The organism is Liquorilactobacillus satsumensis DSM 16230 = JCM 12392 (assembly GCF_001435195.1).
Taxonomy (GTDB): domain Bacteria; phylum Bacillota; class Bacilli; order Lactobacillales; family Lactobacillaceae; genus Liquorilactobacillus; species Liquorilactobacillus satsumensis.
Genome location: NZ_AZFQ01000023.1, coordinates 39072 through 92871, shown reverse-complemented (window position 1 = coordinate 92871; position 53800 = coordinate 39072). Strand labels below are relative to the sequence as shown.

The following is a 53800-nucleotide window of genomic DNA, read 5'->3' as shown; positions in this document are numbered from 1 at the left end:
GTTTATCCGGAATAAAAGAGGGGCTGTGACAAAAGTTAACTTTTGTCACAGCCCCTAGCCTTATTTGAATTACCTGATTATAGACAATCCAAGCATTAAACCAGCTTATTTGACTTCTTTTTTATTCTTCATAATCCCATCGATTAAACCGTATGAGACAGCTTCAGAAGCCGTCATGAATTTATCACGTTCAGTATCATGATTGATGGTTTCGATATCTTGACCAGAACCATCGGATAAAATTTTGTTAATCAGTTTGCGGGTTTTTAAAATATGTTCAGCCGCAATACTGATTTCGGTTGCTTGGCCTTGCGCTCCACCTAATGGTTGATGGATCAATATTTCTGAGTTTGGTAAGGCAAAACGTTTGCCCTTTTCGCCAGCAGTCGCTAGTACACTGGCCATTGAAGCTGCCATTCCCATTACGATTGTTTGAACATCAGCTTTGACAAAATTCATTGTATCGTAAATTGCCAATCCAGCCGAAACACTGCCACCAGGAGAGTTGATGTAGATATAGATATCTTTTTCAGAATCTTGTGCATCTAAGAAAAGCAGCTGCGCAATGATTGCATTTGCCATGTCATCATTGACTTCACCGGAAAGCATAATAATCCGATCTTTTAACAAGCGTGAGTAGATATCGTAGGCACGTTCTCCGCGAGATGATTGTTCAATTACTGTAGGAACTAAATTCATGAACTGAAACCTCCTCAAATTAATTAATTGACGTTTTTAGTTTAGCATTCTAACGTCTGTATTGCTAGTTTAACCCGTTGGTCAAAAAAGGTCAAACAAAAGAACCAGTTCATAAAAATAAAAAGGGTTTGGGAGAAAGACAAGCTTACAAGCTGTAACTTTGTAAAAATTATGGGGCTACTGTAAAAGAAAAGTGAGGTAAATTAAGAAGCGTGAGCAAAAAATTGCCAACTGAACTGCATCAATGGTATAATTATTACATATTGAGCGTTATTTAATTTACAAATCAGTATTGAGTTTTTTGATCTTTCATAATTTGGGCGCAGTTTTGGAGCTGTAATGATTCTGTAGAGGTAGGGGCAGAATCTTGGAAGCTAGAATTTGACTTTGGTTCTTGTAATAAAATTTTGAATTAATTTAATGTAACTAACTTAATTAGAAGGCGTCGTACTGGTGATGTATGACGCCTTTGTCCACTATAAGGAAGTGATTTTTTTGGCAAAAGTCTTAGAGAATTTAAAATTAATCATTGGAGACGAATCTGAGTTTTGTGTCTATATTGGAACTACTAACGAAGAGAGTGAAGATGCTGTCGCAACAACTGTTCAAGGCAGCGGGCATCTGGTAATTGTAAGTGAGAATAATCCAGAGAATAACACAATTCAGCATGCAGACGGCGCGGCTTTTCCGCAAAGGCCTGATATGAAGATCTCCAAGATTTCAGTGAAGGATTCTTACAGAATGGATAATGTTAAGTACGATGATATTAAGAATGATATTGTCAAAGAAAAGACGCTTTAGTGTTTACGTTGTTTCCTTCCAGTTAAGCAGACGATTCAGCTCTGCTTGGTTGGAAGGCTTTTTTATTGAAAAAAATTGTTCAAACTGAGGTTGGCAGAGCTTGAATGAAAAAGATCAATTAAGAGTTCTTTTGGCTGTAATCCGCAAAAGAGTCAGCTATGGTTATGCCTATTATTTTGGTAAAAACAGAGCGTGAATGTTATCATTAAAAAGAAAGCGTTACAAAGTCTGTTGCTAGGCCTAGAAAGGTCAAAAATAGGGCAATAAAAAAGCCTCAATCAGTATGAGGCTTTCACAAAAAATTAGTTTAATGCGCCACGTGGGGTTGATACCTCACACAATGCTATCGCTGATATGGTAGTATTTGTAGACGGACTACAATAAATTTGAAGTATATTTGAAGTAATTTCAAAAACCGAGGTACTTCGATAATTTATTGATAGTCTGTTTTTTTGTATATTTAGTCACGTGAGTATAAATGTTTAAAGTAGTCTGAACGTCGGCATGGCCTAACTGTTCTTGAACCTGTTTAATAGTGGCTCCGGATTCGAAGAATAGGCTAGCAGCCGTATGCCTTAACCCATGAACTCCGATATGTTTAAGGTTATATTTTTTGATAATGTGATCCAACCATTTATTTGGTTTGCTGGTTGTTAGTAGGCCGTTATGATTACTTGAAAAAACGAGTTGGTTTAGGTTATCAGCGTTAAATCCAAGGATTAACAATTCTTTACGTTGTCGTTTCTGCCAGCGTTGTATTATAGCAGTAGTTTTTGAATCAAGATCAAGTGTTCTAATTGATTTAGGCGTCTTAGGCGTTCCAACAATCATCTTATTATCAACAGCACGAGTTACCGTCTTATTAATAGCAAGTGTTTTATGTATGAAATCAAAATCAGCCCATGTTAAAGCTAAGGCTTCGCCTTTTCGCATTCCAGTAAATGCTAATAATCTAAATAGGGCAACTGCCTTGTAATTAGATTCCTCGTACTCTTTATCCAAACATTCAAGAAACAGTTTTAATTCATTTTTATCCCAAAAATTCTCAAATTTTTCGCTGCCTACTTTTTTAACCGGTTTAGGCAAAGTAACTAGCTCCATAGGATTATCATAAATAATCTTTAGCCGTTTAGCCTCTTTAAAGACTAAACCAGCATAATTTTTAATCTTACGGAAGTCTACAAGTTCACTAGCCCACTGATTTACGATATTTTGGCACATAGGAGTGCTTATATCCTTAATTCGATACTTTCCTAGTGCTGGCAGTATATGATGCTTAAACAAGCCAAGAACACGGTTTAGGGTAGACTCCTTAACCGTGTTTTTATATGCCTTGATGAAGTACTCATAAATATCTTGATACTTCAAATTTCGATTTTCACTATAACCATGGTTATCTACATTCAACAGATTACGTCTCAAAGCAGCCTCAGCTTCATGTTTTGTAGCGAATCCACGTTTAGTTGTACGTATAGATTTACCAGTAGCAGGATTTACACCAATGGCTGCTTGATACATCCACATCTTTTTGCCTGCTTTAGTTTTGTATTGTAAAAAAGAAGCAATCATTTTCACCCCCCTATATTAGTATCTGAGTATGTTTACCCTTTTCACACGCCTTTTTAACTGTTAGACCAATGTCTGAATAAACTTAAAATTGATAACGAGTGTTACCGTTTTTATCAATATACTTCTTGGTAGTAGCCGGTATTTTCCTCCATAGCGTACCGTGCAGGGGCAGTGTTATGTAGAAGATTAAACTGATTTTAACAGTTCTAGACTAAGTTCTCCATTAGAATTTTTATTAACATTAAAAACAAAAGAAGACATAACTTCTTGCCGTACATTGTCAGCATTAAACATTACTGATAGTATTTCAATGTTTTTTCTTTTGGCATATTTGTTTAAGAACACAGTAATTACCTGCTTACAAATATTGAGAGCTTGTTCTTTTGTCAAAAAATCTAACCATTTTTTGGTTTTCTTAAAATCGAAGTTTAATTCTTTTTCAATTTTTGTTTTCACTGGTCTTATTGGCATACCGACAGAGCAAAAACTAAATGCAGCGTATTTTTCAGGTAAATAGACGATAAAAGGTATTTCGTTTAAGTCGGCATTATACATAACGCCATTTTTTTCAGAATTTTCTATAATAGGTTTTCTAGTAGCTAAAGCATATATCCACTCGCCATTTTTGGGCTGCAGGGGTACCTGAACAATGTAATCATCAGGAATAAAAGTGATTAACTCTGCTAGCTCAATAGTGAAATAGTTGCAAAGAGTATCCAAAGTTTCAAGTCTAACCATACTAATAGAATTGTTTGACATGCTGGTAAGTGAAGCTCGATTAATACCAGTATCATGACTTACTTGATTTATACTAAGATTTTCTTTTTCTAAAATTTTCTTTAAATGAAATTTAATCAATTAGTTTCCTCCTAAGTTATAAATAATCATTACATAAATTGATAGGTTTACATTGCAATTGTTCGTGATAATGATAAAATATGATTGTTGATAGGCAAATATTACAATTCCTGCCAACTAATTATAGCAGAAAGGAGTTGGAAATCAATGACAGTAAAAACATATCCTAGATTTTTAACGATGAAACAAGCTTGTGAGTATCTGAATATCAAAAGTGTAAATACATTAAAGAACAGATTTATTGCAACTGGTTTAAAAGTAACAGTAATTGGTTCAGTAAAACGAATTGACATTCGAGATATCGATATATTTGTTGAAGAACATAAAATTTAATCTGTACTGTGCGGGAGCAGTCAAAGGAAAAATCAAGATAGTAATAGCGTTTCCAATTGTAGTAATAGTATTTAGGGAGATGAAAAACAATGCAAAATGAGTTACCTCGCTTTATGAATTACAGTCAGGCATTAAAGTTCTTCAATATTGGAAGTTACAATACGCTTTACAAGTTTATTGAAGTTGGTTTGCCAGTAGTTAAGGTTGGCACACTAAAGCGTATTGACCAACAAGCAGCGGAAGAATGGTTTGCACAACACATTGTTAAAAATGATTAAGGAGGTAGAGGAAAGATGGGTTGGTTAATAGCGACAACAATTCTTGTAGCAATTGGTTTTTTAGCAGGGTGGGGATTGTGTCTCAATTTGAATTTTAGGGAGTAAGAAAATGGGTGTAAATACAAAAAAGCCTTGCTTAGTAAACTTTGGCGAGTTTAAGCAAGACGCTATATATAAAGTATTTACGCCTCTAATTATAACAAATTTGGAGGAAAATAACATGATTAAGATTGATAAAAAGGAAGTTACAGAAAAATATTTGTATAAAAAAGCATGTGATCTTACCGACATTCAGCAAGAGTTACGGACAATTACTGACTATTTTGATTATATTAATTACGCGGCTAAACAAGGCGATAAATTTATTTTGAATCATTTTATAGATAGTAATTCTTTTGGAAATACAGTTGATGTGCTACAAGGGATTGCAAAAGCAATTGGCTGCATTTCAAATAATATCTGCCCTGATGAAGCTGGTGATAGCAATGAATAATCAACTTGTTTTTGTCAAAGATCTTTCGTTAAATGCAGTACCGTTTACGACAGATGAAATTATTGCGGAGTATTCTGGTAACTCACTTCATGCGACAAAACAGATGATTCGTAATCATCAAAAAGAGATAGAAAAATTTGGGGTATTGGCATTTGAAATGCGTAAACCAATTAAAGGTTCAAAAGGCGGTAGACCAGTTAAAAAATATAGCCTTAACCGAGAACAAGCTACTTTTCTAATAACACTACTTGATAATACAGAGCAAGTTGTTCAATTCAAATTTAATTTGGTGAAACAGTTCTTTGCAAAAGACAAAGAACTTCAAGAACGTCAGATTAAGCGTGAAGCTGGGAAATTAACTACTTCGATAATGAATGATGCAATAAAGGCTCGTGAGGATTTAGATAGCCACGCATTTACCTATTTCAACCAACTAGTTTATAAAACTACCCTTGGTAAAAATGTAACTCAAATTAAGCGTGAAAGGGGCGTACCAAAAAGTACACCTGCAACTGAATATCTTTCAGCTGCTGAATTGAACAAGGTTAATCTTATGAAACAAAAGATTGCTGTTTTGCTTGAACTAGGAATGGAATATCAAGCAATTAAAGCTTTGATTACTGGTGCAGGTATAAAAGCTTTGATGGTTAATAAAACACAACATAGGGCACGAGAGGAGGCCTAGTTATATGGCACAGAGAAGAATGTTTTCTATTGACGAACTTCAAGCTGATGATTTTCTAGAACTTACACCTCAGGCACAAATTTTATATGTTCAACTAAGTTTAAATGCAGATGATGACGGTTTTACTTCTAGGGTAAAGATGACTCAAAGACTATGTGGTGCCACAAATGATGATTTGGATAGTTTACGTAAAAATGGTTTTGTTCATATATTTGAAAATGGAGTATCTGTCATTATGAATTGGAATGCAAATAATCAAATTAAAAAGGATAGATATCACGAAACGACTCATAGAGACGAAAAAGATGAGTTAATTTTGAATGACAGTGGTTGGTACAAATTAAAGGAAAAACCTGATTATGATTTGAATGGATACAGTTTGGATACAAATAGGATACAAGCTGTATCCAATAAAGATACGAAGTGTAACCAAAACGGAGACAACTTGGGTACTCAGATAGTTAAGGAAGTTAAGGGTAGTGAGTTCAGGAAGTTCAGTAAGGTCAGTCAAGCAATAGGAGAGGATAGTCCGAAAGGGGAACCTACTAAAAGTAGAAAATCTGTGCCTACTTCTAAGTTCATAACAGATGAATTAATAACCGAGGTTCTGAAACACAATAACAATGACGTTAATAAAGCTACTCTTGAGTTTCTAGATTCAGATGTTCCTATTGATTCGTTTGGAGACAGAATACATGAGTTAAGTAAGAAAATATCTGAGCAACAGGGTAGGGGATCTAATAGTAAAATAACAACTTTACCTCCACAAGATAAGAATGTTGCTAGAGGATAGAGGATAGAGGTAAACCTTTCCCCCGCAAGCGGGACCCCCTCGGCTAAAGCCGAGTTATATATTTAGAGTCTTAGTTTTCACTCCCCTGAACAACCTAAGGGACTTAGAAAGCTTAATAGCAAGAAGCTTTTCGATTATCTATAAAGCCAAGGAGAGGACACATTAAATAAAGAAGGTGATAGATTACAGCTATTCAGAAGAATAAGCGTAACAATGTAACGTTACAGTAACGCTTCTACAACGTTACGTGGATGTCGGCAGAAAGGAGGAAGAAATAATGAACGAACACTCGTTTCGCAAGAATGATGTTGATGCAATGCTTGAAACTCACAAAGACGTACGTCCTATCGTTTCAGATATATTGTCTGTTCTTTCAGATAGGCAGGAATATTGCTACCAGCAAAAAGAAACAGCACTCCATCTCGCTAATGAAGTACTGTTTGAAAGGCTTGTCACTAAGACCGGCGATTAAGCTCAGCTAAAAACTTTTTATAAGTTTGCAAATAGAAAGAAACAGAATTTTTTTCAGATACTTCGTTTTCTCTCCAACCATCAGCAACGTAAGCAACTGCTAGATCGTGTGCGATTCTCTCATTAGAAAGCATATTCAAAGGGGTTCACCACCTTTCTAGAACAGCTAAATTATACTACTAAAAATTTAAAAGAAGTTATCGAGAATGAATCAATTAATAACTATCAAAGTACAAGACAATCAGCAACTTGTTTCAGCAAGGGAATTGCATAAAGGTTTGAAAATCAAAAAGAGATTTAGTGCTTGGGTTGAACAGAACTTTAAAGATTTTGAAAATGGCACTGATTTTACGAGTGTACCTGAAGGTACGGTCGTTGAAAGTGGCAACGGGACCAAAAGAAGATACGACGACTATGCACTTACTCTTGGGAATGGCAAAAGAGCTTTCGATGATGAGCCACACAGAACTGTAGTTAAGCAAAAATTCAAAGATTTTGAAGAAAATGTTGATTTTGTGTTTACATCTGGAAGTGTAAAAATCTGTGCCTTGGTAAATCCGAGGTTGTGCAAAACGACCTCAGAATTCCTTTCCTTATCCTTCTGAGAGATAACGGATTTTAAATCAATATTAAATATCTTTCCGCCGCATCTGGCGCTAAAGTTTCGACAAGAGTGTCGAAGGCGAGCTTTGTGTTTACACCTAGAAGTGTAAACATGCCGAACGGCGGAACTAAGCAGATTGAGAGTGACGTTAGTGTGACGTCACATGACGCAACAACTTTCGATGATTTTATCAATAGTGTACAAATGTACGACAAACGTACACCAGAGTTTAGAGATAAGAGTTTAGAGATAAGAAAGAAGAAGACGAAGAAGGCCCCAAAAAAATAATGGATCTCTATGAAAAAGGAGCTCCATATAAGTGGAACTCCAAGTAAGCTATTGGGGAAAAATATTGGATACTGAAATAAGCTTGATTTTACCATTAGCGTATCCGACTGTTAAGTATCCCATAGCTTGTAATGTAGCAAGATCAGCTCTTAAAGATGAATCATCAAGGCCTGTCAGTTTTTTCAATTCATCAATGCGAGAAGTATGAGTTGGTCTTTTAGGACCAATTAACCGAGCTATCGATTCGATCAAAACAGTATTCATACAATCACCTCCCAAAGGTTATTGTATCAAATGTTTTTAGTATAGAAAGGAATGATCATACTGCCCCAAAAAACAACAAGAGTTGCGGATATAAGCAAGATGGTTTTTAGAAACTTTGATGCTAATGGAAAAGAGTTTGACCCAGCTAAAGTCACACTTAGCCCTGAATTGTCCTTTGAAATTTATCAAATTGTCAAGGCACATGAGGAGGAGAAAATTTCAAAACGAAATCGATAATAATGATTTTCTAAATTGTTCAGAACGGCTTAGAAAGTTTGCTCAAGATAACGGATGGATTGGAAGCAATGGGGACAGAAGATTTATCTTTTCCTTGAATGTGGATATTCATTGCTTATTAAAATTCATGGACGACAAAATTTAAATACCCGTAAGAGGTGCATTATGGATGAACTAGACGTCTTACTAATTAAGGAGTACATGAATATCCCAGCTAAAATAAAACGCCTTAGGTGTCACAAAAAGCGAATTGAGTATAGATTCAATCATCAACCCTTTATTAGTAGCTGCATGGGATACAACGAAGATGGTACGCGAGCCAAATTATTGCCAATTGATAAAGAAGTCATTAACTATATCTCTCATCTTGAATATATTGACTGGGCAATAAATGTTCTGAAATTCAAGTATAAGAATTTTGTACCCATTTTGAAGAAAATTCGTTGTGAAGATGTTTTATTACTAAAGCATGGTAAAAAATGTAGCAGGATTGCTTCAAAGAAAATTTTAGAAGAAATAGCAGAGATTGAAGAGGCTACTTCGTGGAAATATAATTTAGAACCTGAACCTGCATCTCATGCTAGCGAAAATGTTAATGAAAATTTGAAAAACATTTTGGATCTAATTTCGTAGGAGGTGGGCTTTAAGTGATTGACATTGAAAGTACAAGGCAAAAGTACCGTCAGGGTTATTGGAATAACTGGAATATAAGAAATACTTTAAAACGAAGATGGTACTTTTTTGATCATCATTTTTTAGAACTTGAAGGTTATGAGCGAAAGGACGCAATAGAGTTTTACATTCGTTTATCTTATTTAACAGATGAGGAGAGAAATGTTCTTAAAGATGCATTTTATACTAAGGAAGGGTCAAATAAAACTACGGACCAAATTAGAAGTATTTTAAAGAAGATGTCTATTCACAAAAATAAGATGCCGAATAGCGATACTGAGTTGCAAGTTTTCAATGAATTATTTGAAGGCTCCGAAGATCGTTTAGCAAAACTTGATGATATTCAATTAGGCGTGCTTAAAAGGCTTTGCTATGGAGAAAGCTTTTTTGAAGAAGCTTTGGCTACTACGGAGAAAATGACAATAAATGAATATAGAGCTGTGCTAAAGAGTATTTTTGTAACTTTAATAGAGTAATGGAGCTAATTCTGTATCAAAATAAGGAGGATGAGTTGTATGGCTTCTATAATCAACGAGGAAGAATTGAAAATTTTTTTAAGAGAGACTGTTCGAGATTTAGCTGATGAAATGCTTAGCAATGAACTCTCAGGGCATACATGGGGAATTGATGAATTCCGCAAAGCCTGCTGCGGTGGGAAAGATAAGCCTTGGGTTTCAACCTTTATTTTTGCACCATTCAAAAAAGAAATAGATGTAAAAAATGGTGGCTGGCTAATACCTGCTCATGGCAAAGGAACAAAATTCGTCATTTTTGCTAAGCCAGCTTGTGAATGGATGGAAGAAAACAGACAGCGTATCGATTGGGAAGCAAGGATTCTAAAATAACTTAGTATATTGATTGATTGAAATATATGATAAAAAATGAAATGAGGGGAAATAATGATTAGAACAAAAACAATTCATGCTGGCTTACCACAAAGCCTAGATAGGAAAGTACAAGAAGTGCTAGTAAATATGCCAAGCGAGTTAGTGCAAGACATTAAATTTGCTATTGCTAGTAATGGGGAAACTACTGAGTATTGTGCAATGATAATTTACAAAGTGAACGAGGGAGATTAGATGATGATTGAAAATAAGAACATATTACTGGTCATGGTAAAGCTTCATGATTCAGGGAAAACAATGGATACTATGGAGCAAGATATTGGGGCAACTTTTAATCGGATAAATGATGTTAGAACGCAAATAAACGAATTGATCGATATCCGTGAAGAAAATATCTTAACTACTGAGCAAAAGATTAGGCTTTCTAACTTACTTGCTCAAGATAAAAAGTTAAATGATGAGTTAGAAAAACTAAAATTAAATTTTAGAAATGAACATACTGTGTATGATCTAATTTCTCAAGAGTTGCAAGCTACTTTACGCTCAGAGAATTTCAAGGATAGTTGGGAGCCTGATGCTGAAAATCTGACAGTTGCTCAAAGGGCAACATTGGGTAATATGCTTAAGAAAGCAGGACTTGTGTAAAATATTTTGTTACGACACTAATCTAAAAAATCTAAGCGGATGCTTATGGGGGCAATATAAAGGGGTTGTAGTCATTGAGTAATAGAGAGAAAACATATACTTTATATCGGGGCGATCAATTTATAGATGTCGGTACATTGCGCGAGATATCGGAACGACAGCATATGTCACGTAACACACTTAAGTTCATGGCTACACCAGTTTACCGCAGGAAAGAGGTTAATTATGAAAAAAGGCTTTGTTGTTATAAAGTAGAGAATTAGTGTTTCAAAGGATATATTGAACGCAATATGGGGATTATAATAAGTGTGTAAGAAAGAGTTATACAGATTAATTATTCATTTGGTGAATTGAACGTATAATATATTATTCGATTTAAAGTATGGTCAGCAAAAGCTGTTATTAAGCTGGGACTGGAAACCTCGCTCGGCATAACCTAAAAATTGTTTGTACAGTTAGCACATCTGAAAAAAGTGCACAGTGTTTTAAACATCGGATGGCTCCGTTATCAGTAATGTGAATCTATCAGGATTCTAAAGGACGGTAGCCAAAAGGTAACCGTCCTTTTTGTGTATATAAATTTAAACTTTAGATTATCTATCTGACGTATTAACGAATTAAAAAAGAGGGAGTGAGAAAATGAAAAAAGATGAGGAATACGGTTTATTACGAGCTGCCTTTGAAAGAGATACATATCGGCGCACGGATCACGAGATTAAGGAGTCTAAGCGTCTGAGCAAAAGAGTAAAGTATCAGATCAAAAGTATTGGACTAACGATGAACGAAAAGAAGAAAATAGTTGGGGCTATAAAATCACTGGATCTTGAAAAAGATGCAATATATGTGGCAGCTAAGGCTGTTATTAATGCACCGAGTCTAGTGATTCAAAAGCCAGAAGAAGATTGAGATGATTCCTAATGATGAAAACAGTTGAAGAAAAATTAATTAATAGCCGTACATTTATCACTAATGTACATCAATTGGCTAATAGCTATTATATTTCTGATGCTGAAGCTCAGTCTTTGTTATTAGATGAGATATTGCAGCACAGATTAGGAAGCTACAATGATCAAGAAATTATACAGTCTTTGGCTGATAATAGCTCTGTTTTTAATTGGAAGATTACTTTTGCTGCCAAAGATGTTGGAAAGAAAATCAGCCAGCAACGAAGACGTGAGTCAGAGACAGTCGATATGCTGAAACTAGGGATTAATGATAGCTTTGTTATTAATTTAAGCAATGTAGCTAATTCTAAGGGATCTGATACTGCAAGAGTAATTCAACTATTACCAAAATTACTTCGCAAGAAATCAACTAGAGATTTTATATCACTAACTTTACTTTATGGTGAGATAGAGACGAGGGAAAGACTTGGTATAACTGAAAAACAATTTAAAAAGAAGATAGAGAACATTGAGGCCTTTTGCAAAAGACATAGGCAACGTTTTGTTAATTTAGTTATCAACAAAGAAGACGAGAAATTTTTAAGTACAGCAAAGAGGTTATCTGAATTAATTGGGTTTATTGAAAACGAAAATTATTCAGATGATTTGATGCAGTCGATAATTAATAAGCACAAAAGCTTTTTAAATGACATTCTAGGAGCTTATGCAGACTACCCAGTTAATCCAAAACAATTACTAAAGAATTATGCTAGTCAGCCCAACAAAGAGAAATATAAGCTAATTAACTGTATCTATGAGAATGAATACTACGTAAGGAGACGATTGAAACGTGAAGCTACACAGATGCGGACAGCTACTTTGTAATCGTTTAGTACCTATGAGTGAGCGGTACTGTGTCAAACATGCTTCACTTCATAAGTGGAAACCTAGACCGATAAGTAATAAGCAAAAGAAATTAGCTGATAAAAAATATAACGATAGCCAAAGAAACTCAGAGCGCAATGCATTTTATCATTCGAAACAATGGTCCAGAAGCAGGGAATATATTTACGCAAGAGATATGGCTACTTGTCAAGTATGTGGTAATGCAGTTACTAACAGAAAAGTTATTGATCATATTATCCCACTGAAATATTGTACATTGCAGCAACGCTTATCGCCTGATAATTTATGGACGTTATGTTATAGATGCCACAGCTTGAAAACAAAGTTAGAAGAGATCATAGCCAATGGAAATAATGGGAGCAATAAGATAGCACACATTAGTAAAGAAAACTGGAAGAAATATATCAAGAAAAGGATTGAATAGTATGACAACAAGAAAATCAAATACAACAGAAACAGAAGCAGAACGACTTGGTAAAATTGAAAAAGATTTAGCAGTAATTAAGTCGGACTTAACAGAGATCAAAGCAGGAATGAACGGTAAGAGTATGTATTCCAAAATCAAGCAGTATGAGTTGAAAAGATACAAGGGGTTGTAAGAATGGACAAGCAATTAAAGAATGATGGACGTAAAGAAGAGTTGATGCAAGAGCTAGGTGCTTACTATCCATATGTATCGACAAAAGTAATGGAATGTGCGCTGGACATTGTTAATGAGGTTGGTAAGACGCAAGTGGATCAAGTTGAGCTTCAACTAGAAAACCTCAAGAATAAACAGGCGTTGAGGTTATTAAAATAGCAAGCAAGCCTAAAAACAGGCTTGTTTTTTATTTGAATCAAGTATACTTGTGCGATAAAGAGGTGAAGGATTAAAATACCCCGCCCTAGCAGCGTTTTAAGAGGGAGCGTACACCAATAATTCACAAACACAAAAAAATTGTAATTTTAAAAAGTTTTCAGTAGGGGGTATAGGCATTTGACAAAGCAATAAAATTAATCAAAGAAAGGAAGAAAGTATGTGGGAAGAAAAAATAAATTAACAACAGATAAATCAGATAGAAAAGATCAACGTGATAGAACGGAAAAGTTGATTGATTCAACTAAAAATATGCAGTCACTGCAAGTTAGTCCACCAAGAATTTTAAAAGGAAAAAGCCGCTATATTTACAAACAGCTTCAGCCTATATTAGCGGAAACAAAATATATTAAACAGGCAGATTTACAGACTGTTATTTTACTCTGCATCAATATTGAAATGTATCAAAAAGCGTATGAACATTTGCAAGAACATGAACAGGTTCAAGCTGTTTATAGGACAGTTGTTAGTCCTACTACTGGAGAAATGAAAACTGATTTTAGTGGTTACAAGAAAAATCCCTCAGTTGGGATTATCAATGATTGTACGGCAAAAATAAGATCACTATCTACTGATCTTGGATTAAATCCAGAAAGTCGTGCGAGCTTGTTAAAGATTGATGATGGAGATAAAGATGCACCTACCTTTGATCAGATGCGAAAGGCGTTTGGTGCTTAATGAAATTTAATAAGAGAGAATATCAAAACGTCATTTTAAAATATAATGATGATGCTATGGATTACTGTTTAGATGTTTTAGAAGGTAGATTACTAGCAGGCAAGTTAATTAAATTAGCTTGTTTGCGACATCTACAGGACTTGAAGAAGATAGGCAACAATAATTTTCCTTATGAATATTCAGCTGATAAAGCTCAGGGTATGGTTAATTTTGCTCAGATGATTCCGGATGTTTCGGCAGATAAAGTTCTACCTTTGGCCAAGTTTCAAAAATTTATTTACGCCATGATTGATGGTTGGATAGATACAGAAACAAACGGCGCAAGATTTAAAACTGTTTATCTCAGTATGGCACGTACCAATAGTAAAACTCAGATTGCTTCTAGTTTAGCTTTAAGAGACTTTCTTTTAGGAATGCCAGTTTCAAGTAGACAAATCGTTGAAGCGTCTAACACTAATGAGCAGATTAAAACCCTATACAACTATACTAGGAAAGCTTGGCATGCTCTAGTAAAAACAAAATGGTTTAAGCAATTAAAAGATATAGTAGTTGATAATTCTCAAGAGATGAGAATTGATTCTAGTAATACCTTTTTAAAAAAGTTTTCTAGTGAAGGAACTACGGGCGACTCGGTCCATGCTAGTACAACTATTTTTGATGAATATCATTTGCAAAGGTCAACAGATTATATTGATAGTTTCTCTAGTGGAAACGTGCAAAACCCTACTGCCAAGGTAATTATAATTAGTACCGCTGGCACAGATCCGCGAGTTCCAATGAGGGAAGATTATACTGCTTATAGTGAATCAATCGAAAAAGGTAACTTAGATAATGAAGTTTTGTTCTTATGCTGGGAACAGGACAAAGATGACGAGGCTTTTAAACCTGAAACATGGATTAAGAGCAATCCGTTAATGGAAGTACCAGCTATGGAAATTAAACTGCGAGCAGGTATGTTGACTGAAAGAAACAAACAAGTAGCTGCTGGTAATCTTCCCAAATTCCTAGTAAAGAATATGAATCGATGGCAAAATGCCAAGAAGAATAGTTATGTTGAGTTATCTAGTATTGAAGAGGCAGTCATAAAAGAATTCAATATGCATAAAAAGTCTTGCTACGTGGGATTCGATGCATCTCTTGCTAATGATGATACAAGTTTAGTTTTTGTGTTCCCTTATGAAGATGATAAAAGCAATAACAAATATTTTGTTTATCAGCATAGTTGGATTCCAACCAAGATGGCCGGTGGAATCGAGGCAAAGAGTAAACAAGATGCTATTAACTATCAACATGCGGAGCAAGAGGGATTTTGCACTATCTCATCGAACCGATTTGGAACAGTAGATCAAGATCAAGTATATAACTGGATGATGAAGTTTATAGAAGGATACAAATTAAATGTCAAAGCGTTCTGTTACGATCAGTGGAACACAGGTACTTTTGTTAGAATGATTAATAATCAATTTGAGGATGTTGTTCCATTGCTGGCCATTAGGCAAGGTGCAAAAAGTCTGAGTGAGCCAACTAAATTTGTACAAGATAACTTTTATCAGGGAAATATCAAGATCTTAAATGATAGGGTTATGAAGGCTGGGTTATCGAATGCTGTACTGACATCAAAAGACAACGGGATTTTAATTGATAAGAACATGAGGAGCGCAAAGATTGATATGGTCGATGCTCTTATTGATGCTTTTTATGAGGGTATGTGGCATTTTACGGAATTTACTAATGAAAAAGAAGAAGGAAAAGATAATAAAAACCCATTTGAAGGTATGAAACAAGAAGATATTGATCAATATTACCTTAAAAATAATGCTTTTTAAGCTGAATCTAGTGTTAGCAATCGATAAAGATAATAGAAGAGTAAGAAAGAAGGTTAGTGATGACTAAAAATAACCATTTTTGGACGGTAGTTGCTGCTAATATCAGTTTTATCTTAGTAGATTTAGGGATGATTTGCTTTACTTGTGCAGCTTTTGCCCTCAATTTTGTAGCTGGATTAATAGTGGCTGGTGTCATGCTGATTATTTTAGCCTATATTCTCCAACCGCAGCAAGGTGGTGAGTAAGTAAATGGCAATTAATCCATTTGAAAAGATTAGAAAAACACGTTCACAGTATATTCCCTCTGGTAATTTTATGCCATTTAAAATTTCTAATGGTATAGCAATACCGAATGAGATAGTTAACGCAGATTATGCTTTAACGAACTCTGATATTTTCAGTATTGTGCACCGAGTAAGTGCTGATGTTGCTGCATGTGACTTAAGAACAGTGAACATACAGCTTAAGAATTTGTATAAAAGACCTAGTAAACTGATTAATGGATATGGTTTTTGGGAAACCGTGGTAGCCAATCTATTATTAAATGGAAACGCTTTTGTAGTAATTAAACGAGACGATAAAGGCAATCCAGTTAGTTTAGAGAATATTCCGTTATCTCAAATACAAATTGAGCTTCTTGACTGTTCAATAGATCTACTATACGAAGTTAATTATCAAGATGAACGTGGCATAGTCAAAGTTAATAGTTCAAATATGCTTCATTTTAGGATTATGCCTTTTAATTCGCAGGGAGCTTTGCAGTATTCAGGCATTTCACCGTTGACTAGTTTAGCAACAGAGCTAAACACTCAGGAATTGTCTAATAAGTTAACTCTCTCAACTTTGAAGCACGCTATTCTTCCTAACGTTGTTTTGAAATCTCCAGCTGGTTTGTTAAGTCCAGAAGCTAAAGAAAAAATTAGGAACGAGTATGAAACTAAATTGGGTGGAGATAATGCCGGTAGAGTGGCGGTTATGGATCAGTCATTAGATATTCAAACGATTCAAATTAATGCGGACGTTGCGAAGTTTCTCTCTAATGTTTCTATATCGCAAACGCAAATTGCAAAGGCTTTTAGTATTGATGCTAGTTATCTTGATAGTTCAAAAGGATCTCAACAATCTAATATTGAACAGATTAGATCACTTTATGCTGATTCTCTTCAAAGTTATATGAAACCAATCGAGAGTGAACTGGAAGCTAAGTTTGATTGTGATTGTAATTTGGATGTTACTTCGGCTATCGATATTGATAACCAACAATTTGTTGACAACATTTCTAAACTTACTACAGGGACGACTCCAGTTGTTCCGCCAGAAAAGGCGTTGATAGCATTACAAAATAAAGGAGTGATTTAGAAGAAACATGTTAATTAAAAACAAAGATGTGCGCACAATTGATGCTAGGTTTAAAGTGAGAGATGCCAGTAATCCAGATGATAAAACTATTTCAGGATATGCAGTTGTCTTTAATCAACCCAGCGAAGATTTAGGTGGATTCATAGAGTACGTAGATCCACATGCTTTTGAGGGTGTGGATTTAAGTAATGTATTACTGTTATTTAACCATGATTTTAATAATACCTTAGCTAGAGTAACAGCTAATAATCTTTCTTTAACTGTTGATGATACAGGGCTTAGATTTGAAGCTACTTTACCAAATACTCAACTGGGAAATGATACTTACACTAATATTCTTAATGGTAATTATCAAGGCTGTAGTTTCGGCTTTACTATTTCGGGTGATGACTGGAGTGAAGATGATCAAGGGACACCAATTCATACGATTTATAGAATAGATGAACTGTTTGAGATTAGTATTTGTCCTTTACCGGCTTATACAGAAACCAGTGTAAATGTTGAAAGGAGCTTGGAAAAATTGAAAAACAAAAAAAGAGATGTGGGAGCAACTGGAAACAGTGCAGATTCAGATACTTTGAATGCATTGCTTTCGCAGGTTCAAAATCTAACAGAGCAGATTACTACTCTGCAAGAAAATGAAAACAGTAATGAAAACAATAATGGAAATGATGACCAAATGACAGATAATGAGCAACCTCAATTTAATGTTGGTGATGTAGTAATTTTATCAGCTGATCATATGCCTGGAATGCAAGGTGCTATTGCAAAGGTAGATTCAGTCAATGATGGTGCATATGAAGTTGATTATTGGCCGACAGATGGCAGCGCGGAAGTCAAAAATCATAAGTGGGTAACTGCTGACGAAATGCAAGCAACTGATAAACCTTATCCTGCTTCAAATCCTTTAGCAGATGATGCTTCGGACTCAAGTTCAGAAGATGCCGCTGATACAGAGGATGCTAGAGATGATGGAGATGGGCAGTTACAGGATAGCTTAGACAAGCATTTAAAAGGGGAGAGCAGAAATAAGATGAAGAATGTCACACCTAAAGTAAATTTAAAAAATAAAGAAGTACGTGGATTTTTGAATTTTATGAAATCTAAAGGACAAATCAGAGATGGTGTAACAACAGCTGAATTAGGTGCTGTTATTCCAAAACAGATTCTTGACTTGGTAGATCAGCCTAATGATCCAACAAATTTAGCGCAATATGTAAATCAATCACGAGTTACTAGCCCTAAAGGCGATTTACCAGTTTTACAAAAGAATGTTGCACGATTGGTATCTAAAGCTGAATTGGCTAATAATCCAGATTTGGCGGACTTTGGTATTAAAGAAGTTGATTATAATCTTGAAACGTTGGCTGGTGTATTGCCGGTATCTTATGAAACTATTAGTGATGCAGCCGTGGATATTCCTTCTATCGTTGCTCAGTATGTTTCAGATGCACGTGCGCTAACGGAGCAGGAGAAGATCGGATCGGTTTTGCAAAAAGCAACTGCGGTATCAGCAGCAACAGCTGACGATTTGAAAGATGCCTTTAACAAAGGACTTTCAAATTATACAAAGATGATTGTTGTTTCTGAATCAGCTTATGCGGAAATTGATAAGTTGAAAGATGGTAATGGGCGTTATCTATTCCAAGATTCAATTTCCGCAGCAAGTGGTAAAACTTTATTTGGTGCTCCTGTAATCCCAGTTCCTGACACTGTTCTAGGTAAGGTTGGAGAAAACCATTTGTTCATTGGTGACCTTAATGCGTTTGTCCTTGAAGCATTTAAGGATGACATCGAAGTTAAGTGGACTGACAATGATCTTTGGGGAGATAAAGCCTCTGTATATCTACGAGCTGATTTTCAGGTTGCAGATGATGCTGCTGGTAAGTTTGTTACATTTACACCAGCTACAGGTACGACCACAACAACTTCTGGTAAATAAAATCCAATAGTGAAATGTAATCGCTTTAGAAAATCATAATACTTTAATAGGGGCGGTTATTAGAAAGGAGTGAACAGATTGGCAGTAGATACTAACACGATGGTAGCAGAGCTAAACTTAGATGATGATGAAGACAACACTGCTCTAGTAGCTAGTTTAATATTGGATTCTAAGTCATTAATACTGGATAGTTTAGGATTGAAAGATGATTCTACTTTGTCAGGTAATGTACTTTATGACAGATGCTTAAAAACAGTTGTTACTCAATTCTACTATGATAGAACTCTTTCTACTGGTTTAAGTGCTGGAACAATGCTAATGCTGATTCACTTAAAAGCGCAGGTGTTACCAGATGCCACAAATTAGGTATTCACCTTCAGACATGGTCAAGAAAGCTAATTTTGGTGGTGTGCAGAGCGTTAAAAATAAGTTTAGTGGTGCTAATGTTCCTACCTTTGTAAAGCAGTTTACACTCCACTACAAGGATATTAAGAGGACACTTACTCAGACCTACATGCTCCAAGGTACAGAGTTACAAGACACCAAGATCATAGCTGTAAGACATAATTCAAAACTTGTAGATACTATGAAGGTCCAGATTAGCGGGGACTCCTATGATATTAAAGATATTTCCGTAGATGATTCAAATGACTATATCACATACGACTTAATTACTATTGCAAAAGTTAAAAAGGGCGGTGCTTAGTTAATGGCTGGATTAGATGACGCTTTAAGTGAATTTATGCGAGAAGTTAAAGCCCAAACGAATCTCAATATTAAAGAAACTCAGCAAATTACTAAAGCTGGTGCCGATGTCTATAAGGAACAATTAGAGAAAGCCACTAGAGAGAAACATTATTCAAATCATAACGATAAGGTCTGGGGACATATGGCAGATAGCATAGTTTCTCAGGATAAAGATATAGATGGTGATAAAAATGGAGTTTCTACAGTTGGTTTTGATAGTTATCACGCTGAAAATGCACGTAGATTGAACGATGGAACTAAGAAATATAAAGCAGACCATTTTATTACTAATGTTCAGGATTCAAAAGAGGTACAGGATAAAATTTTACAAGCAGAACATGATGAATATCAGCGGATTTTAAAGGGAAAAGAGGGGTGATTGAGTGGAAAAAGCAACAGATGAAGCTCAAAGCCTCATAGAATCACTTGATTTAATCGGTATTGATGGTATTTATACAACTAATTTGCCTGAAGAATTGATAGAAGAGACTGGAAAAACAGTAATTTTTATCCAAAATGTGAATATAAATTTAGATGATGAAGGAAACAATGTTTTTCATACTTTAAAAAGGCAAGTAGAAGTACAGATATTTTACAAAATAGATTTAGATGTAGAACCTTCTGATATTCAGTTGGCTCTTTTAAATGCTTTCGTAAAGGCTAATTGGTTAGTTCCGCAGCCTATTACTGAATCTATGGATCCAGATACGAAACAATTGACACAAACATTTTATTTTACACAAAACAAAAAAATATAAGGAAGAGGTTAATAAACATGGCTATTGTTGGTTTAAAAATGGTTACTCTTGGTCTTGTAGATATCAAGACACAACAATTAATTACGGATGCTTCTAAAGGACTATCTTCAACAGGAATAGTGCAAGTAGATTCAACAATGTTAGGATCGAAAACAGCTAATATTACTGGACTGGAAGGTAGCATAACCAAAATTTCAGGTAATAATGTTACTCAGGATGTGGTTGTTGGGCCATCCGCTCCCAGCGTTGCATTAGATTTTAATAATCTTGATTTCGTAATCAAGCAAAAAATCTTAGGGAATATTTCTGATGGCAAAGGTGGTTATCGTTATGGAGGATCCAAACCACACGTTGCTGTCATGGTTGAAAGTCAAACATTGGATCGCGCTAATTCAATTTATTTTGGATTTGCTAATGGAATTATTTCAGCACCTTCTCAGAATGTAGCTACTGATACTGCTACAGCTGAAACACGGGAAGATGACAACATGACATATTCAGCTTTGGCAGCCGGTGTTTGGGACAATGAACCATATAAGATTTACTACACAGGCGACGAGGGCTTTGATGAAGCAGCTATGATGAAAGAAGTATTCGGTGGGTACGTTGCCAATACAGGATCTACAGGTACCACTACGACTACTACAACGGGTAAATAATCTTAGTAACAGAGACGTACCAAGCCAAAAGGTGGCAGGTGAGACGAAGAGTGAAAGGATGAGTAAAGAGTATGGAGCTTTATGTAAAACAATTCAGTAGAAAGTTTTCCTTTAAACCAACTAATGCAAATATGCGATCAACGGTTAAAATGCAGTTATTCTTGGCTAAGTCTGAGGATATGGAGAGCAAGGAGCCTAAAGAGCAATTGCAGGATTTCTTGGTAATGACTGAGGAAGTTGAGGGGTATGTCAAAAAGACTCTTAAGCTTAATGACAAGCAGTATGAAAAATTAGAAGAAATGGAATTTGAAGAAACAGTTGAATTAGCTAATAAAATTGCTTCTAAGATGCTGGGCATTGATCCGGAAGCTGCTGAAAAAGTGGCCAAAAAACCAAAAAAGTAATTAAGCCTTGGGAAACTGTACGTAAGTTGGAAAATAGATTAATGGACATGGATTTTGCGGAAAAGCAATCATTGGAATATCTTCACATTCTACCTTCTGATTATGAGAATGAAGATTATTATAGAATGAATGAAATTATGAATGCTAAAGAAGAAAAAGAACGTCCAATTGATCCAATGCAGTTTATCAAGAAAGCAAAAAAATGAAGGCAGCCTTTAGAGCTGTCTTTTTTATTATCAAAAAATAGAAGGGGTGATAAAACCAATGGCTGATAAAAAAATTAGTGCAACGATGGCTACTAGTATTGCTCTTGATACATTAGGTGCTTCTGAATCTATTAAGAGTCTTACTCAAGCAGTTAACTCGGCTAATAGTGCATGGAAAGCTAATGAAGCCATGCTTAAGTCTACTGGTGATTATCTGGAAGCTTCTAAGGCTAGGTATGAAGGACTAGGAAACACCATTCAAGCTCAGGAATCTAAGATAGATGCCTTGAAACAGAAGCAACAGGGCTTAAATGTAGAGACTAAAGAAGGTGCTCAGGCTCACCTTAAGTATCAAGACCAGATAGACAAGGCAACCACTAAATTAGCTAGTTTGCAGGCACAACAAGAACGGGCTAAGCAGGCTATGGAAACTCAAAAGAGTGGAGTAGTTGATTTAAGTGTAGCTATGAAAAATCAAGAGACTGTACTTAGTTCACTGGTTAATAAGCTGGAAGCAGAAGGTAACCATACAGAAGCACTTAAGGCTAAGCAAACTGGATTACAAGAATCCTTGTCTAAGCAAAACGACTTACTTAAAAAAGAACAAGAGATATTAGCAGAAACTGCTGAAAAGTCTGGTAAAGCATCTACAGCCTATGCTAACCAAGCTAAAAGAGTAAATGACTTAGGCGCTAAGATGGCATCAACCAAGTCTAAAATTGGCTCTGTTAATGAGGAACTTTCTAAGTCTGCTCCACATGGTTTATTTAGTGGCATTATATCTCAATTAAAAGATACCTCTAAGCAAGAAGATAAGCTAAAAGAACGCACAGCGCAAGTACATGATAGGATTAAGTCTATTGTTGGCGGTGCTGCTATTATTAGTGGACTCCAAAATGTAGGTAATGCTTTTAGTGGGATTGCAAAAAACGGCTATGAAGGTGCTAAGGCAGCTAACTTAGTTGCATCAAGACTACAGAATATGGGTGCAAGCTCTAAAGATGTAGACAAGATGAGTGCTAACATGAAAGACCTGAAAGAAAACACTAACATGTCTGGCGATAGTGTTGCAGCTTTAGAAACTAAGTTCTACTCTATGACAGGCTCGGCGGACAAAGCTAACAAACTTGCTAAAGGTGTAGGTTCCATTACAGATAACCTTAAGTTAACTGGTCCACAGGCAGACGCTTTTGCTGGTGGTTTATCTAAGATTTATATGTCTGGTAAAGTTACTACTCAATCATTAGGTAGATTATCTAAGACGGCTCCAGGGCTATCTAACGCCTTACAAAAAGCTAGTGGTAAAAGTGCTAAGAGCTTTAATGCTTTAGTAGCTTCAGGTAAGATGACTAGTTCGCAGTTTAATGATTTGCTTTCTAAAGCTTCTGCTGATTATGGCAAGAACAAAGATAAGTTTAATTCCACGTCAGATGGTGCTATGAAACATATTCAGCAATCATGGAAAGATACACAAACTGCTTTAATGAAGCCACTGGTTAAGGTATCTGCTACTGGACTCAGTGCATTATCTAAGGCTCTTGACAATAAGGCAACACAAACGGCAGTAGCTAATCTAGGTAAAGGAATTGCGCAATTATCAGGTAAGTTAGCAGGACTAGTAAATTATTTAGTAGCTCACCAGAAAGATGTATCTAGTATAGTTTCAAGCGTTGTATCTATTGCTAAAACATTTGGTAGCACTGTTTGGAGTATGTTTGCGGGAGCAGTTAAAGGCATCGGGGTAGCTTTTGGCAGCATGGCATCGGGAGCATCTAGGTCTAAGGACCCACTTAAGCAACTTTCAAGTGCGTTTAAAGCTATTGCGGCACACAAGACAGCGATTAAAACGATTACCACATTACTAGTTACTGGATTATTCGGGGCTAAGGTTTTAGGTGGTGCAGTTAGCTTAGGTAAGAACATTATGGTAGTAGTAGGCGCTCTCAAGAAGTATCAGATTATAACTAAGGCAGCTACGGCGGCACAGAAAGTGTTTGATGTAGTAGCTAATATGAATCCTTTTGGCTTAATTGTACTTGGTATTTCAGCAGTTGTAGCTGGTTTTGTGCTCCTGTATAAGCATAGTGCTAAGTTTAGAAAGTTTGTCAATGACTTAATCAAAGCAGCACAGGATTGCTGGAAAAATGTTGTTAAGTTCTTTAAGAATCTTTGGAAGGACACAGTAGGTATTGTCACAAACCTTTATAAAGATGTAACAAAATGGTTTGGCAATTTGGGTAAAGGTATATCTAATACTTGCTCAAACATGTGGAAGTCTACTAAGAATGGCTTTAAAGATGGCTGGAACACTGTTTCTAACTGGACTAAAGACGGAGCTAAAACTGTAGGTAATAAATGGAATGATATGAAGTCAGATGTAAGTAAAAAGACTTCTGATTTATGGAAGGGTACTAAAGGATTCTTTAAAGATGGTTGGAATACGGTTTCTGGTTGGACTAAGTCAGCAGTAGGTACCATTGGAAACAAATGGAATGACATGAAAAATGCCACTGCAAAAACAGCACAAGACATGTGGAAGAACCATAAAGGTACATTTAGAGATGGTTACAATGTTTTAACTGCATATACTGGTACATGGTCCGATATCATTCATGGTAAATGGAATAAAATAGGTGGAGATTTAAAAAACATAGCTAAGGACCTAACTACGTTCTGGCGCAATATCTTCAAAAGTGCATATGATTGGCTGAATAATATCACTGGCGGACGTTTAGGCGATGTGCTTAATATCTTTAAGAGTATTTTTGGCAAGATTAAAGATGTTGTCTCGGGTGCAATAGATGCTATTCATCGTAGTTTTGTTGATATCGTCAGAGGCGTTATCAAGCCCTTCAATACCTTACTAGATGGTATTAAAAAAGGTATTAATTGGATTCTTGACAAGGTCGGCATGGATAAAATCAAAGCTAATTGGAGCATTCCATTACCAGCTTATGCTCAAGGTACGAAAGACACACACCAAGGTGGATTAGCTTTAGTTAATGATGGACAAGGTGCCAACTACAGAGAGATGTACAGGCTTCCTAATGGTCAGATAGGTATGTTCCCTAAAGATAGAAATATGGTCTTGCCACTTCCTAAAGGTACTTCAGTTCTTGATGGTGAAAAGAGTGCTAGTCTGGCTAAGATGCTAGGTATTCCCGGCTATGCTGGTGGGATTGGTTCATTCTTTGAGGGTATCTGGGATAAAGGTAAAGATTTACTAGAGGATGCCGATAAAATTATTGCACACCCGATTGACTTTCTATCTGGTATCTTTGACAAGATGGTTGGCGGTCTAAGTTCTAAGATTGAGCTAGCTCAAGATTTAATAACTGGGCTGCCTAAAACTATTGCTAGTGGCGCTATTAAATGGGTTAAGAGTCTTTTTTCAGATGAGGGAGACGCTGGCGGCGGAAGTCATGGCAATCCAGGTGGCTCTGGAGTACAGCGCTGGAAAGATGACGTTATCAGAGCTTTAAGGGCTAATAATGCTTCTACAAGTGCGGATATGGTAGCAAGAATATTACGTCAGATTAATACTGAATCTGGTGGCAATCCTAATGCACGTCAGCCCGGTGCCGACCCTGATGGTGATGGTTCGGGACCAGCTCTAGGACTTATGCAGACTAAACGAGCTACATTTATTGCTAATGCTTTTCCTGGTCATAAGGATATCTTTAACGGATACGATGATTTACTGGCTGGAATCCACTATGCCATAAGAACATACGGGCCTTCGATGTCATTCTTAGGTAATGGTCACGGCTATGCTAATGGTGGCTTAATTGACCAAGAACAGATAGCTAGATTAGGCGAAGGTAACCACAAAGAGATGGTTATTCCACTTGAGTTGCAGGACAATTCCAGAGCGTACACGTTGCTTGGTGAAACTATTACTAGGTTAGCCAAAAATGATTCAACTACTAATCAAACTATAACCAATACAACTGCTAACAGTGAAATTGGAAAATTAAAGAATCAATTAGAGAACATGAATAACAAGTTTGATAAGCTGTTAAGTCTTATGTCAATGCAGATAGGTGCAACCAAGAATATTGGAACGTTTGATAAAGCTGGATTTTATCGACAAATGGCAATAGATCAATCTATGTCGGACTATCAAACGTTTAATTAAATAATGTAAAGTCTGTCTTTAAAAGAGACAGGCTTTTTTTATTTTTATTGAAACCCTGATTGAATATGCGGTATTATTTAAATATTATATTGGGGGGGATAGTTTAATGAAAAAAATTAGAATGGTATTTATCGTATTGTTGTCTGTCCTTTTCCTGGTTTCTTGTGGGACTGCGAAAAAAGCAGACTATACAACTGTTCAAGCAGAACAAGCTTTGAATAAGGGAAAGAGTATTGATGGTAAGACAGTAAAGATTAAAGTTGATAAGCTAGTTCCTAATAGTGCTTTCGGATATAATATTGAAACTGGCAAACATTTAAATTTTGTATCCAGTGAAAATCCTAAAGTAAAAAAGGGCCAATCAATAATCGTTAAAGTAAAAAAAGTCGAAAGCAGTCTTGGATCATATATAATTACCTATTCAAAAGAATAGGGGAGGAGAAGAAGGGATAACTGTGTTCCTGAGGCTTTTTGACAAAGAGAAAAGGCTAGGCGTTATCATAACCTAGCCATACAGTAGTGCTAATTGAATCATAGCATTACATGATTTCCTTCGATTTGTCATTTGCTAACTGCTTAAGTATTATTATGGTGTAATTGCTACTTTCAGTTAATTAAATAAAGTGATTATCAACACAAACTTTATTTCTAATATCTACTTGTTAAACAAAAAATTATAGTAATTAATGTATCAATGTTTACTTTAGGTTGTATACTAAAAAATAGATCGTTTGGAATGACCTGTTTTTAGAACTTCATAAGGATAAAGACATGGATAATAGGTTAGTTGGAAGAGGGAAGATATAATGTGGTTAGTAATTGTAGTCGGTTTAGGAATATTAATACTTCCATTAATTATTGACATTGCATCTTGGATAATGATTATCGGTTTTGCAATTATTCTTATTGGTTGGTTTTTTCACGCAGTTTTATGGTTGCTGCCTTTTGTCGTTATGTATTTTGTAGGGCAATGGTTGATAGACAAATACTATTTAAGAACTGGTAAGGGTGAATTCTGGGCAAGCAAGAAGTTAAAAGCTAGATTAAAAAAATGATACTACTGAAGTAGTAATACTGTCGGCTAGGATAGATAATGGATCTAGTCTTTTTTGCAAATGGTTATCTCTCAATATTAGCTGAACTTAATTTTGATTCAAGGCTAAACGAGGGGGTGGCGATTCGCCACCCCCCTCACAGATCTGCGATATTTTGCACATACCTAGGGGGGAACGAATCGTTATCCCCTAGGTATATCCACAAAAGGACAACAAAACCAGGTATCAAATAGCTCCTTGGTGGAAAAAATTTAAAAGGCAAGTCGAAAATTTCGACCACCCTATACATAGCAGTTTGAAAAAGATACAGGGTCGATTATTTCTACTCTGTCCTAGGGGGTGTCCAAAACCACTTCGAAGTTTTCGAATTGGTTCTTGAAAACTTTTATCAAATTGATACCTTATTATTAACCAATCCCGTTTTTCGGGTTTGGTTAATTCTAACAAAGTGGAAAAAATCTATTGAATATATTTCAGTTGAAAAAAATAAAAGTTGATAGCAACGTACACACCATTTTGATTTTTTGCGCAGCCATAATAAGCTTGGCATCAGCGATCAGATTGACTTATTACATGTTTTTTATACTGCAAGAATTGTCAAGATTTCTAGGCAGCTAAGTGCACACAGAATTAAAAAGCGGAAGCACATTATTAAAATAATAATTGCTCATAGAGTGAAACACAACAGAACACTACAATATTTTTAGAAAGTCACCTGAAAAGTGCTGCATACAAAATTTAAGAGCGTTGCAGTAAACGTTGTCTATATAACAGTCTTTCTAAAACCCTTACACCCTTTCTGAGACTAATAATAAAGTGTACACATTGCACACAAAAAAATACTTTTTCGCTTGATAGCAGGTTTTGCAAGCATACTACACATTTTTTTACTACAAGAGTTGTTAAGATTTATAAGATCTTTTTGCACACAAAGAATGCATACAAAGAAGTTACTTTTTATTTAACAACGGGGATAATTGAGATAGTTCATTTCTTGTTGTGGTAAGAATAAGTAAGATTTCCTAAGACTCAAATTTTATGTGGAGGTTTTGGGTAGGAAAGTAACCACAAGCATAAAAAAATAATGGTAAATATTCAATGCCAAGAATTAACAGATAGACATTTACTTCCATAACGGATAGACTAGAAATTGAATGTACGTTATACCTGATATATATGAAAACTTAATTTAATATGTGCGTGAATCTATATTTTGCACAGCAAAGTATCTTTTTTTGAATATATATGAAGTTTATTTAAAGAGGGAGAATTTATAATGAAAATAATGAATTTGGGACCAATAAAAGAATTTGAATTTAAACTAAATAAGCTCACCATACTAATTGGAAAGAACGGAACAGGCAAAACATTAACGACCTATACAGCGTATGCTTTGAGTGTATGGATAAGAGAAAAATTTAGTGTAGATATAGTTAATGAAGATACCATAAAGTGTATAATAAAAAATGGATTTTATAAATTAAACGTCACTGAAGTTTATAATTACATAGTTGATAAAGCTACTAAAGAGTTTAACGGAGTGGATAATTCTTTTTTTAAATTCTTTTTTAATGATGAAAGTATTATTACTGATAGGACGGCTATTTCTGCAAGTAAGGATGATATAAAGAGCTGTCTGAAGTCACTTGAATCTTTAGATAATTTTGATTTTGCGGGTCTCATTTGGAAATATGTTGGAGAAAGAGATAATGAAAAAAGCAATAAAGAAGCAAATAAAAACTATTTGAATGTCGAGTATGATAAAAAAACGGTAAATCTGATATACTCACGTGGCTCTCTTGATAGAGAGATAGATCAAGCAAGCAGTATGCAAGATAGAGAAAAACAATTTAATAGAATAAAAACAGCTGCCATGATTAGAATGTTGAATGATAATATATTGAATGCTTATGTGCCAAAAAACAGGGTATACTTACCAGCCGAACGAATTGGCATTAATGTATTCAGAAATGAACTGACTTCAGCTAGGGCTGAAAAGTTCAGTGATCTTACAAGTACTGTTGAAACTAAAGTTAATCCTAATGAAGAACTTGCGTTAAATTATCCTAGACCTATAGATGATTATTTTCGTTTTTTGAATAGAACAATTCCTTTGAATAGCAATCTTTATAGATATATAGATGGGTTTGGAATTCAAGATAACAAAAATAAATATTTTGAAGGGTTAAAGAAAATTCGAAGTTCGAGGAATGCTATTATCCCTGGAGAATATGAATACAATCCTGATAATAATTCTATTACCTTTAAAACCAAAGCATCGGGGAGGGCTATTTCATTTAATTTACTGTCATCATCATTAAAATCTTTATTTGGAATTGATTGGTTTCTGCGAAATATGAGACATGGTGATTTGCTATTTATTGATGAGCCCGAAATGAACTTACATCCTGAAAAACAAGTGAAAATTGCAGAATTAATGTTGGCTTTAATTGATATTGGAGTAAGGGTAATTGTTTCTACCCATAGTGATTATTTTATAAAGGCAGTTATTAATTTGTTATTAGAAAGAAAACTATATGAGAAAGAGAGTTATTCTAAAAATACAGACGTTTATCTTTTAAAAAATGGACATGGTGAAAAAATAGGTGATTTAACAGAAGAGGAAAATGTTAATTTAGCTAATTTTGATGATTCTAGTATAACTTTGAATAATGAATATTTTGACTTAATGGAGAAACTTGAAAATGACTAATTCGGAAATTTGCGATAAATTTAAAAATAAAATAGCTCCGAGTGTTTACAGGCCATTGGAGTGTGCAAGAAAAGACGGTTGTAAAGTAACATTCAAAGAGAAAGAGTATACTATAAAATTAAAAATTCCTAGTTTAAGTTATAATGGCATATATTTTAGACCTGAAGATTTAAAAGAGGAGACAAATTATCTTATTGGAGAAAAAAGAGGTCCAGGACTTGATAATGATTTTAGTATAATCTCTGGAGATGAATCGTTTGTTTTTGAAGTGAAAAATACAAAGAAGAAAAATGCATCCATGTATACGGATAAAGTTTGTGTGCAATTGGTTGGTGGGGAACACTGGATCAAACATCTATCATTTCTAATGGGATCATATAAAGATCAAAATTTTAAAAAGATTTGTAAAAATTACTGTATTTATATTAACTTAACGCAGAGGGTAATAGCATCAAGAATTAGAGGATTTGATAGTAACTATTGTATGTATGTGAAAAAACATAACGATATTAATTATGTTCTTGTGGATAAGGTTTCAAGTTGTGGAATAGATTTAACCAAAGTATTTCATTTTATAATCAAGAAAAAAGCTGCACTGCAAAGGAATCTATGGAAATGACGTGTAGTTAACGTTTTGTGTATATTGATCTTTAACATTCAGTACGACAGGATTCAAGTTTTAGTTTATTACCTCATCTATAAGTTAGATATTTTAAACTAAAAAAGGCTGCTACTCGATTGAGTAACAGCCACTATTACACGTTGCTAGTTTTTTACTGTATAAAATGTTAAAATGATAGCGATATCATTTGAGATTCTTGATACAAAGTGAAGTAATTATGAAGTAATTTATTTGAAAATAGATGAAATTCATTGAAAAACTCAAAATAAAAAAGCCTTTGATATCAAGGCTTTTGAAACTATATGATAACTGGTGTAATGTACTTATGCGCCACGTGGGAGTCGAACCCACATTACAAGAACCGGAATCTTGCGTGCGATCCATTACACTAGCGGCGCAATACTCTATCCATTTTAACTGAATTGATCCAAATATACAAGTATAAAAAGTAGGTGAATTAAATTGGCACTTGAACAAAGCTTTGGACAGGAGCAAAAACAAGTTCAAAAACTAGCAATGACGCAGAAAATGCAGCAATCCTTGCAGGTTTTACGTTTTAGCATTGAAGATCTTCATGAGTTTTTGGCCCAAAAACAGCTGGATAATCCCTTTATTGTAGTAAAGGGTGGCATGAACTACCAGGCGGGTGCGTCTGCAACTGATCTTCCAAAGGAAACTTTTTTAAAAGCACCAGAACATAAAACACAATCGCTCTTCGAATATCTCTTGGCGCAAGTCCATTTGACGATGAGAAAGACTGTCCTTCGTGGCTGGGTGGTCTTTTTGATTGACCATTTAGATACAAATGGTTATCTAACAGTTGATCTGGAAGAAATTATTCAGCAGACGCATGTTGATCGGACGACGCTGCTGGATGCTTTGACATTGCTGCAACGTCTTGATCCACCAGGTGTCGGAGCACGAGACTTGCAGGAGTGTTTGTTATTGCAAATTGAAAATGATGACAAAGCGCCTGCAATGGCAGCGGCAGTAATTACGCAGATGTTTCATGAGTTTGCAGATCATAAATGGAATGAACTGACACACAAGTTTAAGCTTAGTTTGGGGGAAGTGCAGCAGATCGCTGATTATATCAAAACATTATCTCCAGCACCAGGCGCTGCATTTGGGGGCGACGATATTGGCTATGTCTACCCCGATTTAGTAGTCAAACGAAGTGCTGATCAGCAGACCTTAGAGTTAACGGTTACTAAGAAGACCCAACCGGTGATTATGTTTAAAGAAAAATATTATGCGCAGTTAGAAAAAATGCCTGATAAAAGTTTACAACACTTTTTGCGCCTCAAAAAAAATGAATATGCTGAAATGCTAAAGGACCTTGAACAAAGAGGCAGAACTATCGAACGGGTCGGTCAGGTTATTTTAGAATATCAGCAGGAATTTTTTATGGGAAAGACCCAAACTTTGAGGCCGCTATTGTTACGCGACGTTGCCCATCGACTTCAATTGCATGAATCAACGATCAGTCGTGCGGTTAATGGCAAATATCTTAAATGTGAACAAGGCGTGTTTGAGCTAAGATCTTTTTTCAAAAAGCCAGTTACGATGGGAAATGAGGCAAGTGATCTTTCAGCAGATGCGGTGCAGTCTCAGCTCAAAGCTTTAATAGATGCAGAAGATAAAACTAATCCTCTTTCAGATAATCATTTAAAAAACTTGTTACAGAAAAATGGTGTGGTGATTTCACGCAGAACAGTAGCAAAATACAGGGAATTGTTGGCAATTCCGTCATCAACTAAAAGAAAACGGTACGCTACCGGATAGTTTTTTTGCGACTTTTTGGGTGCCCAAATATTTCAGGGGAAGAAAAGTTCGTTCTTCTTTAGGATTTGTCCTTTTTTATAAAATATTATTCGGGAACCTCTACTTTTTAAATGAATTATTTGGAGTTAGTGCGTGTTTAAACTTAATTGGCAGTAAAAGTCCGTGACTTGCATAACCGGCCATTTGTTGCTATAATTCAAAGCGTGGTAAGGGTATGAGAACAATTTAAAAAATATTGTTGTTGTGCTTTGTTTTTTTTGATTTGCTGGGTCGTTTTACGACACGGCCGGACGTTTTTTGTCCCGCTAGGAAGGGAAATATGATGCACCAGGAATTTGAGTGGATAGAAGAGATTGCACCGGATTTGGTTGAAGTTATGGCCCAGCGGTTTACAATCTTGCGTTATATTTTTTGGACTGGTCCAGTTGGAAGAAGAACACTGTCGCAAGAGCTTGGCTTTACTGAGCGCTTTCTCAGAACAGAGACAGACTTTCTCAAGGACCAAGGATTGATTGCAACTACGCGTTCAGGAATGATTATTACCATTAAAGGACGTGAAGTGATTCAGGGATTGCGTGGAGTCATGGATCAGTTAGCTGGAATTCGGCAACAAGAAAAGGAACTGGCTTCTTTATTAGGAATTGAGCGCTGTTTTATTGTTTCGGGCAACGCTGATGAGCAGTCCAAAGTTGTTGTGGCGATGGGAAAGCTGGTCAATGAATCACTTGAAGCCCTGTTGCCAGACGGCAAGAACGTAATTGCTGTGATGGGTGGAACAACTATGGCATTAATTGCTGATTGTTTAACCCCTCATTTGGCTGAAAAACGTGAATTGCTGTTTGTACCGGCTCGTGGAGGGCTAGGCGAGGCAGTTGAGATCCAAGCCAATAGTGTGAGCGCAAAGATGGCTTTGCGCACAGGAAGCAAGCATCGTGCATTGTATGTTCCCGAGCAACTAAGTGAAGAAGCATACGCTCCCTTACTAAAAGAACCATCTATTCAAAAAGTAGTTAAACTGATTCGCGGTAGTGATGCTGTTATTCATAGTGTAGGTTCCGCGATTAGCATGGCAAAGCGGCGGGGAATGTCACCTGAAGTGTTGGCGATGTTACGCAAAGCGCATGCAGTTGGTGAGGCATTTGGCTACTTCTTTGATGAATCAGGTAAAATAGTGTATAAGATCCCACGAATTGGGCTTCAACTTGAGGATCTCACTAAAATGGAATGTGTGATTGCAGTTGCGGGTGGCTCTTCAAAGGCCAAAGCAATTGCGGCATACATGAAACATGCTCCGCGTCAGACATGTTTAGTGACTGACACTGGAGCCGCAAAGATGATTTTAAAAAAGTAGTGTTAACCAGCACACTTTTTAAAATAAATTTTTATTTCCTAAAGGAGGAAATTTTAGTATGACTACTAAAGTAGGTATTAATGGTTTTGGCCGTATCGGTCGTTTAGCATTCCGTCGTATTGCTGAAACTTCAGAAGGTTTGGAAGTTGTTGCTATCAACGACTTAACTTCTCCAGCTATGTTGGCACATCTTTTGAAGTATGATACAGCTCATGGTCGCTTCGATGCTGAAGTCTCTGCTACAGACAACGCACTTGTTGTTAATGGCAAAGAAATTCCTGTATATGCTGAAGCAGATGCACATAACATTCCTTGGGTTAAGAACGATGGTGTTGAATTAGTTCTTGAATCAACTGGTTTCTATACTTCAGAAGAAAAGGCTTCAGCACATATCGAAGCCGGCGCTAAAAAAGTTTTGATTTCTGCACCAGCTGGCAACCTGAAGACAATTGTTTATGGTGTTAACGATGAAGAAATCACTGCTGATGACAAGATCGTTTCTGCTGCTTCATGCACAACAAACTGCTTGGCTCCTTTAGCAAAAGCTGTTAACGATGCATTTGGTATCAAAGCTGGAACAATGACAACAATCCATGCTTACACAGCTACACAGAAGTTGCAAGATGGCCCAGATCGTAAGGGTAACGTTCGTAACGCACGTGCTGCTGCTGAAAACACAATTCCTCATTCAACAGGTGCTGCTAAAGCTATCGGCTTAGTTGTTCCAGAATTGAAGGGTAAATTGGATGGCCATGCACAACGTGTACCAGTTATCACAGGTTCATTAACAGAATTAGTTACAACTCTTAACAAAGAAGTTACTGCTGACGAAGTTAACGAAGCTGTTAAGAAAGTTACAGAAGGTAACGCATCATTCGGTTACAACAATGATGGCATTGTTTCTTCAGACGTTATCGGAACAACATTTGGTTCAGTATTTGACCCTACACAAACACAAGTTGTTGGTAAGGGTGAAGGACAAGTTGTTAAGACTGTTGCTTGGTATGACAACGAATCTGGCTTTACTGCACAAATGATCCGTACACTGGAAAAATTTGCTAGCTTACTTTAAGATTTAGCTGACGCTAAGTTGATAAGCAATTGTAAGTCATCGAGGCGGGGGGAGGCAATACTCTCTTCGCCTTTTATTTTTAAAAAATGGAGGATTACCATTCATGACTAAATTAACTGTTTCAGATTTAGATGTAAAAGGTAAAAAAGTTCTAATTCGTGTAGACTTTAATGTTCCTATTAAAAACGGTGTGATCGGAAACGATAACCGGATTGTGGCTGCATTGCCTACAATTAAATATGTAACGGAAAACGGTGGCAAGGCAATCTTATTCTCACATCTTGGCCGTGTTAAAAAAGAAGAAGACAAGCAGGAACTTTCCTTGCGTCCAGTTGCAGAACGTTTAGCTGATTTAATCAAAAAACCAGTTACTTTTGTACCTGCTACCCATGGCACACAGCTTGAAGAAGCAATTGACAAGCTGAGCGACGGCGATATTTTACTTGTTGAAAATACACGTTTTGAAGATTTAGATGGTAAGAAGGAATCTGGTAACGATCCTGAATTAGGCAAGTACTGGGCTTCTCTTGGTGATGTGTTTGTAAACGATGCTTTCGGAACTGCACACCGTTCACATGCTTCAAACGTTGGAATTGCAAGCAATATTGGACAAGCTGCAGCTGGCTTCTTACTTGAAAAAGAAATCAAATTCTTGGGAAATGCAGTTGACAATCCTGTTCATCCATTTGTTGCGATTCTTGGTGGTGCAAAAGTTTCTGACAAGATTGGTGTCATTGATCATTTACTTGGCAAAGCTGACAAAATTATCATCGGTGGTGGGATGACTTATACATTCTACGCTGCAAAGGGCATTAAGATTGGTAATTCTTTAGTTGAAAAAGATAAGATCGAATTGGCTAAAGAAATTATTGAAAAAGCTGGCGACAAGTTAGTTCTGCCTGTTGATTCAGTTGTTGCAGAAAAATTTGCTAACGATGTTCCTAACAAGGTTGTTGACGAAGATATTCCTGATGGTTACATGGCGCTTGATATCGGGCCTAAATCTGTAGCATTATTCGAAAATGTTTTGAAAGATGCTAAGACTGTTGTTTGGAATGGGCCAATGGGTGTCTTTGAAATGAGCAATTACGCTAAGGGCACACTGGAAGTTGGTAAGTTCCTTGGAACCTTGAAAGACGCAACAACTATCGTTGGTGGTGGCGATTCTACAGCTGCTGTTCAACAATTAGGGGTTGCTGATCAATTGACCCACATTTCAACCGGTGGTGGTGCTTCACTTGAATATCTTGAAGGAAAAACACTTCCCGGCATTGCTGCAGTTTCAGAAAAGTAGTTCAGACTATTTAAAATAGATTACCATTGAGAGGATGATATGAGTGCGTACTCCAATTATTGCAGGTAACTGGAAAATGAACATGAACCCAGAACAAACTGCTGAATTCGTTAAAGCTGTTAAAAATGATCTTCCTGAAACAACCAAAGTTGAAGCAGTTATTGCTGCTCCAGCAGTTGATCTCCCAGCATTGTTAGAAAATGCAAAAGGCTCAAACTTAAAAGTGGCTGCTGAAAACTGTTACTTTGAAGATGCAGGTGCATTTACTGGCGAAACTTCACCTAAAGTTTTAAAAGAAATGGGTGTTGATTACGTTGTAATCGGTCATTCGGAACGTAGAGATTATTTCCATGAAACCGATGAAGAGATTAATAAAAAAGCACATGCAATCTTTAGAAACGGTTTACTTCCAATTATCTGCTGTGGTGAATCACTTGAAACTCGTGAAGCTAATAAGGCAGAAGAATGGGTTGAAAGACAGGTAACTGCTGCACTTAAAGATTTAAGTGCTGCTCAAGTTTCAAGTCTTGTAATTGCTTATGAACCAATCTGGGCAATTGGAACTGGTAAAACAGCTTCTGCAGATCAAGCAGAAGAAATTTGTGGCGTTGTACGTAAGACGGTTGCAAAGCTTTATGATGAAACAGTTGCAGAAAAAGTGCGTATCCAATATGGTGGTTCTGTTAAACCAGCAAATGTTAAAGAGTTAATGGCTAAGGAAAATATTGATGGTGGTCTGGTTGGTGGAGCTTCATTAGTTCCAGAATCATACCTTCAATTAGTTAACTTCAACAAATAATCAGATTTGTTAAAGAGATAATTGAAAGTTATCGGTAAAACCTTTAAAATAAGTTTGAGGTCAAACTCAAGTCAATCTAAAACTCAAAGGAGAGTAAATTATGTCTAGTATTACAGAGATCTATGCACGCGAAGTCTTAGATTCACGTGGTAACCCAACAGTTGAAGCAGAAGTTTACACAGAAGCAGGTGCTTTTGGCCGTGGAATTGTTCCTTCAGGTGCTTCTACTGGTGAACATGAAGCTGTTGAATTACGTGACGGCGACAAATCACGTTATATGGGCAAGGGTGTTACCAAAGCTGTTGCTAATGTAAATGATGTAATCGCAAAAGAAATCGTTGGCTATGAAGTAACAGATCAAGTTGCTATCGATAAGGCAATGATTGCTTTAGACGGTACACCAAACAAAGGTAAGCTTGGTGCAAATGCTATTTTAGCTGTTTCAATTGCTGCTGCACGTGCTGCTGCTGACGAATTGCAAGTTCCTTTGTACAACTACTTAGGCGGTTTCAACGCACATGTTCTTCCAACACCTATGATGAACGTTATCAATGGTGGTGCACATTCTGATAACAAGGTTGACTTCCAAGAGTTCATGATCATGCCTGTTGGTGCATCTTCTGTCAAAGAAGCTATCCGCATGGGTTCTGAAACATTCCATAACTTGAAAAAGCTTTTGGGTGATGCTGGTAAAGTTACTTCTGTTGGTGACGAAGGTGGTTTTGCACCGGACTTTGCTAACAACGAAGAACCATTACAATTCTTGATCGAAGCTATTGAAGCTGCTGGTTACAAACCAGGTAAAGAAATTGCCATTGCAATTGATGTTGCTTCCTCAGAATTATGGGACAACGAAACTGGCAAGTATAAGCTGCGTTGGTCAACTGGTGAAGAATTCACAACTGAAGAATTCATCGATTATCTTGAAGGCTTGACAGTTAAATACCCAATCATTTCAATCGAAGATCCGATCGATGAAAACAACTGGGATGACTGGAAGATCATTACAGACAAACTTGGCAAAAAAGTTCAATTAGTTGGTGATGACTTCTTCGTTACAAATACACAATACCTGAAGAAGGGTATTAAGATGGGTGCAGCTAACTCAATCCTGATCAAGGTTAACCAAATCGGTACATTGACAGAAACTGTTGAAGCAATCGAAATGGCTAAAGAAGCTGGCTATACAGCAATCGTTTCACATCGTTCAGGCGAAACTGAAGATACAACAATTGCAGACTTGGTTGTTGCTACAAATGCAGGACAAATTAAGACTGGTTCTATGAGCCGGACTGATCGTATTGCTAAGTACAACCAGTTAATGAGAATTGAAGACCAATTAGGAAAGACTGTTGCCCAATATAAGGGAATTCAGTCATTCTACAACTTGAGTGAACAAGCTCGCGAAGAAATCGAAAGCAAGTAATTCAAGTAAATTATTGTTATTTACAGTCAATTTTTTGGAGGTCAGCTTGATTATTTGTGCATTTATTTCGACTTTGTCTAAATCTTTAGGCTGAGCGATGGTGTGAGTGTGGTTGAGTTACGCTTCTAATGATGCGATTGCAAATAAATGAAGGAACCAAGGCAAAGTACTAAGTGCCTTGGTTCCTTTTTGATATTGAAAAGTGTCGCAATTTTTAGTTGCTATCCAGTATTTTGGGTTTTTTCAAGGTGTAAGATATATTATAATATTTTATAGAACTGGAAATAGAATTTCATTTATGCTACATTATAATAGATATAGAGTGTCCGACGACAAGGAGGTAGGAGTTTGTATAATTTACTTTTGACAGTTTTGATGATTGTCTCCATTTTGATCATCATTGCGGTAATGATGCAGCCAGCAAAAAATGATAATGCGTCAACTGCACTGTCCGGCGGGGCAGCCGATCTATTCAACAAGCAGAAACCTCGTGGCTTTGAGGCTTTCATGCAGAAAGTAACTGCGATCTTGGGGATCATTTTCTTTGCACTTTCACTGGCTTTGGTTTACCTTTCATCGCATTAGTATTAGAAGTGACTGCCTCCTGCATGCTTTGATCAGGGGGTTTTTACTTTAAGGAGTCTGAAGCAAACAAGCAGTTGATAATCAATTAATCGAATGAGGAATCGAATGGAAAATACTAAAATTAAAGAAAAATTATTAGGCATATTAAAAGACGCACCTGATCGCGATTTTTCAGTACGCGAATTAGTAGATACTTTAAGAATGAAAAGTGCAGTTCAGTTTAAGGTTGTAGTCCAAAATTTAGCACAATTAGAGCAGAAAAAGCTGATTACCTTGAATCAAAATGGAGCATTCACGATTGCTAAAGATGACTCCCTTCCTAAATTTGAAGGAGTCTTCCATGCTAATGAGCGCGGTTATGGCTTTGTGACGGTTGATGCGGAATCACCTGACTTTTTCATTAACCCTACACAGACGATGTCGGCTTTAAACGGCGATGAAGTTGAGGTTGCAATGCTGCATGCCGCTGATGAAAGGCTTGGCAGAGGACCAGAAGGGAAAATCACTCAAATCCTAAAGCATGCGCTTGAACAGGTTGTGGGTGAGTTTAAAGTCGACCCTGAGGAAAATTATCCTGAAGGAATTATCGGAGCAGTTGCCATTAAGGACCGTAAGCTCTCGCATTATACGTTCTTACTGGAAGATAAGGGCCTCAATCCTGTCCCAGGTGAAGTCATCCTGGCGGACATTACAGCTTATCCAGATCCGCATCTCCCAGGAATTCTCAAGGGCGTTGCCAAAAAAATTATTGGGAATGTTAATGATCCAGGAATTGATATTTTACAAATTGTTTATCAACATAATATCCCTACTGCCTTTCCAGATGATGTAATGGAAGAGGCTGCTCAAATTCCAGATCATGTCACTGCTGCTGAAAAAAAAGGGCGAGAGGATCTGACTGCACAGCAGCTTGTGACCATTGATAGCATTGAATCCAAGGATTTAGATGACGCAGTGAATGTGTGGCAGCTTGAAAATGGTAATTACCATTTAGGGGTGCACATTGCCGATGTTTCGCATTATGTTACACCTGGAACGGCTTTGAATCGAGAGGCTTATGAACGTGGCACATCGGTTTATCTGACGGACAGAGTGGTGCCAATGTTGCCGCATAAGCTGTCAAATGGCATTTGTTCACTTAATCCGCAAGTTGAACGACTGGCGATGAGTTGTGAAATGGAAATTGACCATGAGGGAAATATTATAAATCATCGAATTTTCCCAAGTGTAATCAAGTCGACTGAAAGAATGACATATGTTGCGATCAATAAGATACTCGAAGCACATGATGAAAAAACAATGAAACGCTATGCGAGTCTTGTGCCAATGTTTGAGACAATGGGTGAATTGCATAAAATTTTGGTGAAAATGCGCAAACGACGTGGTGCAATTGAGTTTGAAGATACAGAGGCTAAAATCATTGTCGACGAAAAAGGTCACCCAACTGACATTCAACTACGGGAACGTGGGACAGGTGAGCGGTTGATTGAATCCTTTATGTTGGCTGCAAATGAGACAGTAGCTGCGCATTTCAATCATTTGAAGGTGCCTTTCATTTATCGAATTCATGAAACCCCTAAAGCTGAGAAAATGCTGAATTTCTTTGAGGCCCTCTCAAGTCTGGGAATCCAGGTTGCAGGGAGTAGTCATGATGTGAAGCCTAAATTGTTGCAGACAATTTTGAAAAAAGTAGCAGGCAAACCTGAAGAAGCAATGGTTTCAACGATGCTTTTACGTTCAATGCAACAGGCTAAGTATGCAGACCAGCCTCTCGGACATTTTGGGTTAGGTGCTGATGACTATACGCACTTTACCTCGCCAATCAGACGTTATCCTGATTTGATGGTCCATCGTTTAATCCGCTTCTATAAGAAAAATGGAATTTCAGAAGAAACACAAGAGACTGTTAAGCAGGACATTCCAGAAATTGCACTGCATAGTTCGCAAATGGAAAGAAGAGCGATTGATGCAGAACGCGACACGGATGCAATGAAAAAGGCTGAATACATGGCAGATCACATTGGTGAAGAATTTGATGCTGTTGTCAGCTCGGTTACCAAGTTTGGAATGTTTGTGGCCTTACCTAATACAGTTGAAGGCTTAATTCACATCAGTGAAATGAAGGATGACTACTACGAATATCTAGAAAAACAGATGGTGTTGGTCGGTAAACGCACCAAGCGGACTTATCGTATCGGACAGCCAATCAGAATCAAAGTTGTCAGTGTTAATGTCGATCAAAAGGAAATTAATTTTACACTGTTACATCCTGAAAATACACCCAAGTCTGATTTATTAGCCAAGAGTGGTTTCAATTCTCATGGACGCAATGGTGAACAGCGCAATCGAGGTCACTATGACAATAAAAAAGGAAAAACTGCTTTTAATAAAAAGAACCATACCAAGGGTTATCGTCCGTTCAAAGAAAAATTTAAAAACCATCGTTAACCCTTAAATAGGAGGTGTTTAAGGATGGCAAAGACAAAACCGCAACATGCTCAGCCGTTAGCGCAAAATAAAAAGGCGCGTCATGATTACTCAATTATCGCAACTTTTGAGGCTGGGATGGTTTTAACTGGAACTGAGATTAAGTCAATCAGAGCGCGGCGAATTAATTTGAAAGATGGGTTTGCTCAAATTCGCAATGGTGAGGTTTGGTTACTGAATGTGCATATTTCACCTTATGCACAGGGAAATCAGTTTAATCATGATCCTTTGCGCAATCGAAAATTATTATTGCATAAAAAAGAAATTGCGCAGTTGGCTAAACAGGTCAGTGATAAGGGAATTACGTTAGTCCCTTTGAAAGTTTATCTTAAGCAAGGCTTTGCAAAGGTGCTACTAGGTGTTGGAAAAGGTAAGCGCGATTACGATAAGCGCGAGACTATTAAACGTAAAGATCAGGAACGTCAAATTCAGCGCACATTAAAAAATTTCGACTAGTTTTAAGAACAGTGCTTTTTTTGCGAATACCGCTAATCACATTATTTAGTGATTTTAAAAGGTGGTTGGCAATTAAGAGCTAGCTGTTTTTTTTTGCCAAAATTGCATTGTTTAAATAAAGGTGCTTCAATTTAAACAATGCAGGCTGAATGTGTTAAAAAAGATGACAAACAAAAGAGGGGCTGCGACAAAATTTAACTTTTGTCACAGCCCCTAGCGAAGCTCATTGTCCGCATGTTGTGAGCAGTGTTTTGCTGATCAAGTAAACATTTGAGCGAACTTAAATAGCGTAGTTAGGAAAATCAAACTTCTTTTTGGAGATGGTCGTAATGATGCTGGCTCAAGATTGTAGTCCCTACCTTTTGGAAGCCATGCCGCTTGTATAAAGCAGCAGCATTAGGATTGGCCCAATCAACGTTCAAGCCAAGGCACTTTTTATTATTTTGGCGCGCGATTTGTGGCAGGGCCTTAAGTAGTTGAGTTCCAATTCCCTTTCCTTGAAATGAAGGAGAAACTGCAATGGAATCAAGATACCATTCATTTTTAAAGCATTCATCATCTTCAAATAAGACAGTTCCAGCTGGAAAGCCAACTTGTGGGAAAATAGCAAGCAATTTTTGATTTACAGCCTCTTCGTTTTCATCTGGATAACCAAATGCAAACCCTGCTACGCGTTCATCGACTTCGGCCACGAGAGTCTGAGCTTTGCTGGTTCGATACGTTTCAGATGCAAAGGCTTTTTGAATCGCACGGTTAAGAGTTGCACGTGAGAGTTTTTGGAGTGCAGGAAGCTCCATTTCTTCTAAAATAAGATTGAAAAGCGGTACAATTTGGGCAGCATCTGCTGCTGTGGCTTGTCTAATTAGCATTTTTAACTCCTTAGTAGTGTCTTTAATCGAACTTGGCACGCGGAATAAGAAAAGGATTCTTTTTTCGGTGAGCAGAATGAGCAAAATAATCGAGAATGGCAACAATACACAGACAAAGTGCTTCATCTTCTGTATTTTTAACAGCAAGCTCTAAGTAATCTCCACGTGGTAAAGCAACTTCTCGCAAAGACATTAAATGTTCTTTGCCGCTATATATGTTATAGCGATAAGTTGAAAAGTCGCCTAGAATAATCCAGTTCAATTTTTTTACCAGCAAAACGTCTTTTCTGCCGAGATGGTAACGCCGTAAAGTTCCGACGTGTTGTTGATGGGAGAAAAGTTCAAAACGTGGGAAGATGCCAAAGCCACGTTGCTTGATTTCTGCTAATAATTCCCCCGAGATAGCATATACCGAAAGCACGTCCTGATGCCGTCCCCATTTGCCGACAACTAAATAAATATTTTGCTGAAATTCATTAGTAATTTTAGTTGCGCCCAGCGCTCCGAGCCGGTATTTATGGGCGTATAATCTACGCAAATTGCCACCTCCTTTAAAAAAATTTCCTGCTAGTCTTCTTTGAGCACTTCCTCAATTGCATGGCCTACTCCATCTTCAGTATTGGAAGTGGTGAGGCGCTTAGCAACTTTTTTTACTTCAGTAATTGCATTGCCCATCGCATAACTGACACCTGCCAGTTTCAACATCGAAAGATCATTATTATTGTCACCAATTGCCATGACATTGTCCATGGGAACATTTAAACTGTCAGCGTAAGCCTGCAAAGCAGCACCCTTTTGTGCGTTTACATGATTAATTTCGATATTGGAACTTGAAGAAGAGGTGATAATGAGGGCATCGAACTTTTCTAATTCTTTTTTAATTGGGTCAAGGACCTGGTGACCTTCATTGCTGAAAGCCACAATTTTGAAAATTCTTGTGTGAGGATCTTCAACTAACTTGGCATAGTCATCGATATAATTGATGTTCATCAATTCAAGACGTGCAGCAGCCATCGAGACTGCTAGCTTATAGGGTGTCTCCGGACTGACGCGTGTCAGAAGTTCCGCAAAGTTTTCAATTCGTTTGGCTTTATTGTCTGAAAAAATTCCTTTCGACGCGACAATTTCAAAATAAAGATTTTGTTGTTTGAGAAAACGAATTATTTTGGTTGAAAGCTGATCATGGATAGGCGCTGCAGTAATTAGTTTACCGGATTCATCAAAAACTTGCGCACCGTTTAAAGTAATCATCGGGCAGTTGAAACCTGCATCTTTGACTAATGGTTTGACCTCAGTGTAGCCACGACCAGTCGAGACAACAAATTTGACGCCAGCTGCCTGTGCTTTTTTGATAGCGGCCGCATTTTTTTCGGAAATAACCATGTGGTCGTTGAGTAAGGTACCATCCATATCTGATGCGATAATTTGAATCATAATGTGTGTTTCCTCCAATTTCAGCTTAAATTTACCTCCATCTTACCATGAAATTTTTTTTTTTTTTAGTCTGAACCTGCTCTTTATCAAAATGAAAAGGAAATGTGCAAAAAAACGAAAATTTTAGTATTAAATATGGTAGAATACAAACGAGGTGTCGAAGATGAAAACGCTTATTCATAATGATTGGCAAGCTGTTTTAGGTCCAGAATTTGAGAAAGAATATTATAAAAGACTGCACGCTTTTTTAAAAAAGGAATATACGACAAAGCAAATTTATCCAGATATGTATCATATTTTTCAAGCTTTTGAATGGACGCCTTTTTCCAAGGTTAAAGTCTGCATTCTTGGGCAGGACCCTTACCATGGTCCACATCAAGCACATGGCTGCAGTTTTTCGGTTTTACCAGGAGTTAAATTGCCACCGTCTTTAGTTAATATCTATAAAGAACTGCAAGCTGATTTAGGCATTAAACCGGTAACACATGGCTACTTAGAAAAATGGGCTAAACAAGGAGTTTTATTACTTAATACGGTTTTAACTGTCAGAAATGGACAAGCTTTTTCTCATCGTGGAAAGGGCTGGGAACAATTGACTGATAAGGCCATTTCCAGTTTGTCAGCGCGAACGGAACCAGTGGTTTTTATTCTTTGGGGGCGTTCTGCACAGGATAAGATCAAGCTGATAGATGAAAAAAGAAATGTGGTTTTAAGTTCAGCACACCCTAGTCCCTTATCAGCGCATCGTGGTTTTTTTGGTTCACGTCCCTTTTCGAAGACTAATGCAGCCTTGACTGCAATGGGAGAGCAACCGATTGATTGGCAACTACCTGAACATGTAGCTGCTGCTGAGCTTAATAATGATGGAGGTCGACAAAATGGAGTTATTTGAGAGTTTAATTGCAAAAGTCAAAGGAACCGGTAAAAAAATTGTTTTCCCTGAAGGAAACGATGAACGGATTGTTAAAGCCGCCGTGCGTTTGGCAACAGATGGAATCATTGAACCAATAGTTTTAGGCAAGACTGCAGCGATCAAACAGCTCGCAGGAGTTACACAAGAACTACCAGCAACCTTAAAAGTTCTTGACCCAGCAACTTATCCAACCGCTAAGTTTGAGGAAATGGTGAGTGCATTTGTGGAACGTAGAAAGGGTAAAAATACGGCTGAACAAGCGCGTAAGTTGCTGCAAGATGTCAATTATTTCGGAACTATGCTGGTTTATTTAGGGATAGCAGATGGTTTGGTTTCAGGAGCGGTGCATCCTACGGGAGATACTGTCAGACCAGCTTTGCAGATTATTAAAACACGCCCAGGAGTCTCAAGGACAAGCGGAGCTTTTATTATGACCAAGGGCACTGAACGTTATCTTTTCGCTGATTGTGCAATCAATATTGAACCAAATGCACAAGAATTGGCTGAAATAGCGGTTTCTAGTGCTGCCACAGCGCGTTTATTTGATATTGATCCGCGAGTTGCACTACTGAGCTTTTCGACTAAAGGTTCCGCTAAGGCAGAGACAGTTACCAAGGTAGCTGAAGCCACAAAGATTGCTCACGCTGCAGCTCCAATGGAAAAAATTGATGGAGAGCTACAGTTTGATGCGGCTTTCGTTGAAACAGTGGCTCGAAAGAAGGCACCGGATTCTGAAGTTGCGGGACATGCAAATGTGTTTGTCTTTCCGGAACTACAATCAGGCAATATTGGCTATAAGATTGCGCAGCGTTTCGGGGGCTTCGAGGCCATTGGACCGATTTTGCAGGGACTTAATAAACCAATTTCTGATCTTTCACGTGGTGCAGTTGAAGAGGATGTTTACAAAGTTGCAATTATCACTGCATTGCAAGCTACAGGCGCTTAAACAATAAGGAGGAAGACTTCGTGGAATTTGTTGTTGAAAGTTCTGCAGAAACCGCTAAGCTGGCACAGCTTTTAGCAAGTTTTGTGACTGCTGGCGATGTTATTTTATTAGAGGGCGATTTGGGTGCAGGAAAGACAACTTTTACTAAAGGGTTTGCTGCTGGTTTAGGGATTCATGGCAATGTAAAAAGTCCAACTTTTAACCTTATTAAAGAATATCACCAAGGGAGGCTGCCGCTTTATCATATGGATGTTTATCGTTTAGAAGGAGTAGGCGGCGCTGACCTGGGGTTAGAAGAATATTTTAATGGTACAGGTGTGAGTGTTGTAGAATGGCCACAATTTGTAGCAGAAGATCTTCCGGCTGAGCGGCTGACGATCAAGATAAACAAGTCAAAAAGGAACACTGAGAAGCGTTTGTTAGAATTCATTCCCATAGGTGCTCATTTTGTAGCAGAGTGTCAGCAGTTAGCTAAAGTAGCTGCTAAAAATGGAATTAAGCCTAGCTAAGATTTGTTGAGAGCACTTTTTTAGCTGCTTATTAGAGGATTTTTTGCAAAATTTATTAAATGAAGTGGGAAGACACCTTAGAAAAGTAAAATTTAATTGCTGAAACAAGTTTAGCCGCAATAAAAGGGACTGTGACAAAAGTTAAATTTTGTCACAGCCCTTCTTTTATTCCGGATAAACGTGTTCCATAAGTCAAAATTCTCCGTCTAACTTCGAATTACTCATCGCAAAGTACTCGCTATGTTCGTAATTTCGAGTTAGCACTCAAATTTTCCCGACTTTGGACAAATTTAACATGCATGCCAATTGCAGTGTCTCCAATATCCATCCCAGCTTGTGCGATAATATGTTCAACTTCAACTGGTTCTTTAAAATTTTCAAAAGCTGCAATTTGTGCAGCTCCGCCGGCATGAAGTGCAGGAAAGACCGTTACAATTTCAAAGCCGGCTCTTTTGGCAACCTCTTTTTCAACTACCAAAGCCCGGTTTAAGTGCTCACAGCCTTGAACTGCTAAATTAATTTGTAACGGGTGTAAAACGGCAAGCACTGTTTTAATGATAGTTCTTCCAATTGCAAGATTGGAATTTTGACCGATTTTGTTACCTTGAATTTCACTAGTACTGCATCCAAGGACAAAAAGATCACCTGGTTCTAAGTGTGCAGTCGCAAGCAGTTCATTCAGACCTGTGCGGACACGTTTTTCAATTTCAACTAAATCTGGCGTCACTGTGGATTCCTCCCTGATGGAACAGTAATTGCTATTATTATAACGCGTGGTTTTAATTGTGCAATCTTAGGAAATAAATCACTAACTAAATAACATATTTTGCACAATATATTGTATTTTTAAAATATCCATACACTACTGGTTGTATTTATGCCCGTTTGAGCATACAATATATATATTGAATCACTAGCAGGAGGTACTAGATAAATGGCAATGACAGAAACAATGGTTGAAAAAAAAGTGCAAAGCCCAGCTGTCTTTATTAAAAGAGGCGGGGAACAGGTTACTTTTGAGCGCTTTAAATTACAGCTCATCTTAGAACGGATGGGATTAAAGGAACAGGAAACTAAAATCATTGAGACTGTCATTGAACAGCTGAAGGAGAAAAAAGCTGTCAGTGCACACGAAGTTCATCGTGAAATGATTGTTGCCCTTAATCAATTGGGTTTTGCAAAAGAAGCAATTAAGTTTTTGCAAGTTTATCAAAAAAATGAAAAAAATTGGATAGAGGAGACTGATCCGCAAAAGAGGCTGGAACGGCTACAAGTTAAAGATCCTAGTCTTGTACATGAAAATGCTAATAAAGATAGCAATGTTTTTAATACACAGCGTGATCTAACAGCTGGGGCGGTTGGTAAAACACTCGGGCTTAAGATGATGCCTGAATATATTGCCAAAGCTCATTTGCGTGGCGATATTCATTATCATGATCTTGATTATACGCCTTGGAGTCCGATGACCAATTGTTGTTTGATTGACTTCAAGGAAATGCTGAATAATGGATTTAAAATTGGAAATGCAGAAGTAGAAAGCCCGCATTCTATTCAAACCGCGACTGCGCAGATGGCACAAATTATTGCTAACGTAGCCTCGAGCCAGTATGGTGGCTGTTCTGCTGATCGTGTCGATGAATTGCTAGCCCCTTTTGCATTGCGTAATTATCATAAACATTTGGAAGCAGCTGCAGAATATATTCCAGACGAAGCCAAACGTAAAGAATTTGCCCAAAAAAGAACAAAAAAAGATATCTATGATGCGATGCAAGGATTAGAGTATGAAATTAATACACTGTTTTCTTCACAGGGACAGACACCGTTTACGACTTTAGGATTTGGGCTTGGAACCTCATGGGTAGAGCGCGAGGTACAACGCGCAATTCTAGAAGTTCGGATTAAAGGTCTGGGACGAGAAAAGAGAACCGCAATTTTCCCTAAGCTCGTTTTTACGCTTAAAAAAGGGCTAAATTTAAAGCCGGGTGATCCTAATTATGCACTAAAAAAACTAGCAGTTGAATGTGCTACCAAACGGATGTACCCTGATGTCTTGATGTATGACAAAATTAAGGAACTAACCGGTAGTTTTAAAGTTCCGATGGGATGTCGTAGCTTTTTGCAAGGCTGGAAAGACGAAAACGGTCAAGAAGTGAATTCTGGCCGGATGAATCTTGGGGTTGTAACGGTTAATTTACCTCGGATTGCCCTTGAATCCAATGGTGATCAGCAGCTTTTCTGGAAAATTTTTAAAGAAAAGATGGCATTGTGTAAAAATGCGCTAGTCTTTAAAGTGGGGAGAGTCAAAGAGGCTCTTCCAGAGAATGCACCAATTCTTTATCAATATGGGGCATTTGGCAAACGACTACAGCCGGGTGAAAGCGTTGACCAACTGTTTAAAGAAAGACGTGCAACAGTTTCTTTGGGATATATTGGTCTTTATGAAGTCGGGACAATTTTTTATGGACCGGAATGGGAGCAGAATAAAGAGGCACATGATTTTACACTTGAAATTGTCAAGAAAATGAAAAATAGCTGTGTAGCATGGTCAGATGAGTATGATTATCACTTTAGTTTGTACTCGACTCCAAGTGAATCTTTAACTGATCGTTTCTGTGTACTCGACACTAAACGTTTTGGCAAAATCAAGGATATTACTGCTAAAGAATACTATACTAATAGCTTTCACTATGATGTTCGTAAACATCCGTCTCCGTTTGAAAAGTTGAAGTTTGAGATGGATTATCCCAAGTATGCTTCTGGCGGATTCATTCATTACTGTGAGTATCCGAATCTAAAGCAAAATCCTAAGGCACTTGAAGCTGTCTGGGATTGGGCGTATGACAAAGTCGGTTATTTGGGCACCAATACACCAATTGATCATTGTTTTAAATGTGATTTTAAAGGCGAATTCAAAGCAACTGCAAGGGGATTTGAGTGTCCAGAATGTGGGAACCATGACCCTAAAACGTGTGACTGCGTAAAAAGAACATGCGGTTATCTGGGGAATCCATTACAACGGCCAATGGTTCATGGGCGGCACGTTGAGATTGCTTCCCGGAAGAAAAATCTTTTTAATGGGGCGATTAATAATGAAGAATAGAGCAGAACGAAAACCACGCGATCCCAAGCCGGAAGAATGGTTGGCTTCGGATTTAAGCCAACAGTATATTGCAGACTATAAACCCTATAACTTTGTTGATGGTGAAGGAGTCCGCTGCAGTCTATATGTCAGCGGCTGCAAGTTTGCTTGCCCTGGATGTTATAACAAAGTTGCACAAAATTTTCATTATGGAACTCCGTATACCCAGGAACTGGAAGATCTGATTATTGAAGATTTGGGGGCTGATTACTGTCAAGGTTTAACGCTTCTGGGAGGAGAGCCTTTCCTTAATACACAAGTCTGCTTGCGACTTGTTAAGCGGCTGCGTCAGGAGTACGGTCATACAAAAGATGTCTGGTCTTGGACTGGATATAAATGGGATGAGTTATTAATTGATTCAGCAGATAAACGGGAATTATTATCTTTAATTGATATTTTGGTAGACGGTAGGTTTGAGTTGCCCAAAAAAGATTTAACCCTCCAGTTTAGAGGAAGTTCTAATCAGAGAATTATTGATGTGCAGCGGTCATTGCAAAGCGGCGATGTGGTTTTGTGGGACAAGTTGCTCAAATAGTGTCAGCTAAGTTTTCTGCAAAAATTAAACTGGATGAAAATTGACTAAATGCCTGATAAAATTTAAGAAAACGAAGATAAAAAGGATCATTAAAAACTCCAGCTAGGACTGATGCAGCTCAGTCACTGGCTGGAGTTTTTGGATTGATAAAAATCACTTGTTTTTAAAGTGGATTTTTGTGTGTAAGCGTTTTCGGGTCAAAGGTGTTGACGCTTAGCGAAAAAGCTTAAAATCAGCAATTTATTGATAATCATTAGGATCAGCCGCTAACGGCCCATAAGTGTCTTTTTCGGTATCACGAAAATCCCACCACTCAGCTGCATAACCCTCGAAGCCAGCAGCGATCATTGCAGAATTTAAGAGTTGATAATTTTTAGCTTGCTGCGGGGTGCGTTCAAAATCTCGATGTGCTCGTGCAGAAAAGTCATCAAAACCACTCTGCATTTCTAATTCCTTGCCTGTAGGATCTGTAATAGTCAGGTCAAAAGTAACTCCTTTTTGGTGGCTAAAATTGGGGTCTGGAAGTGCTACAAAAGTTGGATCAGGATAAACTTCAAAAAGTCTTTTTTGGGCACTGACAGGGCGATAGGCATCCCAGACTTTAAGGCGAAATCCTTGTTTACGCAATAGATTGCTGGCGGTGGCGAGCTTTTCGGCAGTACCGATTCGTGCAATTGCGGTTTTAAAGTCATAAATGACTTGATGAGTGAAATTATCAGTAGTTGCGTACTTAAGTTCAACAATAATTGTCGGATCGAGTTTTTGAATGTTAATGAAACCATTTTTTAAAGTGTTCATCCGCTGTCCTCCTTGGCTTTTGCTTGAAAAATGGTGCGCAGTAGTATGCCTTTTAGTTTTTAGCGAGTGTAAATACACGTTTGTAGGGAGAATCAAAAGTCCCGTTTGCATTTGATAAGAAAGGATGCTGTGCTATCCAGTCTGAGTATTTGGACTCATCATCCCAAGTGGTGATCGTCAGAAAGTTAAAGTCGTGCTTAATGGATTGACCAAGTAGATATTGTAGACTGGCAGCTGGTTTTGTTAAAGTTGGCAACCATTTTTTTTGGTCATCTTCATCAAGCATAAAGTGGTTAAAATAATAATTAACATCTTGCTGAATATGAAAATTTCCCGCCAATACTTTGAAGCCGATTCCCGATTTAAAGACAGAATCTGCAGAAGTAATATCTAGAAGTGCACGTTTTTGCTCATTTTCAAAGGAAGCCAATTCGACAAATTGATGCGTCGGATTTTGCGACTTGAGTTCTGTTAAAATTGATTTTGAGCCAAAAGTTAAATAAAGATAATTCAAAATGAGCTCCTTTCTGTGATCTTCTGAGCCAGAATACTTGTGTTATAATCGAATTGATTTTAAAAGCAAGTAATTTTAGGAGGAGATCTACATATGAAAATAACAGTGTTAGGGATGTATGGTGGCTATCCTTATGACAATCAAGGAACAAGCAGTTATTTACTGCAAGAAGATGGCTTTAATCTGTTGTTAGATTGCGGCAGTGGTGCTTTATTGAGTCTGGAACATCACCTTGATCCGATGAAGTTAGATGCAGTTTTGCTATCTCACTATCACTATGATCATATCGCAGATGTCGGAGTTTTACAATATTATTGGCAACTGAATAATGATGAAGGAAAGAAAATTCTCCCAATTTATGGGCATCAAGAAGATCAGGAACATTTTACAGCCCTTACATGGCCGCATGCCACCAAGGGGTATGGATATGAACCGCAAAAGCCTCTTGAAATCGGGCCTTTCCAGATTCAATTTTTACGGACTAAGCATCCTGTGACAGCTTTTGCAATGAGAATTACTACCCGAGAACGTAAAACTTTTGTTTTCACAGCTGATACTGCCTACTTTTCTGAACTTGTGCCGTTTGCACATGCTGCAGATTTACTGCTGACAGATACGAATTTTGATGCTACCAAAACAGGAACGAAGTGGCACATGACCTCCCTCGAATCTGGGAACTTAGCTAAAGCAGCAGGAGTTAAGCAACTAGTACTTTCACATCTACCCCAAAAAATTGAATTCAGTAAGTTACAGCAAGAAGCACAGCAGGCAGCTGGGCGGCAGGTTATAGTTGAAGTTGCAGGTGTTGATAAAAGTTTTAGGGTTTAAAAAAGAGATAACGTTTACATTGGAATATGGAAAGGGCTTGCAGTTTGTTTGGACTAAGGCGCTTTAATAACTATTTGACTATTCAGTTCTATAAACAAAAAGTAATGTTAGTTGAAGCTAAAAATTACTTACTATCCCTTATATGTAATGGAAAGTGAAGAATTATCGACCTTTACAGTATTTTTACAAAGCCACTTTGACTAATTTATTTGTTTTTTTTATCAAATAAAGGTATTAATTTTTTGATACAAGCGGTATAATATGCTTGTGGGCGATATTAATTACAAGTTGCTTTTAATGTAAAGGAGCGGATAAGTTATGGTTACTTTATATACATCACCAAGTTGCACTTCTTGTCGTAAAGCACGTGCGTGGTTGAGGAAACATGAGATTCCTTTTAAAGAACGCAATATCTTTTCTGAACCATTGAGTATCAACGAGATTAAACAAATTTTACAGATGACCGAAAACGGAACTGAGGAAATCATCTCAAAACGTTCTAAAGCTTATCAAAAGTTGAATGTTGATTTGGATGAGTTACCTCTCAAGCAGCTTTTCGATTTAATTCAGAAGAATCCAGGTCTTTTAAGACGACCAATCATTCTGGATGAAAAGAGATTACAAGTCGGTTATAATGAAGATGAGATTCGGCGTTTCTTGCCACGTGAAGTTCGTGCTCTTGAACTACAGCGTGCCCAAGAGTTGGCAGGTTTTTAGTTTAATTAAATAGGCAATTGGTGGAACTTTATAGATAGGGGGCTATAGCAATTTTAATGAGTTGCTGTAGCCTCCTTTGGTAACTTTGAGGATGTAGAAGGATAATCAAACAGAAATTCATCTTTTCTGCTAGATTAGCTTTCTTTTTAGGATAAAGTCCTTTACAATTTCTTTTTTTTAGTTATCATTAAGCGAGAGGGTATATCGGAAAGGTGGGTGACCATGATGGAGATGGAAAAAATCAATGACAATACTATTAGGGTATTGCTTGAGACTGACGACTTGACCGAACGTGGAATTACTGTCCTCGACTTGCTTGGCAATCATAAGGAAATTGAGAATTTTTTCTACAGCATTTTAGAAGAAGTCGACGTTGATCATGAATTTCGTGAAAATGATGCGGTGACTTTTCAGTTACTACCTAATAGAAATGGACTAGAACTTTTTATTAGCAAGGTGAATCCAAAAGATGCTGGAAAAAAAGACTCAAAAGAAGGTAATGGTGACACCCCCAACGATTTGGACTTTTCGCTCCTTGGAGCTGATGAAGATGTTTCGGAATATATTAAACATGAATTGACAACCAACCCTGATAAGAAAAAAGGGGCAATTGTTGATGATGGTGACGGGGTTTCTGGATATTTGAATGACAAGAGTACAGAACGCAGACATTATGTCATTGAGTTCAAGGATTTTGAAGATTTTGTACAGGCGTCCAAGGTTCTTCGCAGTGAGGATGTGGCTTCAAGCCTCTTCTTCTTTAAGGATAAGTATTACTTGGATCTTGTTTTCTTTGTGGAACAGACAAGTGATAGCCAGATTAAAGATATTTTATCGCTGGCGGTTGAGTATGGTAAACGCGTGAATGTTTCTCCTGATCTTTTGCAGGAAAGAGGAAAAATGATTTTTAAGGCTTCTGCATTTGAACTGGCGCGTTACTACTTTAAGTAAAGTAGGATTTAGAATGATGATTGGAATGTATTAAATTACATTGCCAAAGATAAAGTTAGACGGGGCTATGACAAAAGTTAAATTTTGTCATAGCCCCTCTTTTA

61 protein-coding genes, 1 tRNA gene and 1 pseudogene are annotated in these 53800 nt (G+C 37.1%); 52 read left to right on the top strand and 11 right to left on the bottom strand.

The features are described 5' to 3' along the window. Positions 1–105: 105 nt before the first annotated feature. Positions 106–699: an ATP-dependent Clp endopeptidase proteolytic subunit ClpP gene (gene clpP, locus FD50_RS03160; protein WP_054756571.1), complete on the bottom strand. Its 594-nt coding sequence runs from the start codon at positions 697–699 to the stop codon at positions 106–108. 495 nt (positions 700–1194) lie between these two features. Here clpP and FD50_RS03155 point away from each other — a divergent pair, with 495 nt between their 5' ends. After that, on the top strand, positions 1195–1500 hold the full coding sequence (locus FD50_RS03155) for a hypothetical protein (RefSeq protein WP_156653478.1): 306 nt from the start codon (positions 1195–1197) through the stop codon (positions 1498–1500). A 408-nt stretch (positions 1501–1908) separates the two neighbouring features. On the opposite strand, the gene FD50_RS03150 is transcribed toward FD50_RS03155, so the two are convergent. Both FD50_RS03150 and FD50_RS03145 read right to left on the bottom strand, forming a co-directional pair. Further along, complete coding sequence (locus FD50_RS03150; protein WP_275453080.1) at positions 1909–3069, bottom strand: tyrosine-type recombinase/integrase; 1161 nt, start codon at positions 3067–3069, stop codon at positions 1909–1911. 186 nt (positions 3070–3255) lie between these two features. Continuing rightward, positions 3256–3927, bottom strand: a complete 672-nt coding sequence (locus tag FD50_RS03145; RefSeq protein ID WP_056960197.1) for a helix-turn-helix domain-containing protein — start codon at positions 3925–3927, stop codon at positions 3256–3258. A gap of 147 nt (positions 3928–4074) precedes the next feature. Between FD50_RS03145 and FD50_RS03140 the strand changes: the two genes are divergently transcribed. The 7 genes and pseudogenes from FD50_RS03140 to FD50_RS03110 form a co-directional block, all read left to right on the top strand. Then, positions 4075–4260: a MerR family transcriptional regulator gene (locus FD50_RS03140; RefSeq protein WP_054756579.1), complete on the top strand. Its 186-nt coding sequence runs from the start codon at positions 4075–4077 to the stop codon at positions 4258–4260. Positions 4261–4349: 89 nt separating this feature from the next. Further along, positions 4350–4538 carry a MerR family transcriptional regulator gene (locus FD50_RS03135; protein ID WP_054756581.1) on the top strand — a complete coding sequence of 63 codons (189 nt, stop codon included), beginning with the start codon at positions 4350–4352 and terminating at the stop codon, positions 4536–4538. A 109-nt stretch (positions 4539–4647) separates the two neighbouring features. Continuing rightward, on the top strand, positions 4648–5031 hold the full coding sequence (locus FD50_RS03130; RefSeq protein ID WP_082610407.1) for a hypothetical protein: 384 nt from the start codon (positions 4648–4650) through the stop codon (positions 5029–5031). Beyond that, a complete protein-coding gene (locus tag FD50_RS03125) occupies positions 5024–5716 on the top strand; it encodes a Rha family transcriptional regulator (RefSeq protein ID WP_056960196.1) in 693 nt (230 codons plus the stop codon). The genes FD50_RS03130 and FD50_RS03125 overlap by 8 nt, the downstream gene beginning before the upstream one ends. Positions 5717–5720: 4 nt before the next feature. Further along, the gene (locus FD50_RS03120; protein ID WP_056960194.1) at positions 5721–6509 is read left to right on the top strand and encodes a hypothetical protein; all 789 of its coding nucleotides are present in this window, start codon (positions 5721–5723) and stop codon (positions 6507–6509) included. A gap of 277 nt (positions 6510–6786) precedes the next feature. Beyond that, positions 6787–6981: a hypothetical protein gene (locus tag FD50_RS03115; RefSeq protein WP_054756590.1), complete on the top strand. Its 195-nt coding sequence runs from the start codon at positions 6787–6789 to the stop codon at positions 6979–6981. A gap of 205 nt (positions 6982–7186) precedes the next feature. Further along, a pseudogene (locus FD50_RS03110) lies at positions 7187–7448 on the top strand (antA/AntB antirepressor family protein); the annotation flags it as partial. Between the two features lie 472 nt (positions 7449–7920). Here the strand turns inward: FD50_RS03110 and FD50_RS03105 are convergent. Beyond that, a complete protein-coding gene (locus tag FD50_RS03105) occupies positions 7921–8136 on the bottom strand; it encodes a hypothetical protein (RefSeq protein WP_054756594.1) in 216 nt (71 codons plus the stop codon). Positions 8137–8538: 402 nt separating this feature from the next. On the opposite strand from FD50_RS03105, the gene FD50_RS03100 reads away from it, so the two are divergent. The 27 genes from FD50_RS03100 (at position 8539) to FD50_RS02980 (ending at position 30285) form a co-directional block, all read left to right on the top strand. Continuing rightward, complete coding sequence (locus tag FD50_RS03100) at positions 8539–9006, top strand: hypothetical protein (RefSeq protein WP_054756596.1); 468 nt, start codon at positions 8539–8541, stop codon at positions 9004–9006. Between the two features lie 14 nt (positions 9007–9020). Beyond that, on the top strand, positions 9021–9521 hold the full coding sequence (locus tag FD50_RS03095; protein ID WP_054756598.1) for a hypothetical protein: 501 nt from the start codon (positions 9021–9023) through the stop codon (positions 9519–9521). Between the two features lie 39 nt (positions 9522–9560). Beyond that, entirely contained in the window at positions 9561–9890 is a 330-nt protein-coding gene (locus FD50_RS03090; protein ID WP_054756600.1) for a DUF771 domain-containing protein, read from the top strand. A 54-nt stretch (positions 9891–9944) separates the two neighbouring features. Next, positions 9945–10124 carry a hypothetical protein gene (locus tag FD50_RS03085; protein ID WP_056960192.1) on the top strand — a complete coding sequence of 60 codons (180 nt, stop codon included), beginning with the start codon at positions 9945–9947 and terminating at the stop codon, positions 10122–10124. Further along, the gene (locus tag FD50_RS03080; RefSeq protein WP_056960190.1) at positions 10125–10535 is read left to right on the top strand and encodes a hypothetical protein; all 411 of its coding nucleotides are present in this window, start codon (positions 10125–10127) and stop codon (positions 10533–10535) included. Positions 10536–11174: 639 nt separating this feature from the next. Then, positions 11175–11441, top strand: coding sequence for a hypothetical protein (locus FD50_RS03075; RefSeq protein WP_054756607.1), 267 nt, complete (start codon positions 11175–11177; stop codon positions 11439–11441). A gap of 11 nt (positions 11442–11452) precedes the next feature. Beyond that, on the top strand, positions 11453–12304 hold the full coding sequence (locus tag FD50_RS03070) for a hypothetical protein (protein ID WP_056960188.1): 852 nt from the start codon (positions 11453–11455) through the stop codon (positions 12302–12304). Positions 12305–12317: 13 nt separating this feature from the next. Then, a complete protein-coding gene (locus tag FD50_RS13020; RefSeq protein ID WP_082610409.1) occupies positions 12318–12749 on the top strand; it encodes an HNH endonuclease in 432 nt (143 codons plus the stop codon). Position 12750: 1 nt separating this feature from the next. Beyond that, the gene (locus FD50_RS12645; RefSeq protein ID WP_156653477.1) at positions 12751–12924 is read left to right on the top strand and encodes a hypothetical protein; all 174 of its coding nucleotides are present in this window, start codon (positions 12751–12753) and stop codon (positions 12922–12924) included. Positions 12925–12926: 2 nt separating this feature from the next. Beyond that, positions 12927–13124, top strand: a complete 198-nt coding sequence (locus tag FD50_RS03060) for a hypothetical protein (protein WP_054756614.1) — start codon at positions 12927–12929, stop codon at positions 13122–13124. A gap of 219 nt (positions 13125–13343) precedes the next feature. Then, complete coding sequence (locus FD50_RS03055) at positions 13344–13859, top strand: phage terminase small subunit P27 family (RefSeq protein ID WP_054756616.1); 516 nt, start codon at positions 13344–13346, stop codon at positions 13857–13859. After that, on the top strand, positions 13859–15685 hold the full coding sequence (locus FD50_RS03050) for a terminase large subunit (RefSeq protein WP_056960186.1): 1827 nt from the start codon (positions 13859–13861) through the stop codon (positions 15683–15685). Before FD50_RS03055 ends, FD50_RS03050 begins: the two co-directional genes overlap by 1 nt. A gap of 59 nt (positions 15686–15744) precedes the next feature. Continuing rightward, entirely contained in the window at positions 15745–15930 is a 186-nt protein-coding gene (locus FD50_RS03045) for a hypothetical protein (protein ID WP_054756625.1), read from the top strand. A gap of 4 nt (positions 15931–15934) precedes the next feature. Further along, positions 15935–17044, top strand: a complete 1110-nt coding sequence (locus FD50_RS03040) for a phage portal protein (RefSeq protein WP_054756627.1) — start codon at positions 15935–15937, stop codon at positions 17042–17044. A 7-nt stretch (positions 17045–17051) separates the two neighbouring features. After that, positions 17052–18986, top strand: coding sequence for a phage major capsid protein (locus tag FD50_RS03035; protein ID WP_056960185.1), 1935 nt, complete (start codon positions 17052–17054; stop codon positions 18984–18986). 78 nt (positions 18987–19064) lie between these two features. Then, positions 19065–19352, top strand: coding sequence for a head-tail connector protein (locus FD50_RS03030; protein ID WP_054756632.1), 288 nt, complete (start codon positions 19065–19067; stop codon positions 19350–19352). Beyond that, positions 19339–19692 carry a phage head closure protein gene (locus FD50_RS03025; RefSeq protein ID WP_056960183.1) on the top strand — a complete coding sequence of 118 codons (354 nt, stop codon included), beginning with the start codon at positions 19339–19341 and terminating at the stop codon, positions 19690–19692. Before FD50_RS03030 ends, FD50_RS03025 begins: the two co-directional genes overlap by 14 nt. A gap of 3 nt (positions 19693–19695) precedes the next feature. Continuing rightward, positions 19696–20112, top strand: coding sequence for an HK97-gp10 family putative phage morphogenesis protein (locus FD50_RS03020; protein ID WP_054756636.1), 417 nt, complete (start codon positions 19696–19698; stop codon positions 20110–20112). Between the two features lie 4 nt (positions 20113–20116). Then, positions 20117–20491, top strand: coding sequence for a DUF806 family protein (locus FD50_RS03015; protein ID WP_054756637.1), 375 nt, complete (start codon positions 20117–20119; stop codon positions 20489–20491). A 17-nt stretch (positions 20492–20508) separates the two neighbouring features. After that, positions 20509–21150: a phage tail protein gene (locus FD50_RS03010; protein ID WP_054756640.1), complete on the top strand. Its 642-nt coding sequence runs from the start codon at positions 20509–20511 to the stop codon at positions 21148–21150. Positions 21151–21221: 71 nt separating this feature from the next. Further along, positions 21222–21554 (top strand): phage tail tube assembly chaperone, encoded by a 333-nt coding sequence (locus FD50_RS03005; RefSeq protein WP_054756641.1) that lies wholly within the window; start codon positions 21222–21224, stop codon positions 21552–21554. A 26-nt stretch (positions 21555–21580) separates the two neighbouring features. Further along, complete coding sequence (locus FD50_RS12640) at positions 21581–21760, top strand: hypothetical protein (RefSeq protein WP_156653476.1); 180 nt, start codon at positions 21581–21583, stop codon at positions 21758–21760. A 58-nt stretch (positions 21761–21818) separates the two neighbouring features. Next, the gene (locus FD50_RS03000) at positions 21819–25898 is read left to right on the top strand and encodes a tape measure protein (RefSeq protein ID WP_056960181.1); all 4080 of its coding nucleotides are present in this window, start codon (positions 21819–21821) and stop codon (positions 25896–25898) included. A gap of 106 nt (positions 25899–26004) precedes the next feature. Next, on the top strand, positions 26005–26331 hold the full coding sequence (locus FD50_RS02995; protein WP_056960179.1) for a hypothetical protein: 327 nt from the start codon (positions 26005–26007) through the stop codon (positions 26329–26331). A 373-nt stretch (positions 26332–26704) separates the two neighbouring features. Beyond that, positions 26705–26953, top strand: coding sequence for a hypothetical protein (locus tag FD50_RS02990; protein WP_054756648.1), 249 nt, complete (start codon positions 26705–26707; stop codon positions 26951–26953). A gap of 1276 nt (positions 26954–28229) precedes the next feature. Further along, positions 28230–29666, top strand: coding sequence for an AAA family ATPase (locus tag FD50_RS02985; protein ID WP_054756650.1), 1437 nt, complete (start codon positions 28230–28232; stop codon positions 29664–29666). Continuing rightward, positions 29659–30285, top strand: coding sequence for a hypothetical protein (locus FD50_RS02980; protein WP_056960177.1), 627 nt, complete (start codon positions 29659–29661; stop codon positions 30283–30285). The genes FD50_RS02985 and FD50_RS02980 overlap by 8 nt, the downstream gene beginning before the upstream one ends. 329 nt (positions 30286–30614) lie before the next feature. On the opposite strand, the gene FD50_RS02975 is transcribed toward FD50_RS02980, so the two are convergent. Further along, positions 30615–30686, bottom strand: a tRNA-Arg gene (locus FD50_RS02975). 64 nt (positions 30687–30750) lie between these two features. Between FD50_RS02975 and rpoN the strand changes: the two genes are divergently transcribed. From rpoN to smpB, 9 genes are all read left to right on the top strand, one after another. After that, positions 30751–32073, top strand: a complete 1323-nt coding sequence (gene rpoN / locus FD50_RS02970; RefSeq protein WP_056960174.1) for an RNA polymerase factor sigma-54 — start codon at positions 30751–30753, stop codon at positions 32071–32073. A 322-nt stretch (positions 32074–32395) separates the two neighbouring features. Then, a complete protein-coding gene (locus tag FD50_RS02965) occupies positions 32396–33424 on the top strand; it encodes a sugar-binding transcriptional regulator (protein ID WP_056960205.1) in 1029 nt (342 codons plus the stop codon). Positions 33425–33482: 58 nt separating this feature from the next. Further along, complete coding sequence (gene gap / locus FD50_RS02960; RefSeq protein ID WP_054756656.1) at positions 33483–34496, top strand: type I glyceraldehyde-3-phosphate dehydrogenase; 1014 nt, start codon at positions 33483–33485, stop codon at positions 34494–34496. A 103-nt stretch (positions 34497–34599) separates the two neighbouring features. Continuing rightward, positions 34600–35790, top strand: coding sequence for a phosphoglycerate kinase (locus FD50_RS02955; RefSeq protein WP_056960173.1), 1191 nt, complete (start codon positions 34600–34602; stop codon positions 35788–35790). Between the two features lie 43 nt (positions 35791–35833). Continuing rightward, on the top strand, positions 35834–36589 hold the full coding sequence (tpiA, locus tag FD50_RS02950) for a triose-phosphate isomerase (RefSeq protein ID WP_056960171.1): 756 nt from the start codon (positions 35834–35836) through the stop codon (positions 36587–36589). A gap of 100 nt (positions 36590–36689) precedes the next feature. Next, complete coding sequence (eno, locus tag FD50_RS02945) at positions 36690–38015, top strand: phosphopyruvate hydratase (protein WP_054756660.1); 1326 nt, start codon at positions 36690–36692, stop codon at positions 38013–38015. A gap of 348 nt (positions 38016–38363) precedes the next feature. Next, positions 38364–38600 carry a preprotein translocase subunit SecG gene (secG, locus tag FD50_RS02940; RefSeq protein ID WP_054756662.1) on the top strand — a complete coding sequence of 79 codons (237 nt, stop codon included), beginning with the start codon at positions 38364–38366 and terminating at the stop codon, positions 38598–38600. A gap of 105 nt (positions 38601–38705) precedes the next feature. After that, the gene (gene rnr, locus FD50_RS02935; RefSeq protein ID WP_056960169.1) at positions 38706–41048 is read left to right on the top strand and encodes a ribonuclease R; all 2343 of its coding nucleotides are present in this window, start codon (positions 38706–38708) and stop codon (positions 41046–41048) included. 24 nt (positions 41049–41072) lie between these two features. Further along, positions 41073–41543: an SsrA-binding protein SmpB gene (gene smpB, locus FD50_RS02930; RefSeq protein WP_054756666.1), complete on the top strand. Its 471-nt coding sequence runs from the start codon at positions 41073–41075 to the stop codon at positions 41541–41543. A 302-nt stretch (positions 41544–41845) separates the two neighbouring features. Here the strand turns inward: smpB and FD50_RS02925 are convergent, their stop codons facing one another. Genes FD50_RS02925 through FD50_RS02915 form a run of 3 tightly spaced genes read right to left on the bottom strand, consistent with a single transcriptional unit; the run spans position 41846 to position 43846 of the window. Further along, on the bottom strand, positions 41846–42412 hold the full coding sequence (locus FD50_RS02925; protein ID WP_054756667.1) for a GNAT family N-acetyltransferase: 567 nt from the start codon (positions 42410–42412) through the stop codon (positions 41846–41848). A gap of 22 nt (positions 42413–42434) precedes the next feature. After that, a complete protein-coding gene (locus tag FD50_RS02920) occupies positions 42435–42950 on the bottom strand; it encodes an LURP-one-related/scramblase family protein (RefSeq protein WP_056960167.1) in 516 nt (171 codons plus the stop codon). Between the two features lie 29 nt (positions 42951–42979). After that, the gene (locus tag FD50_RS02915) at positions 42980–43846 is read right to left on the bottom strand and encodes a Cof-type HAD-IIB family hydrolase (RefSeq protein ID WP_054756671.1); all 867 of its coding nucleotides are present in this window, start codon (positions 43844–43846) and stop codon (positions 42980–42982) included. Positions 43847–44009: 163 nt separating this feature from the next. Between FD50_RS02915 and FD50_RS02910 the strand changes: the two genes are divergently transcribed. From FD50_RS02910 to tsaE, 3 genes are read left to right on the top strand one after another with little or no spacing between them, the layout of a single operon-like run. Continuing rightward, positions 44010–44738, top strand: a complete 729-nt coding sequence (locus tag FD50_RS02910) for a uracil-DNA glycosylase (protein ID WP_056960165.1) — start codon at positions 44010–44012, stop codon at positions 44736–44738. Next, entirely contained in the window at positions 44725–45705 is a 981-nt protein-coding gene (gene pta, locus FD50_RS02905) for a phosphate acetyltransferase (protein WP_056960163.1), read from the top strand. Before FD50_RS02910 ends, pta begins: the two co-directional genes overlap by 14 nt. Before the next feature lie 20 nt (positions 45706–45725). Next, positions 45726–46214: a tRNA (adenosine(37)-N6)-threonylcarbamoyltransferase complex ATPase subunit type 1 TsaE gene (gene tsaE / locus FD50_RS02900; protein WP_054756675.1), complete on the top strand. Its 489-nt coding sequence runs from the start codon at positions 45726–45728 to the stop codon at positions 46212–46214. Between the two features lie 238 nt (positions 46215–46452). Here tsaE and FD50_RS02895 read toward each other — a convergent pair whose 3' ends face one another. Further along, positions 46453–46941: a TIGR01440 family protein gene (locus FD50_RS02895; RefSeq protein ID WP_082610404.1), complete on the bottom strand. Its 489-nt coding sequence runs from the start codon at positions 46939–46941 to the stop codon at positions 46453–46455. 207 nt (positions 46942–47148) lie between these two features. Here FD50_RS02895 and nrdD point away from each other — a divergent pair, with 207 nt between their 5' ends. Together nrdD and nrdG are read left to right on the top strand one after the other, a co-directional pair. Further along, positions 47149–49314: an anaerobic ribonucleoside-triphosphate reductase gene (gene nrdD, locus FD50_RS02890; protein WP_156653475.1), complete on the top strand. Its 2166-nt coding sequence runs from the start codon at positions 47149–47151 to the stop codon at positions 49312–49314. Next, the gene (gene nrdG / locus FD50_RS02885) at positions 49304–49888 is read left to right on the top strand and encodes an anaerobic ribonucleoside-triphosphate reductase activating protein (RefSeq protein WP_056960161.1); all 585 of its coding nucleotides are present in this window, start codon (positions 49304–49306) and stop codon (positions 49886–49888) included. The genes nrdD and nrdG overlap by 11 nt, the downstream gene beginning before the upstream one ends. 240 nt (positions 49889–50128) lie before the next feature. Here the strand turns inward: nrdG and FD50_RS02880 are convergent, their stop codons facing one another. Continuing rightward, the gene (locus FD50_RS02880; RefSeq protein ID WP_056960159.1) at positions 50129–50686 is read right to left on the bottom strand and encodes a M15 family metallopeptidase; all 558 of its coding nucleotides are present in this window, start codon (positions 50684–50686) and stop codon (positions 50129–50131) included. A gap of 52 nt (positions 50687–50738) precedes the next feature. Continuing rightward, complete coding sequence (locus FD50_RS02875) at positions 50739–51200, bottom strand: hypothetical protein (protein WP_056960157.1); 462 nt, start codon at positions 51198–51200, stop codon at positions 50739–50741. A 93-nt stretch (positions 51201–51293) separates the two neighbouring features. Between FD50_RS02875 and FD50_RS02870 the strand changes: the two genes are divergently transcribed. From FD50_RS02870 to FD50_RS02860, 3 genes are all read left to right on the top strand, one after another. After that, a complete protein-coding gene (locus FD50_RS02870; RefSeq protein ID WP_054756680.1) occupies positions 51294–52028 on the top strand; it encodes an MBL fold metallo-hydrolase in 735 nt (244 codons plus the stop codon). Between the two features lie 318 nt (positions 52029–52346). After that, complete coding sequence (gene spxA / locus FD50_RS02865; protein ID WP_054756682.1) at positions 52347–52745, top strand: transcriptional regulator SpxA; 399 nt, start codon at positions 52347–52349, stop codon at positions 52743–52745. Between the two features lie 225 nt (positions 52746–52970). Then, positions 52971–53696 carry an adaptor protein MecA gene (locus FD50_RS02860; RefSeq protein ID WP_056960155.1) on the top strand — a complete coding sequence of 242 codons (726 nt, stop codon included), beginning with the start codon at positions 52971–52973 and terminating at the stop codon, positions 53694–53696. Positions 53697–53800: the final 104 nt, after the last annotated feature.

Excerpts from the sequence above, each read along its gene's own strand:
- FD50_RS13020 (WP_082610409.1), top strand. The coding sequence starts at position 12,318 with ATGAGTGAGCGGTACTGTGTCAAACATGCTTCACTTCATAAGTGGAAA.
- FD50_RS03080 (WP_056960190.1), top strand. The coding sequence starts at position 10,125 with ATGATGATTGAAAATAAGAACATATTACTGGTCATGGTAAAGCTTCAT.
- smpB (WP_054756666.1), top strand. The coding sequence starts at position 41,073 with ATGGCAAAGACAAAACCGCAACATGCTCAGCCGTTAGCGCAAAATAAA.
- FD50_RS03140 (WP_054756579.1), top strand. The coding sequence starts at position 4,075 with ATGACAGTAAAAACATATCCTAGATTTTTAACGATGAAACAAGCTTGT.
- FD50_RS03050 (WP_056960186.1), top strand. The coding sequence starts at position 13,859 with ATGAAATTTAATAAGAGAGAATATCAAAACGTCATTTTAAAATATAAT.
- FD50_RS03105 (WP_054756594.1), bottom strand. The coding sequence starts at position 8,136 with ATGAATACTGTTTTGATCGAATCGATAGCTCGGTTAATTGGTCCTAAA.
- FD50_RS02910 (WP_056960165.1), top strand. The coding sequence starts at position 44,010 with ATGAAAACGCTTATTCATAATGATTGGCAAGCTGTTTTAGGTCCAGAA.
- FD50_RS03130 (WP_082610407.1), top strand. The coding sequence starts at position 4,648 with ATGGGTGTAAATACAAAAAAGCCTTGCTTAGTAAACTTTGGCGAGTTT.
- FD50_RS03100 (WP_054756596.1), top strand. The coding sequence starts at position 8,539 with ATGGATGAACTAGACGTCTTACTAATTAAGGAGTACATGAATATCCCA.
- FD50_RS02965 (WP_056960205.1), top strand. The coding sequence starts at position 32,396 with ATGCACCAGGAATTTGAGTGGATAGAAGAGATTGCACCGGATTTGGTT.
- FD50_RS03040 (WP_054756627.1), top strand. The coding sequence starts at position 15,935 with ATGGCAATTAATCCATTTGAAAAGATTAGAAAAACACGTTCACAGTAT.
- FD50_RS03135 (WP_054756581.1), top strand. The coding sequence starts at position 4,350 with ATGCAAAATGAGTTACCTCGCTTTATGAATTACAGTCAGGCATTAAAG.
- FD50_RS03075 (WP_054756607.1), top strand. The coding sequence starts at position 11,175 with ATGAAAAAAGATGAGGAATACGGTTTATTACGAGCTGCCTTTGAAAGA.
- rnr (WP_056960169.1), top strand. The coding sequence starts at position 38,706 with ATGGAAAATACTAAAATTAAAGAAAAATTATTAGGCATATTAAAAGAC.
- spxA (WP_054756682.1), top strand. The coding sequence starts at position 52,347 with ATGGTTACTTTATATACATCACCAAGTTGCACTTCTTGTCGTAAAGCA.
- FD50_RS03035 (WP_056960185.1), top strand. The coding sequence starts at position 17,052 with ATGTTAATTAAAAACAAAGATGTGCGCACAATTGATGCTAGGTTTAAA.
- FD50_RS03025 (WP_056960183.1), top strand. The coding sequence starts at position 19,339 with ATGCCACAAATTAGGTATTCACCTTCAGACATGGTCAAGAAAGCTAAT.
- FD50_RS03125 (WP_056960196.1), top strand. The coding sequence starts at position 5,024 with ATGAATAATCAACTTGTTTTTGTCAAAGATCTTTCGTTAAATGCAGTA.
- FD50_RS03020 (WP_054756636.1), top strand. The coding sequence starts at position 19,696 with ATGGCTGGATTAGATGACGCTTTAAGTGAATTTATGCGAGAAGTTAAA.
- FD50_RS02915 (WP_054756671.1), bottom strand. The coding sequence starts at position 43,846 with ATGATTCAAATTATCGCATCAGATATGGATGGTACCTTACTCAACGAC.
- FD50_RS03150 (WP_275453080.1), bottom strand. The coding sequence starts at position 3,069 with ATGATTGCTTCTTTTTTACAATACAAAACTAAAGCAGGCAAAAAGATG.
- FD50_RS03060 (WP_054756614.1), top strand. The coding sequence starts at position 12,927 with ATGGACAAGCAATTAAAGAATGATGGACGTAAAGAAGAGTTGATGCAA.
- eno (WP_054756660.1), top strand. The coding sequence starts at position 36,690 with ATGTCTAGTATTACAGAGATCTATGCACGCGAAGTCTTAGATTCACGT.
- FD50_RS03070 (WP_056960188.1), top strand. The coding sequence starts at position 11,453 with ATGATGAAAACAGTTGAAGAAAAATTAATTAATAGCCGTACATTTATC.
- FD50_RS02980 (WP_056960177.1), top strand. The coding sequence starts at position 29,659 with ATGACTAATTCGGAAATTTGCGATAAATTTAAAAATAAAATAGCTCCG.
- clpP (WP_054756571.1), bottom strand. The coding sequence starts at position 699 with ATGAATTTAGTTCCTACAGTAATTGAACAATCATCTCGCGGAGAACGT.
- FD50_RS03000 (WP_056960181.1), top strand. The coding sequence starts at position 21,819 with ATGGCTGATAAAAAAATTAGTGCAACGATGGCTACTAGTATTGCTCTT.
- FD50_RS02860 (WP_056960155.1), top strand. The coding sequence starts at position 52,971 with ATGGAGATGGAAAAAATCAATGACAATACTATTAGGGTATTGCTTGAG.
- FD50_RS02985 (WP_054756650.1), top strand. The coding sequence starts at position 28,230 with ATGAAAATAATGAATTTGGGACCAATAAAAGAATTTGAATTTAAACTA.
- FD50_RS03085 (WP_056960192.1), top strand. The coding sequence starts at position 9,945 with ATGATTAGAACAAAAACAATTCATGCTGGCTTACCACAAAGCCTAGAT.
- pta (WP_056960163.1), top strand. The coding sequence starts at position 44,725 with ATGGAGTTATTTGAGAGTTTAATTGCAAAAGTCAAAGGAACCGGTAAA.
- FD50_RS03010 (WP_054756640.1), top strand. The coding sequence starts at position 20,509 with ATGGCTATTGTTGGTTTAAAAATGGTTACTCTTGGTCTTGTAGATATC.
- FD50_RS02995 (WP_056960179.1), top strand. The coding sequence starts at position 26,005 with ATGAAAAAAATTAGAATGGTATTTATCGTATTGTTGTCTGTCCTTTTC.
- FD50_RS03115 (WP_054756590.1), top strand. The coding sequence starts at position 6,787 with ATGAACGAACACTCGTTTCGCAAGAATGATGTTGATGCAATGCTTGAA.
- FD50_RS03045 (WP_054756625.1), top strand. The coding sequence starts at position 15,745 with ATGACTAAAAATAACCATTTTTGGACGGTAGTTGCTGCTAATATCAGT.
- FD50_RS02925 (WP_054756667.1), bottom strand. The coding sequence starts at position 42,412 with ATGCTAATTAGACAAGCCACAGCAGCAGATGCTGCCCAAATTGTACCG.
- FD50_RS03090 (WP_054756600.1), top strand. The coding sequence starts at position 9,561 with ATGGCTTCTATAATCAACGAGGAAGAATTGAAAATTTTTTTAAGAGAG.
- nrdG (WP_056960161.1), top strand. The coding sequence starts at position 49,304 with ATGAAGAATAGAGCAGAACGAAAACCACGCGATCCCAAGCCGGAAGAA.
- FD50_RS02955 (WP_056960173.1), top strand. The coding sequence starts at position 34,600 with ATGACTAAATTAACTGTTTCAGATTTAGATGTAAAAGGTAAAAAAGTT.
- gap (WP_054756656.1), top strand. The coding sequence starts at position 33,483 with ATGACTACTAAAGTAGGTATTAATGGTTTTGGCCGTATCGGTCGTTTA.
- FD50_RS02990 (WP_054756648.1), top strand. The coding sequence starts at position 26,705 with ATGTGGTTAGTAATTGTAGTCGGTTTAGGAATATTAATACTTCCATTA.
- FD50_RS12645 (WP_156653477.1), top strand. The coding sequence starts at position 12,751 with ATGACAACAAGAAAATCAAATACAACAGAAACAGAAGCAGAACGACTT.
- FD50_RS02880 (WP_056960159.1), bottom strand. The coding sequence starts at position 50,686 with ATGAACACTTTAAAAAATGGTTTCATTAACATTCAAAAACTCGATCCG.
- FD50_RS02870 (WP_054756680.1), top strand. The coding sequence starts at position 51,294 with ATGAAAATAACAGTGTTAGGGATGTATGGTGGCTATCCTTATGACAAT.
- FD50_RS03005 (WP_054756641.1), top strand. The coding sequence starts at position 21,222 with ATGGAGCTTTATGTAAAACAATTCAGTAGAAAGTTTTCCTTTAAACCA.
- FD50_RS03120 (WP_056960194.1), top strand. The coding sequence starts at position 5,721 with ATGGCACAGAGAAGAATGTTTTCTATTGACGAACTTCAAGCTGATGAT.
- nrdD (WP_156653475.1), top strand. The coding sequence starts at position 47,149 with ATGGCAATGACAGAAACAATGGTTGAAAAAAAAGTGCAAAGCCCAGCT.